The sequence below is a fragment of the Bacillus sp. GBSW19 genome (genome assembly GCF_002998655.1).
Classification (GTDB): Bacteria; Bacillota; Bacilli; order Bacillales; family Bacillaceae; genus Bacillus.
In genome coordinates this window covers 288,125-345,795 of sequence record NZ_PVRF01000001.1, presented here as the reverse complement: position 1 = coordinate 345,795, position 57,671 = coordinate 288,125, and the positions used below count along the sequence as shown (strand labels likewise).

The window sequence follows — 57,671 nt, the reverse complement described above, 5'->3', positions numbered from 1 at the left end:
GCCGCGGATTTAAGGAGGAATACGGATCTTGAAACACCATTTGAATTTGCCGATTAAAATCAAATGATTCTTTTTTAGAAAGGTGATGAAGACTTTTCCCTTCATATAAGGCTTCCCCATCTGTCGGTTCATAAAGACGCATAAGCACTTTTCCAAGTGTGGATTTTCCGCAGCCAGACTCGCCAACAAGGCCAAACGTTTCGCCTTGTTTCAGCTGAAAGGAGACACCGTCTAGCGCTTTAAGCGTTCTTCCTTTCGATAGATGAAAATGTTTTTTGAGATTGTTTACTTGTAAAAGTGGTTCAACTGCCATGACCATTCCTCCTCTCGCTTGGCAAATACCGTCTTGCACCTGCCCATTCTTTTTCATATGAAGTGCCAGAAAGGGAAAGAAGTTCAATTTCTCTGCCGGTTTTAGGCGAATGAAGCATCATACCGTCACCTGCGTAGATCCCAACATGGCGGACAGCTCCCTTTCCGTTGTCATTGGCAAAAAACAATAAGTCGCCTTGTTCTAAATGGCTTGATGCGACCGGTGTTCCTTGCACTGCTTGGTCACTTGCGTCCCTCGGCAAAAGATATCCGCACGCTTTATACATGCTGTAAGCAAAGCCTGAACAGTCATAGCCAAAGCTGCTCATGCCGCCCCATAAATACGAAAGACCAATAAATTGTTTTCCCTTCTCTACAACATCTTTGCCGGTCATAGAAGAAATGGATGAAACTGACTGCACATCTACTTTATTGATTTCTCTCGTCCCTGCTGGTGTGACAACGCGAAAGCAATCACTCGTTTCTTCTACAGCTGCGAGCTCTGTTAAAAAACTAATTTTCATGTCCGCTTGCCCATTTCGATAGAGCATGGCTTTTTTCTGACAAACGATATGAGATATAGCTGGCGCACTTCCTTCTGTCACTTGCTTTAGATGGTTCGTAGGTATATAGCCAGGATAGCCTTGCGGATGTTTCCGGCTGGCCTGCTGCGGAATGACGACTTTCATCCAGCCGTCTGTCTCTTCTAATCCAATGACTCGTTCGCCGAGCAGTACTTGCGATTGGATCAGATTTTCTTCACATAAAGCCAGTTTTTCTTCATATGTTTGCTTGTCAATCCACTCTTTGATTTTGAAGGAGCCCTGAAGTACCTTTTGATCGATTTCTCTCGGTGACTGCGGCGCTGTCCATACGTTCGCAACTGCAACCTTTGATTCAAATATCATCATGAGACTCCTTTCACCCCTTGAATGCCTAACCCATGATGCGGCGGGAAAAAGATATCTTTTCCTTTGTACACGATTCCTCCGTCTACCATGTCCTCTTTTAGCATCAGCGGGGCATCAAAATCATAGCGGGTGATATTCGGCTGGCTGGCGGCGAGATGAGCGGCTGCTGTAATGCCAAGTTTTGACTCAATCATACTGCCAACCATGCACTTTACGCCGTATGCTTCTGCTAGAGCATTGATTTTTAGGGCTTCTTTTATGCCGCCTGATTTCATTAATTTTAAATTGATCAGATCACAGCTTCTCGTTTCAAGCACCTTGATCGCATCATGAAAACTGAAAATGCTTTCGTCTGCCATAATCAATGTATCTGTTGCTTCTGTCACACGGCGCAGGCCTTCGATATCTTCTTTCGGAACCGGCTGCTCTACTAGTTCGATATTCAGCGCCTCCATTTTCCGAATGGCTATGATCGCTTCCTTCCACGTCCATCCTTGGTTCGCATCGAGTCTGATCTGAATATCCGGCCCGACCTTTTCTCGAATTCGCTTGATACGCTGAATATCCGTATCTATGTCATCTTTTCCTACCTTGATCTTTAACGTCTGAAAGCCTTCAGCTGCGTATTGCTTCGCATCTTCCGCCATCTCAAGCGGACGGTTTACACTGACCGTATAATCGGTTTCAAGCTGACTGCGATATCCGCCAAGGTATTGATAAAGCGGAAGTCCTGCCTGCTTCGCTAAGCCATCATAAATGGCCATGTCAACCGCTGCCTTTGCGCTTGTGTTGCAAGCGAGCACTCGGTTCATATGAGAAAAAATTTGTTCATATTCTGACAAGGAAGCTCCAAGCAAAATCGGTCTGATCACTTCGCATATGGCATAGTCGATGCTTTCCAGCGTTTCACCTGTAATCACCGTTGTCGGGACTGCTTCTCCGAAGCTGACGTCACCTTGATCATATGTGATGATAACGATCAGAGATGCTGCGTCATACACCGTTCGTAAAGCGGTTTTGAAAGGCTTTTTTAGCGGTACACTCATTCTGCATGTACGAACATCGACGATTTTCATTTGATCGCCTCTTTCGCTGCAACGCCTGGAGAAATGTGCAGTTTTTTTCCTGTCGCATCTAATGTAGCCTGCGTGCCCATTGGAATAGCAAAGTTCGGCGAAGAATGACCGATCCGGAAGCCCCCAAGTGCAGGTTTCTTTTGCGGGACAATATAGGTGCCCCATACTTGATTCAATGTAAGGGACTGATCTTTCTTTTTTGGCTCACATTGATGAAAATCTCCAATGATGAATCCAGCCGCATCATCCAATTTCCCAGCAGATGTGAGGTGCTGCATCATTCGATCAATTTTATAGGGCTCTTCGTCAATATCTTCAATGAACAAAAGCTTTCCCTTCGTATCGATTTCAAAAGGTGTACCAAGTGTTGTCACGATGAGGGCAAGATTTCCTCCTACAATCTCACCTGAAGCGGTGCCCGGATAGAAAGTATGAAGGGGTGACAAGTGGTGCGCATACGTAAAGGCTTTCGGTGCAAACAGCTGTAAAAAGGTATCTTTCGTATAAGGATGAACCTCCTCAAGTCCCACATCAGAGGAAAGCATTGGACCATGAAAGGTCACAAGACCAGTCTGCTGCTGGATGGCCGTATGTAAAAACGTAATATCACTATAGCCCCAAAAGATTTTTGGATTCCGGCGAATCAGGTCATAGTCAATGACTTCCGCAAGTCTTCCAGTCCCATATCCTCCGCAAGCACAAATAACCGCCTTCACTTCTGGATCTTGAAACATGCGATGAAGATCCTCCACTCTTTCATGATCATAGCCTGCTAAATACCCATACCGGCAGTCGATATACTTTCCTTTTTTCACCTTTAGCCCGAGGCTTTCTAAAAAGGCAATCCCTTTTGCTAATTTCAGCTCATCAGGCGGGCTTGCTGGTGCAATAATCCCCACCGTATCCCCTGTTTGAAGTGCCACTGGCAGCTGGCTCATGCCATATCCCCTCTTTCTCTTTGTTTCTTTCAATCTATGGGCTTCTGCTTCATAACATGAACGAATAAAGGAACAGACGCTTTTATCTAAAAGCGTCTTTTGATCCTAATATCACTCTCCATCTACCTGTGCCCATTTCAAATCGATATACCCAACGGGGTGGCGGACAATTCCCTTCACGCCTTCTTTTTGTAAATGGACTTGGTTATAAAAATGAATCGGAATGATCGGTGCTTCTTCAATGAGAAGTGCCTCTGCATCATGAAGGAAGCTGTTTCTCTTTTGTTCGTCTGCTTCCTGGCTCGCTTTTTTGATCAGCTGATCATAGGTATCATTAGACCATCCTGTCCGGTTCATGGCATTCCCTGTTTGGAAGCTCTCTAGGAAGTTGATCGGATCTGCATAGTCTGCTAAAAATGAACTTTGTGAGAATTGGAATTTCAGCGCCTTTTGATCTTCTGCAAATACATTGGCTTCCATGTTTGCAAGCTTCACATCTACACCTAACGCTTCTTTCAGCTGCTGCTGGATGGCTTCCGCTTTTTTCTTGTTCTCAGGCTTTGTACTATATGTTAATGTGACGGCTGGCAGTTTCGAATAGTTCTCTTCTTTCAGCCCTTTTTCTAATAGCTTCGCAGCTTCACTCTTATCATTCTTCACAAGATCACCGCCAGCTTCTCTGAAATCCTCACCCTTTGAATCTAGGATGCCTGGCGAGACGAAAGCGCGTGCTGGCTTCTCTTCATTTTTCGTCACATAATCCACAATATCTTGCGGGTTGATCGCCATTTGAAAAGCTTTGCGAATGTTCTTATTTTGAAATGGTTCTATGTTCACATTCAGACGATAAAAGAACAATCCAGCCTGGTCTTCAATTTGTACATCTTTATTTTTCAGCAGATTTTCACTTTGCTCTGCTGGAACAAAGGCAGTATCTAAATCTCCTGATTGATACATTTGATAGTCTGTGTTTCGATCACTGATCATCAGCCACTTCACTTGATCCAGCTTGACTGTTTTTTTGTCCCAATACGTCTCACTTTTTTCCATTGTGAAGCTCTCATCATGCTTCCACTCTGTCAGCTTGAACGGTCCATTTCCGACAAAGGTTTTGGCGTCTTTTGCCCAATTTGGGTCCTTCTTAGCTACCTGTTCATTGACTGGGAAAAAGGCAGGGTTTGCGGTCATATTTAAGAACGATTTCTGCGGATAAGCCAGTGTGACCTTAAGCGTTTTGTCATTTACAGCGCTGACTTTCACGTCTTCTTTCTTGCCTTTTCCACTGTTAAATGCCTCTCCGCCTTCAATCATGTACGCTAAGAACGATGCAGAAGAGCCTGTTTTCGGATCAAGCAGCCGCTTCCACGCATATTCAAAATCACTCGCTTTCACTGGATCACCATTTGACCACTTGATGCCATCTCTTAAATGAAACGTGTACGTTTTTCCATCCTCTGATATCTCCCATTTTTCCGCCATTGCAGGAGATGGTTCGTGTTTTTCATTCAGTCTTGTTAATCCCTCCATTAAGTTATTGAGTCCTTGCCACGATACATTATTAAAACCAATCGGCGGATCAAACGACGTCGGTTCATTTTCGTTATTTAAGGTTAACACTTTCTTTTCACCTTTATTGCTTGATGATCCTTTCCCTGCTTGCTCATTGGCTGTACATCCTGCGAGCAGCATGATCGTGAACAAACATACACTGATGATCCACCCTTTTTTTCTCATCAAAAACTCCCCCTTTGTGTTGAAGATAAAACCGTTTGATTCGCTCGCTCATCTTGGAGCCAGCAATGCACTGTATGGGTAGGTGACCGCTGCGTTTCATGCGGCATGATATGATCACACACCTTCATGGCGGCCGGACAGCGATCTGTATACGGACAGCCCTTTGGTGGAGCAAATAAATCAGGCGGGCTTCCTTCAATTGGAATGAGTTCATCTTTCATATCAAGTCTTGGAACGGATTGTAGAAGTCCTTTTGTATAAGGATGCTGCGGACTGTAAAAAATATCTCGCCTCGTTCCGACCTCCACCATTTTCCCCCCGTACATGACCGCCACTCGGTCTGCGACTTGGGCTACGACCCCTAAATCATGTGTGATTAAAATAATGGTGACACCTGTTTTTCTCTGAATCTCTTTAAACAGCTCTAATATTTGTGCCTGTATGGTCACATCCAGCGCGGTCGTCGGTTCATCTGCAATCAGCACTTTGGGCTCGCAAATCAGTGCCATGGCAATCATGAGCCGCTGCCTCATTCCCCCGCTGAACTGGTGAGGGTATTGCTTTAACCTTTCCTTCGGCTGCGGAATGCCGACCAAATCAAGCATCCGAATGGCGGCTTCTTTCACTTCTTTTTTCGTCAGCTTTTGATGCTCCTTTGCCGCCTCCATGAGCTGGTCCCCTATTGTCAAGGTTGGGTTCAGTGCGGTCATTGGATCTTGAAAGATCATCGAGATATCGACACCTCGTATGGCGCGCATTTCTTTTTCAGATAATGACAGCAAATTGCGGTCTTCAAACCAGATTTCTCCCTGATCGACATGAGCGCTGTAAGCTGGCAGCAGCCTCATAATGCTTTGTGAAGTCACACTTTTCCCGCAGCCTGATTCTCCCACAATGGCAAGGGTTTCTTTTTCATATACATCCACATTCACTCCGCGTACCGCTCGAACTGAGCCGCCATATGTCCGAAAGCTGACGTGCAGATCGATGATTTGTAGAACTTTTTTCAAAGCGCCATCACCTCTTCATCTTTGGATCAAGCGCATCTTGCAAGCCATCACCTAAATTGTTAAAGCAAAACATCGTGAGTGAAATAAAAAACGCAGGGAAAAATAAACGCCACCAATGTCCGTTATCTGACAGTACTGTCGGCAGCGCATCATTGGCCATCACGCCCCAGCTTGCAAACGGTGCTTGAATGCCTAAACCAAGAAAGCTTAAGAACGCTTCAGCAAATATCGCGGTCGGCACAGTCAAGGTCATCTGAACGATAATCGGCCCCATCGTATTCGGCAGCAGGTTGCGGCGAATGATACGCAGGCTCTTTGCACCAAAGGTTTTTGAGGCAAGGACATATTCCTGGCTTTTCAGCTGAAGAACTTGACCTCTTACGATTCTTGCCATTCCAATCCATCCGGTGACAGTGAGCGCTACAATAATGGTGACAAGCCCTGGCCCCATCAGGACCATTAATAAAATGACAACGAGTAAATAAGGAAGACCGTAGAGCACCTCGACAATTCGCATCATGACATGGTCATATCTCCCGCCCTTATAACCGGCAATCCCTCCATAAATCACGCCGATGGCAAAATCAATAAGGGCTGCCATGACGCCTACGAATAACGAAATACGCGCCCCGTACCATGTACGCGTAAACACATCTCGTCCAAGCTCATCCGTTCCGAACCAGTGAGCAGCTGATGGAGGCAGATTTTGCATCGAAAGACGTTGCTCTGTCACACTATTAGGCGCAAGCAATGGGCCTAATAGCGCCATGATAAAAAGAAAAATCAGTACCGATAGACTAAACATCGCAAGCTTATTTTGCTTCAGCCGTCTCCACGTGTCTGCCCAATACGAAAGAGAGGGTCTTTTAATGGCATGGGCCTCCGTTTTCTTTTGCTCTCTCGGAGAAAACCATTCGTCTGGCACTTCATGATGCGGATTCGGTTGATCCTGCTGTAGGTGTATACTCATGCCTTTCCTCCTTTCTGATGCAGCTGAATCCTTGGATCAAGCAGGCGATACGCCACATCGACAATGAAAAGAAGTGTGATTAAAATAATGCTGTAAAAAACAGTGGTCCCCATGATGACAGGATAATCACGGTTGTTAATACTCTCAACAAAGTATTTTCCCATTCCAGGAATCGCAAATATTTTTTCAATGACAAAACTTCCTGTTAAAATGCTTGCGACAAGTGTCCCAAGAATGGTCACAACGGGCAAAAGCGCATTTCGAAGCGCATGTTTAAATACAATTTTAAAGGGAGAAAGTCCTTTTGCCTTGGCAGTGCGAATATAGTCCTGCGACAGCACTTCAATCATGCTCGATCTTGTTAACCGGGCAATAATGGCCATTGGACCGACAGCAAGAGCGATGGTTGGCAGCACCATGTGCATCGGACTTGTCCACATCGCTGTAGGAAAGAGTTTCAAATTCACAGCAAGCTGCTGAATTAATAAGGTAGCAAAGATAAAGTTTGGAATGGATATACCGAAAACAGCAATGGTCATGGCGATATAATCAATCAAGCCATTATGCCGGAGGGCAGCCATGACCCCGAGCAGGATGCCGGAGATGACAGCAATCAATATTGAGATAAGACCAAGTTCTAATGAGACTGGGAAGCCTCTTGCCAATAGATCATTGACACTTTCTGAAGGCTTTTTAATGGAAGGACCAAAATCAAAGGTAACGATGGATTTTAAATAGATGACATATTGAACATACAGTGGTTCATCTAAGTGATAGTAGCTTTCGAGGTTTCGCTGGACGGTTTCGTTTGTATTTCGTTCTTCATTGAAGGGCGATCCTGGGATGACCTTCATTAAAATAAACGTTAAAGTCGTAATCGTTAAGATCGTGGCAATCATCGCAATAAAACGCTTGAGCAAAAAGCTGGTCATCTGCCGTCTCCCCCTCGCTTAACAAAATGTTGTACGTGCGGCAAGCTCTGTCATGACAAGCATCGCTTGGTAGGCTTCTAATATATTCTCTGCTTGATACGTCACCGTTGTTGTTCCTTCTATGATGGCAGTACCCGGCATTAAATTCGCCCATTCAGCTTGTCCATAATTGGCAAACTCAATCTTCAGCAGCGGCTGATCAGGAGGCGTCAGCGGCTTGATGTGATGAATCTGTTTCATTGCGGCTTCCACTTGCTGCGAGATTTGTTGATTGACTTTGGCAGGCGTGAAACATTTCACAGCAGACCTTGATATGGTCTCTTTCACTGCTACTGTTTTCACACCAGGCATCAGCTTTTCCGCTTCAAGTGCTGCTTGATCATCTCCGCAAACAAGAATCACCGGCACACCATAGTAGCCTGCAACATACGCATTAAAGCCCATTTCACCAATTGGGTGATCATTTATGTAAAAATGTCTGACACCAAAAATCATACTGTGAGACATCACGCCTTTCATAGATGCCCTCGCATGATAGCCTAAAAAAACAGCAGCGTCATAGGTTTGATCTAATCCTTGCACCATGGAATAAGGCTTGACGTCACCAGATATAAGAGCAGCCTCTTCATGCAACTCTTCGATCAACAGATTATTCATTTTAGAATGACTGTCATTGACCAAAATATCGGTTGCGCCATGCTGAAGAAGTGCCTCTACACAGGCATTCACTTCACCTGTCATGATCTTTCTGCCCCGTTCATAATTGTGCTGACGGGCATCGACAAATGTATGATCAGCTAGACCAGTAATCCCCTCCATATCAACAGATACATAGAGTTTCATCCCCATCCCCCTTTAATTAAACTTAAAATTTGTGTATATTTTTCTAAATTTTCTAAAAAATTATATGATTACTTGATTGATTTTTCAATACAATGTCTGAAAATAAGGAAATTAGACTCAGTTAATACAGGTCAAAAGACTGTATGACAAAGGATTTTTTTAACAAATAAAACACCACTAACTATGTCTTTAGTGGTGTTTGTCAGCTTCGTTAATCTGTGATTTCAGCTGTTCATATTTCTTCATGGTTTGTGTAAATAGATCATCAAACATCTGAGGTGCCTGCTTTTGAATGACCTCAGCGCCTTCACCTGTAATGCCCCCTTTTGTCGCCACTCTATTGACGGTTTCAGCAAAGGTGAGGCCGCGTTCTACAAGGACTTGACCTGTGCCTAAGAGGGCATACGTTAAAAATTCATACGCTTCCTCTAAGGAAAGCTCACTATTTCTCACAGCCGCTCTCGCCATTTCTTCAAAAAGAGCAGCGATAAAACCAGGAGAAGAGCTCGTCAAATTACTCGCCGCATCAAACCGGTCTTCCTCTACTTCACGGACGATGCTAAAAGCTGAAAGGAGACGGTGCAAACGCGCCTTTTCTTCCTGACCTGCGGTTTCACCATGCGCAACGAGGGATACGCCCGTTCCAACAGCTGACGTGAGCGTTGGGATGTATCTGGAAACTGGTTGAGTCGTATGCTTTGATAACTTGTCTAACGTCACAGCCGCGGCTACTGACACAATATGTACCGATTTGGCTGCTGAAGGCAGTTGATCGAGCACATCAAGTACAACAAGCGGCGGCACGCAGACAAAAAGTACATCACATGAGGCAGAAAGTTCGTCTAATGAGCAGATATTTATTTCTTGATGCTTGTCTTTGAGCTGATGCAGGCGGTCCGTTTCACTTCTTGTATGGATCATGATTTGATGGGCATTGAGTACCTCTTTTTCCAGCCATTTTTGCACCATCATATCAGCCATGCTTCCATATCCAATCATTCCAATTGTCTCCACAGTTTAATCTCCTCTATTTTGCTTAGATTCACTACTTATTTTAACAATTTCCCACAATGTTTTCATTTTTATCCCACACTTTTTTCTTACGATATAGTCAGTATCCACCACATAAGGTAAAATCCCTCGAACCATACATGAAAAATTGAAGAAAGAGAGTGATTCGAATGACACATCACAAAAATGAAAAACACCCTTCTCATGAACTTCAAACAATTGAACAGCCACAAAAACAAAAGAAGAAGCCCAGTGGCTGGTTTAAGCCATTCGTCAGCGGCATTGTGGGTGGTACGCTAGCATTAGGTGTCTACGTCCTTACGCCATATGCCCAGCACGCATCAGACAACACAGCAAACGATTCAGCAGCAAAAACAGAAGCTGTATCGACAAATGATACGAGTGCCAATTCGTCAAAAACAACCGCCGTCCAAACATCACATTCATCGAGCAGTATCTCAAGCATGGTCGAAAATATATCACCAGCCATTGTCGGCATTACAAACTACCAAGCGCAAAGTCAAACAGACATGAGCTTTGGCGATTTCAATACGCCTTTTGATGAATCACAGCAAAACAAAAACAGTCAAGAGGAAAAAACAGGTACAGGCTCAGGGGTGATTTTCAAAAAATCCGGAAGTAAAGCCTATGTCTTAACAAACAACCACGTCATTGAAGGGGCAAATAAACTAATGGTTTCCTTGCACGATGGCAAAACTGTTGAAGGAAAACTGGTCGGAGCTGACCCCCTGACTGACCTAGCGGTTGTAGAAATTAGCAGCAGTCATGTGACAAAGGTCGCGGCATTAGGCGATTCCTCCTCGCTGCGTGCTGGGGAAACCGTCATCGCAATTGGAAACCCGCTTGGTGAAGATCTATCAAGAACGGTGACCCAAGGAATTGTCAGCGGTGTCGACCGAACAGTCTCTATGAACACATCAGCAGGCGAAAGCAGCATTAATGTCATTCAAACAGATGCAGCCATTAACCCAGGTAATAGCGGCGGCCCGCTTCTTACGACAGACGGAAAGGTTGTGGGGATCACGAGTATGAAAATCTCTGAAACAGGTGTTGAAGGCATTGGATTCGCACTTCCAATCAATGATGTCAAACCAATCGCCGATCAGCTTCTCGCAAAAGGAAAGATTGAGCGTCCATATATCGGCATCAGCATGCTGGATCTCGAACAAGTCCCGGACGTGTATCAGAAAGAAACACTCGGGCTCAAAAATAGTCAGCGGGATAAAGGTGTGTACGTCAAAGAAATCGCCGCAGGCTCACCTGCCGCCAAAGCTGGCTTTAAGTCAGAGGATGTCATTACCGCCATCGATGGGAAACAAATCAAAACCGGAAGTGAATTACGTCATGAGCTATACACGAATACAAAAGTAGGAGACACCGTGAGCATCACACTCATTCGAAACGGAAAAGAAGAAACAAAGAAGGTTACATTAATACAATCTGAATCTAAGCAGGTAAGTTCCTAAAGCAAAAAGCAGCTCATGAATGAGCTGCTTTTTTATGATGACTGAATTGGCGTTAATCTTTGTTCTATTTCTGCTCGTTTGTGCTCTAGAAATGGCGGAAGGGCTAATTGATCACCAAGCTCATCTACCCCTTCATCGACTGTAAACCCAGGGCCGTCTGTTGAAATTTCAAATAAGATACCATTCGGCTCTCTAAAGTAAAGGGCTTTAAAGTAGAAACGTTCCACAACACCAGAGTTCGTGAAGCCTGCTTTTGATATTTTGTCATACCATTTTTCCAGCTCCTCTGCATCTTCCACGCGAAAAGCTACGTGATGCACACTTCCTCTGCCGGAACGCTCAGAAGGTCCTTCAGCTTTTTCGATCACATGAATTTCTGTTCCAGCACCGCCATTTCCTGACTCAAAAATGGTCACGATCTCACCATCATTTGATTGTTCACGCGCTCTTTCAGTGAAGCCAAGGATGTCTGTTAAAACACGGATCGTTTTGTCCGCTTCTGCAACGGTTAATTCAACTGGACCCAAGCCTCTAATTGCAAACTCTGCCGGAATATCGTCATGCACTGGCGGTGAGCCCGCTTCTTGTGCGTTCGGTTCTACTGTTAAAAATAGCTGCTGCCCTTCTGGATCTTGAAAACGCAAGGCAGGTCTTCCGCCTCTCAAGGAAGCCGTTTCTTGCTGCACACCTGTCTCATCAAACCGCTTTTCCCAAAATGAAAGTGCTTCTTCAGAAGAAACGAGAAGGCCTGTGCTTGTGATGGCGTTTGTTCCTTTCAAACGACGGGCAAGCATTGGAATTTCAAAGAAGGTGAGCTCCGTACCCGGTGAAGCAACCTCATCTCCATAAAACAAATGATACATAGATGGGTCATCCTGATTGACAGTTTTCTTTACAAGTTTTAAGCCAAGAATCTGGCGGTAGAAATCAACATTTTTTTGAGCATTGGCTGTTAATGCAGATACGTGGTGAATCCCATTGATTTTCATTACGTTCACTCCTATTTCAAAATATCTCGAATTCAAGATAATACCCTTATGAATAAAATAGGTCATTTTTCAAGAAAAGTCAACCATTTGGCTAGAAGTTCGGTTTCTGACGATAAAATTAACATTAAATCAAAAATAATCTTTTATCGTTCGTTTTTAAAGCAACGTTCATCCTGATATCTCCAATAAACGAACACTTTTAAATACAAATGCGAAAATCAGAAAATTTTTTTAATTCTTGTTTTCCTAAAATCGTATTACAATGAACAAAATACATGTCACAGTAACGTACGAAAGTGATGCAGGAGGTCGTGTGTAATGAACAAAGAACAACCAGCGTTAAAACAGGACATCGGCTTATTTTTTGCCCTATCTCTTGTCATCGGGACCATTATCGGGTCCGGCGTCTTTATGAAGCCAGGCAACGTCCTTTCCTATTCAGGAAGCTCAGACATCGCCTTATTTGCTTGGCTGCTAGGTGGAATTTTAACCCTTGCAGGCGGACTAACTGTTGCTGAAATTGGTACACAAATCCCTCGGACTGGCGGATTGTACGCTTATCTTGAAGAAGTGTACGGTGAGTTTTGGGGCTACTTATGCGGCTGGGTGCAGATTATCATTTACGGACCTGCCATCATTGGAGCGCTCGGTCTTTATTTTGGTTCATTATTAGCCAATTTATTTTCTCTTTCTTCTTTATGGTCGACAACAATTGGCATTATCACTGTTTTATTTTTATGTTTGATCAATATTATGGGAACGAAATACGGCGGTTTTGTACAAGGGCTGACCACCATCGGAAAGCTTGTCCCGATTGCCGCTATTATTGTGTTTGGCTTATGGAAAGGAAACGAAAATATCTTTATGGCTGTCAACGATAGTATCGCTCAAATGAACTTCGGTGCAGCGATTTTGGCTACGTTGTTTGCCTATGATGGCTGGATATTGCTTGCAGCACTTGGCGGTGAAATGAAAAACCCAGAGAAGCTGCTTCCTCGTGCAATGGCAGGCGGGATTTTAATCGTCACGGCTTGTTATCTCTTTATTAATGTCGCTCTTTTGCACGTGTTACCAGCAGATCAAATCGTCCAGCTAGGTGAAAATGCGACAAGTACTGCTGCGACAATGCTCTTTGGACCAATCGGCGGTAAGGTCATTAGTATCGGAATCATCATTAGTATCTTTGGCTGTTTGAACGGAAAGGTTCTTTCATTCCCACGTGTGATTTTCGCGATGGCTGAACGAAAGCAAATTCCTTTCGCAAACGCGATTTCGCGGATTCACCCTACCTTCAAAACACCTTGGATTGCTGTATTTGTGCAAATTTTGATCGCCATTGTGTTTATGATCGTCAGTAATCCAGAAAAGCTGTCAGAGGTTTCGATCTTCATGATCTACATCTTTTATGTCATGGCCTTTTTCGCAGTCTTTAAGCTGAGAAAACAAAATAGCGGAATGGAGCGTGCTTATAGCGTACCACTTTACCCGCTCACACCGATCGTTGCGATTATCGGTTCTTTATTCGTCTTAATCAGCACCATGATCACCGACTGGAAAAGCTGTCTAATCTCCATGCTGATCGGGATTGCTGGACTGCCTATTTATTATTATATGAAAAAAGCACAAAAAAAAGCAGAGCGCTAAACAGTGCTCTGCTTTTTTTCCTTCTTCTCAGCGTGATAGAAAACCTTTGCAGCCCTAGGAAGGACGAGTACCGGAGCGGAGCGAATTTGACATTCGTGAGCACCGGCGCGCAGAACTGACAAAGAATGCGAGGGTTTATCTACACGCTGAAGCAGAGCGCTAAACAGCGCTCTGCTATTTTTTATATTGCTTGATCACTTTGTATGATTCGTTTAAATATCTCATGAGCCGGTATGGCTTACTAAGCACGCGGATTGGGAGTCTTGATATAAATCCATTCAAATTCGCCTTATATTCCTGCGTCATCCGCTTCGGCTTTGTCGCAATTTTTTCGTATACTTCTTTGTAAAATTCCTTCATGATGTCGACTTGCACACTGATCTTCTGATGACACTCTGTACACTCAACGCTTTTCATCTGATCATTCACATAAACGATGCTGTGGAGGGTCTCTTCTTGGCACCGAGTACAATGTAGGTTTGCTTCCATTTCGGTTTTCTTCAAGATACACAGCTCCTTTCTCGTTTGATGTTGCTCTTTTTATACAATACGATTGCTATCAGCCGTTTATTGGACGGAAGCTTCCTTTAAAATGGCTGCCGCCGTTAGTTCGTCTGTCACCAGCACTTGTATGAAGCCGCCATTTAAAGCCCCTAAAATACTTTCAGCTTTATGGGTTCCTTCTACAACAGCGATGACCGTTTTGACACTCTTTAACTGCTCCAGTGATAAACCAATGACCTTTTGGTTCAGTTCATCTTGGACAGGTTTGCCTTGACCGTCAAAGAAACGAAAGCCAATATCACCAACAGCCCCTGATTGCCTTAAACCAGATAAATCCTCTTCCTTTAAGTAACCAACTGTTTTTAACGTTGAACCTTTATGCGGGTTGCCAATACCGATGAGGGCAATATCTACATTTCTACCTTCTTCAAGCACAGCTTCTATATCCTGCATTGCCATAAGCCGCTCTTTTAATTCTTCTGTTTCTAAAATCGCCGGGGCATATAAATAGGAACACGTGCCATTCATTTTCTTTGCCAGCTCATATGCCAGCTGATTGGCATGAATGTCGACTGCCTGCCTGCCCATTCCGCCCTCTAATGGAATGACCTTCACATCGTTTCTTCGCTCAAACGGGTATTCCTTTACAAGCTCAGCCAGTGTGGTTCCCCATGAAATGCCGATTTTCTCCGCATCTTTCATGTTTTTAGATAGATAATAGGCGCCTGCTTGACCGACTGCCCGTTTCACCATCTCAGACATTGTCCCGACACTTGGGACAACGACAGCATCTGTTAATTGAAATGTTGTTTCTAGCTGCTTTTCCAGCTCCACCGTATGAATACTTTCGTCCTTAATGTACACCTCAACGATTCCCACATCTTTTGCTTTTTGTAAGAGCTTTGAAATGACTGGTCTTGAGACATTGAGCTTTTTTGCGATTTCCTGCTGCGTCCACCCGTCTGTATAATAAAGATGAGCAACTTTGACGAGCTGTCGTCTTTCTTCCCAATTCAGCATGTGACATCATCCTTTTAATATACTATGATTCCCAGTATACCAAACATTCGTTTCTAATTGGAACAATTGTTACGAAAATGACAAAAAGAGCGATTACCTCTTCGCTCTTTTTCCCTCCGTATATTTTGGCTGATACGTTCTCCCGCCGTCTAGCAGGATAATTTGTCCGTGCAAATAGCTTCCCTCGTCACTTGTGAGAAATAAAGTGAGTCCTGCGATATCCTCAGGTCTTCCTAATCTCCCAACAGGTATAAGCGATTGCAGCTGCTTTTTCTCCTCCTCAGTAGGATAGAGCGTATCAAGCATTTGAGATTCAATCACACGGGGTGCAATCACATTGATACGCACCTGGTGTGCCCCTAATTCCTTTACAAGCGAACGCATCAGGCCAAAAGCACCTGCTTTTGAGGCGTAATACTGAATTCCGCCGCCTGAGCCAGTTATAGCAGATCCTGATCCAATCATGACAATGCTTCCTTCTTGCCGCTCACATATATAAGGTGCTGACGCTTTGATGCAATAATAAAGACCATACAAGTTCACAGCCAGTGTCTTTTTCCAAAGTGAAAAATCGACTTCTAAAAAAGGAAGTGATTTTGTCATCCCTGCTGAATACACAAGATGAGCAATGCCGCCTAGCTCCCTTTCAGCTGCTGAGATCATCTGCTGAACACTTTCCCACGATGAAACGTCAGCTTGAAATGTCAGCAGCTCAGAGTGCTGTTTTTTTAAAAGTGAAAGTCCTTGTTCATCTATATCGGACACAGCCACTCTGTATCCTTCTTTTAAAAAACGCTCGGCAATTTCCTTTCCAATCCCTTGGGCACCGCCAACGATGAGAACTGGTTTTTGATCATTATCCAGCACTCTCACCCCCATCAAGCATAATCGCTGCACCATCTGTAAATGCGCCATATGATGTACTTAAAAAGACCGTCATATGGGCCACAGTCTCCTTGATTTGCTCTGTGTCAGAAACCAAATGGAGAGGAGGCGGCAATAGGGCGAGCACACGGATACCTTTGTCTTTAAATTCTCGCGCCAGCCCTTTTGTCATGGCATTCAGCATAGAATTCGATGTAGCATGTGAGATCCCGCCATCACCTGTAATACTGCCTGATGACGATATATTAATAATACAGCCTTGCTTCTGGTCCACCATGTGCCATACGGCGGCTTGACTGGAAAGAAAGACAGTATTCACAGCTGATTCCACTTCGTCCACCCATTTATCAGGGTGAGCGGCATCAAGCTCCGCTTCCGCTCCTTGCGCTGCTTGATTGACCAAAATATCTAGTTTCCCGCATGTATCGATCACTTGCCTCAGCATACGCGTGGCATCACGCGGTGTTTCTAGCGGGTTCATGATGATACTCGCCTGACCGCCCATTTTTTGAATGTCTTCATAAATGGATCTAGCCTTTGATTCATCATAAAATGTGTGTAAAAAAACATGTGCACCTGCCCGGGCTAAAGCCAGGCAGATGGCTTCTCCAAATCCATCTGTGCTACCTGTCACAAGTGCCGCTTTATGATGAAGCTGGACGTGCACATGCATCTCCTCCCTATCCCTTGTTTGGCATTTATTTTCTCAGCTTACTCACGATATCAAGAGCTGCTTCATAAAAACCTTCTGAGATGGTCGGATGCGGATGAATCATTTTCGCCATCTCTTCTGCTGTTCCTTCTAAATACATAAAGGAGGAAGCTTCTGAAATCATCTCTGTGACGTGCGGACCAACCATCGTCGCGCCGATTACTTCACCATATACTGTATCGTACACCAATTTAATAAAGCCTGATTGAACACCTGCCGCTAGCGCTTTACCGCTAGCCGCTAAATCAAATCGTTCTGTTTGTACGTGAAGCCCTTTGGCTTTTGCCTCTTTCTCCGTAAGACCGACACTTGCTACCTCTGGTAATGTATAAATACATCTAGGCATAATATCAGCATTCATTTTTTCATGCTCACCACAAATATTGCTGACTGCAACGGCTGCCTCTGCCATCGCCGCATGAGCCAGCTGATAGCCGCCAGCGACATCCCCAACTGCATATACACCCTCAGCACTTGTCTGCATCTGATCATTCACCTTGATAAACGGACCATCCAGTTGAAGATCAAGCTGGCTAACAGCTGATACATTCGGTCTTCTTCCAACGCAGACAAGCAGTCTTTCCGCCGTAAAGATGTGTGTCTCCCCTTTATCATCTGTTGCATGAACCGCTTTGACTCCTTCGCTTTCCGTTACCTCTGTCACAGTGGTTTTCTTCGCGATATGGATGCCCTTTTTCTTCAATTCTCTTTCTAGCAGCTTAGATGCTTCTTCATCCTCTTGCGGAATAATGGACGGTGCTGCTTCAATAATGGTGACTTTTGATTGAAGACTCTGGAAAATACATGCAAGCTCAAGCCCAATGACACCTCCGCCAATGATGACGACAGAAGCTGGGATATCTGAGATGTCAAAGATCGTATCACTTGTATCAAATTGAATGTCTCTAAGCCCCGGTATTGGCGGAATGGCCGGTGTAGATCCGGTGGCAATGATCAGTTCTTTCGTTTCAATCGATTGTGATCCACCTTGTTTTTCAATCTCAATCCGATGCTTTGTCACAGCTGTGCCTCTGCCATTATACACATCAATCTTTCCTTGCTTTAATAAAAAGGCGATTCCGCCTCTGAGCTTTTCAATGACGTCATCTTTGCGCTTTCTCATTTTATCGAAGGAAAGGATCATGTCACCTGTTTCGATTCCCCAGCTTTTCGCCTTTTCAATGGATTCAATCACTTCTGCATGTTTCAGCAGGGTCTTTGAAGGGATACAGCCTCGATTTAAACAAGTACCGCCTAAAAAATCCTCTTCAATCAAAGCAACCTTCCGTCCGCGCTCAGCTGCTTGAAGGGCGGCAGTATACCCGCCAGGTCCTCCGCCAATGACTGTCAGATCATACGTTTTCGTCATCCGATTCATCTCCTACATTAGCAATTCAAATGGTTGTTCAAGCACTTTTTTAAGGTCTGTTAAAAAGGCAGCCGCTGGTGCGCCATCTACGACTCGGTGATCAAACGATAAACTGACACCCATCATTGGCCGCACCTGAATCTCTCCATCTACCACAACAGGTTTATCTTGAATGCGTCCTACACCTAAAATTGCCACTTCTGGCTGATTAATAATCGGGGTAAAAGTATCAATGGCATACATGCCTAAGTTACTAATCGTAAAAGTGGACCCTTTCAGCTGGTCTGGCAGCAGTTTTTGATCACGTGCGTTTTTGCCAATTTCTTTCGCTTCTTTTGTCAGTTGTTTTAATCCTTTTTGATTCGCATGAGAAATGACTGGTACCATCAAGCCGTCTTTCACCGCAACAGCGAGACCAATGTGTACATCTTCATGGAAATGGAGCTCATTTTGTTCAAATGTCATATTGATATGCGGGTGGCGCGTGAGTACATGGCTGACCGCATGAATGATGATTTCTGTAAACGACAATCGGTAGCCTGTCTCTTTTTCAATCGCTGGTAGTAGCTGCTGACGCACTTCTTTTGCTTTCGTCATATCAATTTCACTTGTTAATGTGACGTGCGGTGCTGTAAAGGCACTTTGTGACATGCGATCAGCAATCACTTTTCTCATCCCAGCTAGTTTTTGTGTTTTCACAGGCGAAGCCTCTGCTGTTTGTGCTGCTGCTTTTACATCACTCTTCATGATTTTGCCATGAGCGCCAGATCCAGAAACTGCTGCTAAATCGATTCCTTCACGAGCAGCGACTTTTTCTGCAAGCGGTGAGACGCGCTGGTCTTTCTCGCTAGAATGAACGACTGCCTCGACGTCCCGCTTTTGGACTCTGCCTTTTGGCCCTGTGCCAGATACCTCTTGAATCGCCACATGATGATCCTTTGCCGTTTTTCTCGCTGCGGGCGTGGCACGTACTTTTTCATCAGATGTTTTTGGGGCTTCAGTAGAACTGGATGAAGCTGTGTCTGGTGAAGACGATTCGCCGCTTTCTGAGGAATCTTCATCTGCCTGTGCTGGCGGCTCGCTTGGTACCTGTTCATTTGCCTCTCCGATATATCCAATGACAGCATTAACTGGAATTTGATCATCAGCTTCGTAGTATTTCTTTAGAAAAATGCCGTCATCATAGGCTTCCACCTCGATGTTGATCTTGTCTGTCATAATTTCAAAAAGAGGCTCACCGATTTCAACCGAATCTCCTTCTTCTTTAAACCATTGAAGCAAGGTTCCGATCTCCATCGTACTGCTTAGCTTCGGCATAAATATCTCTTTTGGCATGATCTTCTCCCCTTTATTTAAGAGCGTACAAGCTCTTTTGCTGCTTCAATAATATCTGGTACTTGTGGAATGACCGCTTTTTCCAGTGTCGGGTTGTATGGTATTGGGACTGCAAGACCGCCAAGTCGTTTAATCGGCGCATCTAAGTAGTCAAACGCTTCACTTTCCGCTATCATACTTGCAATCTCTCCGCCGTAGCCGCCTCGTTTGACCGCCTCATGAACCACGATACATTTACCTGTTTTCTTCACAGATTCGATTATGGTTTCTTCATCTAATGGGACGAGTGTTCTTGGATCAATGATTTCAACATCGATTCCCTCTGCTTCTAGTTCCTTCGCCGCTTCTAACGCTTTGTGTACCATAATCGCTGTTGCTACAATCGTGACGTCCTTCCCGCTTCTTTTCACATCAGCTTTCCCTAAAGGAATCGAATAAGGCTCTTCAGGCACTTCGCCGATTGTTTTATATAAAAGCTTATGCTCGTAGAAAATGACAGGGTTGTCATCATCCATTGCTGCTTTTAAAAGTCCTTTGGCATCATAAGCTGTTGAAGGCTGAACCACCTTTAGTCCCGGAATATGAGCCATCCACGCTTCTAAGCTTTGTGAATGCTGCGCTGCGGCACCCGTCCCTGATCCTGCTGGTGTTCTCACAACGAGCGGCACTTTTCCTTTTCCGCCAAACATGTATCGTGTTTTGGCCGCTTGGTTTACAAGCTGATCCATCGCGATTGTAATAAAGTCAGAGAATTGAAGTTCTAAAATCGGACGCATACCGGTCAAAGCCGCTCCGACTGCGCCTCCTGCGATGGCTGCCTCTGAGATCGGTGTATTACGTACACGCTCTGGACCGAATTCTTCAATCATGCCGCGCGTGACCCCAAAAGCGCCGCCATATACGCCGATATCCTCACCTAAAATGAATACATCTTGGTTCTCTCTCATTTCCTGACTCATAGCCTCTCGAACGGCTTCTAAATATGAAATCTCTCTCACTGTTGTTTTTGTCACGTGATTCCCCTCCTAATTAGGCGTATACATCCTCTAATAGTGTATCGATTGACGGTTCTTTACTGTTTTTGGCGAATTCAACAGACGCTTCAATTTCCTGTTTCGCTTCTTCCTGTAAAACCGCTGCCTGCTCTTCTGTCAAAACATTCAGTTCAATCAAGAGAGACTTAAAGCGTTTGATTCCGTCTTTTTGTCTCCACTCTGTTTCTTCTTCACGTGTACGGTATTTTTTCGCATCACTCTTAGAGTGACCCTTCCAGCGATACGTTTTTATTTCAATAAGTGATGGACCTTCTCCAGCTCTTGCGCGTCTGACTGCTTCATCTACTGTGTTCATAATCTCGACCATGTCATTTCCATCAATCGATTTTCCTGGTATTCCGTAGCTTTCTGCTCTTGTTGAAATGTCTTCAATGTTGATCATTTCTTTTACAGGGCCAGACATGCCGTACTGGTTGTTTTCACAAATGAACACAACAGGCAGATCCCAAATGGATGCAAGATTTAGCGCTTCGTGAAAGCTGCCTTCATTTGTGGCACCATCTCCGAAGAAACAAAGAACAACAAAGCCTTCCTGTTTCATTTTAGATGTAAGTGCCGCGCCTGTTGCCAGCGGGATACCGCCGCCAACGATTCCATTTGCGCCAAGGTTCCCTTTTTCTAAATCAGCAATATGCATCGAGCCGCCTTTTCCTTTGCAATAGCCAGTCTCACGTCCGAATAGTTCTGCCATCATTTTATTGACCTCTGCACCTTTTGCAATACAGTGACCATGTCCACGGTGTGTGCTGACGATCTTATCTTCATTCTTTAATACGGCAATCGATCCAACAGCTGACGCTTCCTGTCCGACACATAAGTGAGTGGTTCCATGGATAAGTCCTTTGGCAAAGAATTGATCGACCTTTTCATCAAAATATCTCACTAACCACATTTGTTTATATAAATCTGCTAATCTCTCATGACTAATCTGTTCAGGCAAAGTGATTTGTTTTTGCATTTCTTCTCTCCCCTTTACATTTGTTCTTATATGTTACATTTGTAATTATCATACGTTTAAGTATCATTGAAGTCAAGCAATTCTCTTTCATTTTTAAGCGTTTTCATTTTTTGTCAGAAAAAAGAGAAAGGCAAGCCCTTTTCTAAAGAACTTCTCTTTCTCTTCCAATCTCCCATGTTCTCATTCATCTGGATACATCATGATTTTGACACTTTCTCCTTCAGGGTGCCTTGCACATTCTATCGCCTGAAGCAGCCGACTTAACGGATAACGGTGCGTCACCATATTTTCTGTGTTGACTACTTTTGCCCTTAGAAGCTCAAGGGCTTCACGATAGTGATAAGGATGCGAGGAATAGGCTCCTACGACTTTCACTTCATCATGGAAAAACCGATCAGCCGGAATGGAGACGTTTCCCTTTGGAAAATGAGCAAACACTAAAATCGTTCCACCTCTCGCTACCGCTTGAAACGCTTCTTTTAAAAGCGCACTGCTCCCAACAGATATCATGACGAGGTCTGCTCCCTTTCCATTTGTTTCTCTCATGACCCGGTCTTCCACCGGCTCAGAGGCTGGATGAAAAGCAACATCTGCACCTAAATTTCTCGCTTGCAGCAGCCGGTTCTCATTCACATCCGTTATCATCACTTTTCCAGCCAAGTAATGTTTGGCGAGCTGTAGTTGGATACAGCCAATTTGCCCTGCTCCAAGGATCAGCACAGAATCTCCTGGATGAACAGGTGCTCGTTCAAACCCGTGGAGACAGCAGGCGACTGGCTCCACCATCGCCCCTTGCTCATATGAGACGTCATTCGGGAGCTTGCCCATTGTGTGCTTGACATGTAATGCAGGTACGCGGATATACTCTGAAAATCCGCCTGGATCTACATTAGTGGCTGAAAACTGCGGACACATTGTATAAAATCCCTTTTGACAAAAGTCACAGGTAAAGCAAGGTACATGGTGCGCAACATAAACCCTGTCTCCCGTTTTTATATTTGTCACATGCTTTCCGGTTTCAACAATATCACCAGCGATTTCGTGCCCTAGTACCGTTCCAGGAGGTACCGTCTCATGTGTTGCTTTGTAAATATCTGTGCCGCATAAACCGCAGGCACGCATTCTTAATAGCACTTCATCATCACCAATCGCAGGCCGGTTCCGCTCCTCATACCGAATGTTCTCTGAAGAATAAAAGACAGCTGATTTCATGTAGCTGCATCCTCCTTTTCATCACCCTTCGCAAAATCCTGCAACGTTTGCACAAGCTGCTTGTACTCACTCATCTCACTGGATATCCAGTAACGTCCTCCGAATATGCGCGATGGGCCCACCCTGACATAGACTTTCCCGATATGAGGATACGGCTTGATAAAAAGCTTTCCTTTAATATCAGAGACCGCATATGTGTGCCATCTGCCAAAAGCTCCGATTTTCAGCTTATCTTCACTAATGATGACGTTTGTCGGCTGGTTCAGTCCAGTAATACTAGAAAGCATGAGGATAGGCAGCGTATAAACGCCTAACACAGCTAACGGCTCAGGTCCTGCTGACATTAACGTATAAAGAGACCAGAGGAAAAACAGACAGATGAGCACGGCTGGAAGAAAAATAGACAACACTGCAGACGTTCGGCTATAAGCATGATGCTGCATGAGACGTCCTCCTTTCAGGTAAATGGAAGGAGCCGCGAAAGCTCCTCAATGGAATGAGTGTTTACTTAATATGATCTATGATTTTTTCAATATCATCTTCAATGCCAAATCCGGTTAAAAAGGATAATGTTTGAATCACAGGCGTTCCTTTTGTGTCACTCACTGGCGTGGTCGTCACGATTAAATCGGCGCCCTCCGCTTTTTGCGGGACTTCAGATGCCTTACACTGTTCCACCACGACATCATATCCTTTTTCCTTTAACGTCTCTTCGACCTTCTTTGCAACAACCGTCGATGTGGCAACTGCCGTTCCGCATGAAACCAATATTTTCTTTGCCATGAGAATCCCTCCAGCTCGTTTATTGTTCTTTCTGATCTAAGCCCATTTCTTTCGCATACTGCTTTTTAATATCATTTCGCACCCAGTACCATAGAAGCGCATAAGCCAGAGCACAGATGATGGCTGCAATAAAGTACGGGTTGCTCGGATCAAGAAGTCTCACCATGATCCAAGGAATGACGTGGGAACCAAGGTCAATACCTGAAATCATGTTGGCCCCTTCTGGGAAATCAAAGCCGACTGCTTTCCCCATTGTTGTCGCAAGCGGTGCGAGATTCGTTGCGATAAAGAAGACAATCATCAATGTAAAAATGCTGTTAATAAGACCGCGAATAATATTTCCACGAGCGGCTGCTACTGCCCAAACAACTGTAAATGGAAGAACCGATAAGTCTGCAAACGGGAGCATGCCATTGTAAGGCAGAACGACAGCAAGTAAAATCGTAATCGGCACCATGAGAAGGGCTACCGCCATATTCGCCGGATGACCAATCACAATCGCTGTATCTAAACCAATATAGACATTTTTCCCAGGGAAACGCTTTTGAATATAAGAACGAGCGCCCTCAGAGATTGGAATAAGACCTTCCATTAATAACGCAACCATTCTTGGCATTAGTACAAGAACTGCTGCCATTTGAATACCAAGCGTCATGACGCCTTTCGCATCATAGCCGCCTAGAAGACCAATAATGATACCAAGTATGAGACCCATCACAAGCGGTTCGCCAAAAATGCCAAAACGTTTCTTCAATGTTTCTGGATCAGCATGAATTTTGTTTAAGCCAGGGATCTTGTCAATGATACGGTTGGACGCATACATAAGCGGCGCGAAGTTGACCGTTTCAGCATGAGCCATCGATACGCCTTTTAATCCAAAATGGTGTTCGATTGTCGGTGCCGTCCAATCGGCTAATTTAAGCGTGATAGCAGAGACGATTAAACCAACAGCGAGGGCCAAGAACATATTATGATAAGCGTAGTAAGTCACGGAGGCTGCGAAAATCAAATGCCAGAAGTTCCAAATATCCACATTCAGCGTTTTCGTAAAGTTAACGGACAATAAGATGACATTTAACAAAAGCACAAGAGGAATCATCAAAGGGGCAACGGGTGTACCAAAGGATATAGCAGCTCCAATCGGCCATCCAACATCCAAAATATCGAGCTTTAGCCCAAGGGAATTAACCATGGCTTTTGCTGCTGGCCCAAGGCCGCTCACAAGCAAATTAATGACAAGGTTGACGCCGACAAATCCAATTCCGATCGTAATACCGGCTCGGAAGGATTTCTTAAAGCCTTGCCTTAAAATCATACCGAAAATCGTCATAATAATCGGAAGCATAATAGTTGGCCCAAGGTCTAATATAAAATCGACAACTTGCTTGATCATACATCCACCTCCTGGATTTCTCAGATAAAGCGCTTATATTATTTTTGTGAAAGGCTATTGGTTTAATTCTTGCTCAAGCACGGCAACCGCTTCTTCATACGATGTCATGTGAGACAGCCTCGTCATCACCTCTTCTTTTCTAAAAAGTGTCATGAGCTTCTCTAACATCACGAGCTGCTTACTAGGTTCAGAGATTGCTAGGACGAACACAATTTTGGCTAGCACAGTTTCATCAGGGCTCCCCATCTTGTGAAAGATAACAGGTTCCTTTAAAGTGGCTACACTAATCGCAGGTTTGTTCACATGCTCAGGATCTGTATGTGGAATTGCTACCCCAAAGGTCGCAAGTGGAAGGCCCGTAGGATATGTTTTTTCTCTTTCAAGTACCGCTGGTAAAAAGCTCGACTTAATATATCCTCCCGCTTCTAATCGCTCCGCTAAATATGTGGTCACCTCCTCTCTCGAAGATGCATCGTACTGCAGCTTGATCAGCTGTTCATCTAACTCAAACAAGTTGTTCAAACAACCACCCCTTTCATTTGGCATAAATATGAACACATGTAACAAAAAGAAAGAACATTTTGGAATAGAACCTTTTATAAAGCGCTTACAAATATAATTACCGAAAAATGTTCAATGTTGTTACCTTTGTAAAGATATTATAATATTCTAAATTATAAGTCAATGTTCCTAGGAAAAATTTTATGAAAAAAGATGCAGTCTTTTTTCCATCTTTCTTCAACTATGCTCTACTTCTTATTAAATGTGACTTCCTCTCTCTAAAAGCTCATGTACTTGCTCTTTGATGTCAGCAACAACCTTGTCATTCATACGCAAAAAAGGCCCTTAGCCATTGAAATACATCACAGTCCTGTACTTCAAATGGCCAAGAGCCTTCGGTTGTCTGATCAGCTATGTATGATTCAAACTATCTCAGTTTTCCTTATATTTAGACAAAAAAGAAACGCCATAAGAGGCGCTTCTTTTCCCGGGAAATGTTCTTATTGGGCAGAGAGCTTTAAATTGACGCCAACAGCAGTCCCGTTTCTCGAGGAGTCAGCCACTCCAGTAAAGGTTCCTGCTTTTCGATCAATGAGTAGAGCTTGAACATTTCCTATATCAATAGGCGAGTTGCCAAAACGATGCCCCATATTATTAAGCTTTGTTCTCACATCGAGAGGGACACCTACTTCATAACGATAAGAAGTTGGGCTGTTTGTATAAATCCTTGGTTCTTCAACTGCATCCTGAAGCTCCATGTCATATTCAAGCAAATTCAATATGGTTTGTGAAACAGAAGCAATGATGGTCGTTCCTCCCGGTGAACCTACTGTCATGACAGGCTCGTTATCTTTAAATATGATGGTCGGTGTCATACTGGATAATGGACGTTTATTCGGCTGAACTTCATTTGCTCCGCCAGGTCTTGCATCAAAATCTGTTAGTTCATTGTTTAAGAAAAATCCATATTCCGGGACGAGAATCCCTGTACCAAATAACTGTTCAATGGTTGTTGTGAATGACACAACATTTCCCCACTGATCGGCAACAGTAAAATGTGTGGTCTCACCAATGGTTTTATCTTCTGGCTGCGGGACAATAGGGGATGGGGTTTTTTCATCCTCATACGCCCATGGATCTCCTTCTTTCGGGTTACGATTCATTTGATCTAATTCAATAAGAGAGGCTCTTTCTGAAATGTAATCATCGTCTAATAGTCCTTTTAGTGGAACATCTACGAATTCGGGGTCGCCGGCATATGCAGCACGGTCAGCATAGGAGAGATGCATCGTTTCAGCAAGCAGCTGATATTTTTCGAATGATTTGGGGTCATATTGAGATAGGTTAAAGTGATCAAGTATTTTGAGCATTTGCAGCATAAACACCCCGCCTGAGCTTGGTGGAGGCATACTTGCAAGCTGATATCCTTTATAGTCTCCCCAGATAGGCTTGTCAGTCTTGACCTCATAACGATCAATGTCATCAGTTGTCATCGTTCCGCCAAAATCTTGGACTGTATTTGCAAGTGCCTTTGCTACTTTTCCTTCATAAAATGCTTTGCTTCCTTTTTTCGCAATGAGCTTAAATGTTTTTGCAAGACCTGGCTGAACTAGGAGGTCCCCTTCTTTGAGCGGCTGATCATCTGGAAGAAAGATTGGCGCTGCGGCCGTTTTTTTCAATTTTCCTTGATGATCATCAATGGCTTTTGCCAGGACAGAATCGATTTCAAATCCATCCTCTGCAAGCTGAATGGAAGGCTTAATCAATTCCTTCATCGAGCGGGTCCCCCACCTATCTAATGCCGCCTCAAGACCTTTTACAGTCCCTGGAACACCAACAGCATTACCGTGTGTAGATCGCTCAGCGAACGGGATGACTTCCCCCTCATCTGTTAAAAACATGTCTGGTGTTGCGCCTTGTGGTGCTCTTTCTCGACTATTGATGATGGATGTTTCTTTAGTCTTCCCATCATAAACCATCATAAATCCTCCGCCGCCAATTCCAGACATCATTGGCTCTGTCACATTCAGTGCGTACTGGATGGCAACAGCAGCGTCAACAGCGTTTCCACCTTTCTTTAAAACATCTGCCCCCACTTCTGATGCGAGCGGATGGGCAGTAGCCACCATGCCATCTTTCCCAACAGCTACTTTATTCCCATGAGTTTCGGTTGCAGTGACCTGACTGACAGGCAGAAAAAACGAGAAAACCAGCAGACATATGGACAAAATAGTTAAAGAAATGCGTTTCATACACAACACCCCTTCCATATTCTTACTTTGACCATACCGACTTCTTGACCAGAATACAATAGATTATTCTAAAATTTCTAAAATTTTCATTCTATCATCCTATATTCATCAAATATAAAGCGGATTTTCAAAACATATGACATACTTACTCAGTAGGGATAAAGACACTATACTTCCATGTATTTGATTTCACGGTATAATAAACACATCACAAAGGGGGAAGAATGATGAATCAGAAAAGCACCTTATTTTGGGAAACATATTGGGAAGAAAAATCAGAAAGTGCACCAATTGACGCGTCTGTTTCCGCTTGGGCATTTGGAGCAGACCCAGATCATTTGCTTGACCTTGTTCTGCGAGGGAAAAAAACAGCGACTTGTTCTGGACACCTTTTTTACGAAAAGGAACAGGAGCCGCTTCCAAAGGCAGGACAATATGCGGTCATTTTGGACAGCCATGACGAACCAAAAGCCATCATAGAGATCACGCATGTAGATGTCATGCCAATGAATGAGGTTCCAGAATCATTTGCACAAGCAGAAGGTGAAGGCGATCTTTCATATAACTATTGGTACAGAGCCCATCAAGAATTTTTTACAGAAGCACTCAAACCGTACGGATTAGAATTTAAAGAAGACATGCTCCTTGTTTGCGAGCGATTTAAACTTGTTTATTCAGCTTCTTAAGCTTTAAGCGGCGCCAAAAATGGACCGCTTTTTTCATTTCTTTTCTCCTTTCTGAAAAAGGTGTGTTGAGAACACATCTTTAGGTCAGAATAAGATCAAATAGAAAAAGTGAAGAAATTTTCGACTACACCTGTTTTTTTTCGACAAAAGAATATATAATTATTTGATGTGTGCATTGTCTCATTTATACAATGGAGGGTTTTTACATGTTAAAAAGGAAAAAAGACAAGTTTTCCGTCTTGTTAACGGAAATTGCTAAAAATTTAGATGAAACTGCTGAGTATTTTGTTAGCTATAAAGTAACAAATCAAACCACTCTGAAAGAATTTTCTGACACATTGAAGGAATATGAGACAAAAGGTGATAATCATGTTCATACTATGATTAAAGAGCTGAACAAAGCCTTTATTACACCGATTGAACGTGAAGACATTCTTCAATTGACGAATAGCCTCGACGATGTTTTAGATGGAATTGAGCATTTTTCAGCGACAATGGAAATTTATTCAATGACAAGCTCTGACGAACATATCGACAAATTCAGCCACTACATCAGAGAATGTGCAAAGGAAATTTTAATTACAATTGATTTACTGGCTGAAAATCGCTTAAAAGATATTCAACCACACGCAATCAAAATCAAAGAGATCGAGCATAATTGTGACAATCTTTATCGTAAATCACTAAAGAACTTGTTTGGAAAAGAGACTGATCCAATCAAGGTCATTCAATACAAAGAAATTTACGAAACACTTGAAGAAATCGCTGATTCCTGTCAAAGTGTTGCCAACAATCTAGAAACAATCATTATGAAGAATGCGTAACGGGGTTAGTTAAACATGGACACATTACTCATCCTTACCATATTTATTGTCATTTGTGCACTTGCTTTTGATTTCATCAACGGATTTCACGATACAGCAAATGCCATTGCCACTTCGGTTTCAACAAAGGCGTTAAAGCCTAGACATGCTATTATTATGGCAGCGTTCATGAACTTCTTAGGAGCAATGACATTTACAGGTGTGGCAAAGTCCATCACAAAAGACATCGCAGATCCTTTTACACTTCAAAACGGTTCTGTTGTCATTTTGGCTGCTTTAATTGCGGCCATTACTTGGAACTTGCTTACTTGGTATTACGGGATTCCGAGTAGTTCTTCACATGCACTGATCGGATCAATTGCAGGAGCTGTTATTGCCTCTGCTGGTTTTGGCGCTTTAAACTATTCGGGATTCATTAAAATCATTCAAGCACTATTGCTTTCACCTATCCTAGCTTTCGTATTGGGATATATCGTGTATACCATTATCAAATTTGTATTCAGAAACAACAATCTCGCAAAAACAAATAAACAATTCCGACGTGTTCAAATTTTAACTGCTGCACTGCAATCGTATACCCACGGAACAAACGATGCGCAAAAAGCGATGGGAATTATTACGATGGCTTTAATTGCAGGTAATTTGCATACAACAGACGACATTCCTTTCTGGGTACAATTCTCTTGTGCGCTTGCAATGGGACTAGGTACTTCTATTGGCGGCTGGAAGATTATTAAAACAGTCGGCGGTAAAATTATGAAAATTCGTCCAGTAAACGGAGTATCTGCCGATTTAACGGGTGCAGCGATTATCTTCGGTGCGACATTTATTCACTTACCTGTTAGTACCACTCACGTGATCTCATCTTCTATTCTAGGTGTAGGTTCTGCACACAGAGTAAAAGGAGTAAACTGGGGTACGGCAAAACGCATGCTTGTCACTTGGGTGATCACATTACCGATTTCAGGAACTCTAGGGGCTCTTATATACTTTGTGTTAAATGCGATTATCTAATATCAAAGACCTGTCTGACAGGTCTTTTTTTATTTGCCCGCACACTTCAACACCTTGTTCCTACAAGCCATTTTTTCATGAAGCAGGGTTTCCAATCATATCCATAGAAATAAATAAGTATCCATCTGTCTATGGGAGAGAAGAACATGCTATTATTTTTTCAATTGACCGTGTGGTTATTGCTAGGTGCCCTTGCTGTATATGTATTTGCCGTATGGCGTTTTGAACAAAAAGTAAAAGAAAAGATGTTTGCCATTCGTAAAACGTGGTATTGGATTTATGTAGCTGGTGCTGTTGTGTACTGGACAAATGACCCTTCTTCAATCTTCACCGATTGGATGCACTACTTGATTATTGCTGTTTTTTTTGCATTAACCGATGCATTCATCTTTCTCAGCTCCTATATTAAAAAACTCGGAAATCACGAACTGGAAACCGACACCCACCAACTCCTAGAACAAAATAACGATCTACTTCATTCTTACCTCAACAAACTAAAAACGTACCAATACCTATTGAAAAACGAACCGATCCATGTATATTATGGAAGTGTAGAGGCATATATAGAGGGAATTGAACGGCTCATTTATTCTTTTGCCGACAAGATGAATATTCAAGCGGTTCTTTGTCCATACGATACGCAGGAACAAAAAGATGACCTGCTGCGGACACTTGACCAGCGAGCTCTTATTCAGGCGAAGCTTGACAGGCAGGAAGTCTATTACGATGATTTCGGCAAATTGGTGCTCATCCCGTTTTCTGTAGCAGATGATCACTTCGTCATTAAGCTTACCTCTGATGACATTGTCACTGAGTTCGACTATTTATTAATGACGTCACTTACAACAATTTATGACCTAATCTTGCCTGATGAAGAGGAAGGTGATGAAGATGGACCACGCACTTCAAGGGGATAACAACAATCGCAAGAAAAACCCTTTTAAGATTTTAAAGAAAAAGCAACATATCAGTATGGCGGATTACAAGGTAAGTCCCCATACAGAGCGTATTTTTAAAAAGAATGAACAGCTATTGGATGAGTATAAAAATAAAAGGGCTTGATTACACTAAAGGACGCGGAACAAAATCCGCGTCCTGCTTCCATTTTTACATAGACTTGCATACAATAATCTATACGTTGCAACGATTGAGGTGCCAATAAATGAAAAAGAAAATCAAACAATTGAGATATGTTCAGTTTGCTGAATATAAGTCGTCGCCTTATATGCGTCGATTAAATGAGCAAAGTGAAGCAGTCATCCAATCATACAAACAGAAACACTCACTTACTTAACAGCTTCAGAAGTTTTTCCTTCGTTTTAGGTCCGTATACTCCATCACTTGTCAGACCATTTACCAGCTGAAAACGCGCTACGGCGTTCGCCGTTTTTTCTCCGTAAACTCCGTCTATTCCTTTATTTGCAGCTGCTTTATCAGGATAAAAATAAACAGCAGCAAGCGCCTGTTGGACGAGGCGTACGTGCTCTCCCTTTGTCAATGGAGACGTCACCTTTAAAACCCCATCTGGCAGCTCATACGTGCTCTTTGCATCGTTACGATAAATTTTGAGAACCTGTCCAATTTGAATCTTATTCGGATCACTAATGTCATTCCACTTCTGTAAATCTTGAACTGTGACCCCGTGAGCTTTCGCAATACTCGTTAACGTATCTCCGCTTTTAACGACATACGTGATGACCGGCTCCGGATCTTCTGCCGTTTCAATCCCTTTTTTAAATTCATCCCATGTAGAAAGAAGCTGGCGTGGACATGCTTTTCCAGACCAGTACTGATGTGTGACCACGTTTGCTAGCGGAATGTGATGTTCTTTTAATAGCTTTTGAATAAGCCATTGTGCATGTTTGACCGCTTGCTGAAAATTTCCATCTTCATTCTCACAAATTTCAATTCCGATCGACTTCCGGTTACCATTCCCATGTCCATCCCCTGCATGCCAGCCATTTTCATTTAACGGCAGATGCTGAAAGATTTCATGATCATCCACTGTAAAATGCCAGCTCACCTCTGTCGCTGGGCGTTTTACATAGGCCGCATGACTTTTCGCATCCGCTCCCTTTGACGTGTTTGCTGTGTTATGCACCGTCACATACTCCGGTGTCATCGCATATCCTGGGCGGTTTCCGTTTCCAACTGGAATAAAATCTTGATAAATTTGTACCATGTTCTGCACTCCCTTTTGCTAGATTGAATTGATCTTTCTCATCAATCGGTGGCGTTCGTAAGACAATACTTGTTTGTTTTCATGAGAAGACTATGGTAAAATTTGAATTCAATCACTCTTTTTAGTAGTGGAAAGTGCAAAAATACAGAAAAAAACAGGAATTACTTCCATTTTTCCTTGAATTTATGTTAAAATTGTTAAAAATAAGCCGATATAAAAAGTAAGTAATAGCTCAATTAGCTATTTAGTCCTATATGGACTTTTCTTTTACGCCAAAAATAGAACATACGTTTGTATGGAGGTTTTTTAAATGACTGGTTTTTTAACCCATTTAGAAGAAGATATTAAGCGGTTATATGCTCAATTACAAATAAGCGGTCCTGCTTATAGAGAGATGCAAAGGATCGCTTCTGAATTTCATGTATGGGTCCACTACGAGGAGACTGGCAGCATGATGATCCAACATCAAGGTCTTTACAGTATTATATTAAACAGATCCCTATCACCTGAAGAACAATGGCAGGATTTTGCCCACGAGCTTTGTCATGTGCTAAAGCATACAGGCAATCATTTCAAAATGAACAAACTTTTTCGAGAACTGCAGGAGTTTCAGGCAAAACAATTCATGTATCACTTTTGTGTTCCAACCTTTATGCTGCTGCAAATGAAGCTTCCAACCCTTCGGCAGCAAGCCATTTTGCATATTGCTCAAACGTTTCACGTCACCAGAGCTTTTGCTGAAAAGCGGCTTGCCTTATTCGAACAGCGAAAAGCAGGCATTCGCTTTCAACAGGAGTTTACGTCTTATTTAATGAAAGCAGAAAAGGTCGCAGAAAAAGAAGCTGTTTATCAAACGTAAATCATCACATAAAACGATAATAGTTTATTCATAAAGGGCTAATACTTGTTTGAGTACATTTGTGTACCGATAAAATTGTTCAGTTTGTGTATCACGCCGGTAGCGACGCCTAAAGTCTTGAAAAAATGCTCTTCTTTGCGCCTGACTAATTTCAAGTTGTACACTTTTTCCCGTCAGACATTGGTTATTAATATTATCAGGATGTGTTCCAGAAAAACGATCAGATTCAGATAGAAGCAATGCGTGAAAGCCATTTAGCGTTAAACGTTTCACAGTTTCTGCCGCTCTTTCTCTGTCCGTACCTCCCACTAACGTTTGAAGCACCTCTGTTTCTCCGTAACCATGGAGTGCAAACGTATAATGATGGGTATGCACCTGTGAAAGGCAAACCGGCTCATCAAAACGTGTACTTGTAATATGAAGAACATGATTGCCTTTTACTTTAAGGCCTTCAAATAAATACATAGAATAATCACTAGATATTTCATGAATGAGCTCACTCACGCCGGATTCAATTCCTCCGGCATGAGGCGACAAAACCAGAAGCTGGTCACCTTTCCGCTCGTGAAGAATTCGATAATCAATTCCTATTCTTTCATGAGCGGAAAGCTCTTCATAACTTTGATACGTATCGATGATTTGTCTCATGTCATCTGCCCCATTTCTCTATATGAGCATAAGTCTACTGATCCCTTATTCTTTTGTAAAGAGGTTTCGAATCAAATACACCACTTGAATTCTTCCTTAAATTTTCCTTACATTTACGGCTTTCTGTTGAATTTTGAGAAAAAATGACCGATAATTGAAACGAATAGAACTTTTGGACTATATGAATCTTTTTGTATTCTCTCTCATAAATTAGAAATATTGTGATCTACATCTGGAGGAATTTTTCATGTTAAAAAAGAAAACCACCCTCATCCTTATCATCTTACTCCTTAGCTTCGCTGGCATTATTTATTGGAAATGCTTCTCTCTTCAAGGCGTGTCTCACGGAACATTCATCCGCTCGATGTCATCACCTGACGGAATGTACATCATCAACACCTATCAGCATAGCGGAGGAAAGCTAAAGGAAAACGCAGTTAGAGCAGAAATTGAAAACAAACTGACCCACCGTAAGAAGACGATTTACTGGAAATACCCTGACAAAGACCCTCTCATCAAATGGAAAAACGGACAGCTTGTTCAAATTGGACATGAGTTTTTAAATGTCGTGAAGGGCGACACGTATGATTATCGCTTTGATCAGAACAAGAGAAAATAGCGCATCAAAAAAACGAATCCCTCTTGGATTCGTTTTTTACGTTGACATCACATGCTGCATGAATTCTTTCATTTCTTTACTTACGATCGTCAATCGTTCCACAATTTCGCTAAACTCCGTCACAAGTAAAGCCTGTTCAGATGAAGAACCTTTCATATGGCCCATACTCTCAAGTAATGTATGTATATTGGAGGAAATCCCTTGCAATGAGCTTTCGATGTTTTCTGTTGCACGTGAAGTTTCACTTGAAAGCTTTTGAACCTCACTTGCTACAACACTAAAACCAGCTCCCTCTTTTCCTGCCCTGGCCGCTTCAATTGACGCATTCAATCCTAGCAAACTCGTTTGTTTCGAGATGCCTTTAATCATTTTTGTAATATCGGCTGTTTGTTTCGAGCTTTCTAGTGTTTGCTGCGTTTGTAAGGTCATCTCCTCACTTGTAGCAGAAAGCTCCTCTGAATGTGCCGCCACCACGTGCACCTTTTCTTGAATACTTTGAATGATGTCATTTAATGACTCCATATATGCTTCAAGCTCTATTTGATTTTTGAGCGGAAATCCTAAAGCGAGGGCACCAATCACTTGCCCATTTTCATCATAAATTGGCAATCCCATTGCATTTAATGGTACTCCATACACTGATTCAGGTACAAACATACTTGATGTCTCACCTCTCAGCGCTTTTTTCATATTCAGATCATCTGCTTTAATATGTTCACCAGCTCGAATTTGAAAATCAACATCTTTCGATGGCAAATACAGCAAAAATTTCTCTCGGTCAATGATACCCATCGTCACTTCATTTTTTAAAATCTGCATCATATAAGGTGCTGCTGTCACAATACTCTGTAGTATATCCAATTTCTCTACCCCCTTATGTTATTTATCGGTAGTCCTTCTTAAAATAATAGTTATTTTTTAAAAATAATGATGATGTTTAAAGTTATTTCTCATATGTACGAGTAAAAAGAAGGAGATTCCCTCTCTATATTCAACAAAACGCAAATTTGCTATAATTTAAGCATCAACATATGATGAAATGGTCATGTAATCATTTTGTATATTCATTGGAGGCGCATGTTGTGAGACAACCTATGACATATGAGCAGGCGATCGCCATTGGCGGCGGTATGACGGGAATGCTCGCTGCAAAAGTTTTATCAATGTTATCAACTTAGAACAGCTGCATGACATGATTCAATCCGACGCCTCTGGAGAAACTGCTGAATGGTGGAGTCAGTGGGATAAAGAGGATGATGAAGACAATCGAGCTTTTTTCCATGAAGCGGTTCCTGACTTTCGTTTGCAGCACTTACTTTCATTAGATTGAAACAAAAAAAGCCCCTTCATGGGGCTTTTTCATTAACGTAATAATTGAAGTACGTTTTGCGGCTGTTGGTTTGCTTGAGCTAGCATCGCTTGAGACGCTTGAGAAAGAATGTTGTTCTTTGTGAACTCACTCATTTCTTTCGCCATGTCCACGTCACGAATACGAGACTCAGCAGCTGTTAAGTTTTCAGCAGAAGCACCAAGGTTGTTGATTGTATGCTCTAGACGGTTTTGTACTGCACCAAGTGCTGAACGTTGTTTAGATACTGCGCCGATTGCTTCATCAATTTTTGCTACTTCGACGTCAAAGTCAAAACCATCTTCATTCACTTTAATATCTTTGACAGTCAAGGTTTCAGCGTCCATTTTGCCGATCTGTACGTTGATATTTTGCTCAATGTTTGCGCCAATTTGAAATTGGAATCCATCTTCTACGCTACCATCCAACAGATTCTTTCCGTTAAATGCTGTACGCTGTGAAATCCCATCAATTTCATCCACCAAAGCAGTGAGTTCTTCTTGAATCGCTGTTAAATCTTCTGTTTGTTGAGTACCAACGTTACCCGCTTGAACAGTTAGTTCACGCATACGTTGAAGAATCGCATGTGTTTCTGTTAATGCACCTTCAGCTGTTTGAATAAGAGAGATACCATCTTGTGCGTTTTTAGATGCCATTTCTAATCCGCGGATTTGTCCACGCATTTTTTCAGAGATTGCTAGACCTGCTGCGTCATCTCCTGCACGGTTGATGCGAAGACCAGAAGACAGCTTCTCCATGTTCTTTTGCCCTGCTCCATTGTTTGCAGACAAACGATTCAGCGTGTTAAGTGCTGCGATATTGTGGTTAATTCTCATTTCCTATTACCTCCATGTGTTTGAACCAATTGAACATCCTTGTCCAAAAGTTCTAAATTAGAATTTTTTTGTAAGCCTTACAATCCATTTATCGAACACTGATGGAATTTGTTTAACAAAAAAGGGATAAATAAGGAATAAGTCTCATTCATTATGATCGTTTCGCTAGAGTATGCCAAATTTAAAGGTCATTTTTCATGATTTATCAGAGGGATTTAAGAATCATAAGACTGGAGAAAATGAGAAGAAAAAAACAGCATAAAAAAAAGCCCCATAAAAGGGGCTCTTCATTAACGTAGTAATTGAAGTACGTTTTGTGGCTGTTGGTTCGCTTGTGCAAGCATTGCTTGTGAAGCTTGAGAAAGAATGTTGTTCTTTGTGAACTCACTCATTTCTTTCGCCATATCAACGTCACGGATACGAGACTCAGCAGCTGTTAAGTTTTCACCAGAAGCACCCAGGTTGTTGATTGTGTGCTCTAGACGGTTTTGTACTGCACCAAGTTTAGCACGTTGAGATGAAACTTTATTGATTGCATCGTCAACAATTTTCAATTGTGCATCGTAACCATCAGCTGCTACATCAGGTGCATTAGTAGCAAATTTAGTTACATCTAAAGAAGAAACATTTAAAGTATCACTTGTTCCTAGAGCATCAGCAGACATTGCTTCAATGTTAACTTTAATTTGTTGCGTAGCATTCGCACCAATTTGGAAGATTAAATCCTTTTGGTCTGCAGGAGTAGTTGTATTAACTGCATATTCTCCAGTTAGTAATTTTTTACCGTTAAATTCTGTACGGTTAGAAATGCCATCAATCTCTTCGATTAATGCATCCATTTCATCTTTAATAGCTGTTAAATCTTCAGTTTGCTGAGTTCCAGTGTTACCTGCTTGAACAGTTAGTTCACGCATACGTTGAAGGATTGCATGAGTTTCAGTCAATGCACCTTCAGCTGTTTGAATAAGAGAGATACCGTCTTGTGCGTTTTTAGAAGCCATTTCTAATCCGCGGATTTGTCCACGCATTTTTTCAGAGATTGCTAAACCTGCTGCGTCATCTCCTGCACGGTTGATTTTAAGACCAGAAGAAAGTTTCTCCATGTTCTTTTGGCTAGCACCGTTGTTTGCAGACAAACGGTTCAATGTGTTAAGTGCTGCGATATTGTGGTTAATTCTCATTTCCTATTACCTCCATGTATGTGGGACCTGACAGACGTCCTTGTCTGAAAAAAGTCCTTTATTCTAGGGCTTATCAACCCTGACAATTCTATTATCGGATGTTGTTATAGGATGTTTAGCAGATTTTTAAAAAAATATCGCATTTTTCTCATGACGTTAATCCTAATTTTAACAATCCTATAAAAACAAAAGCTGCTGATCTTTAATCAGCAGCTCTATCGTTTTATGATATCAGTATTGCTTGATATCAAACATTAAGATATTTGGATACACCACATAATCCTTCTTACTTGCGAAAGGACCTTTATTGTGTTCATCATTGATTTCATAGAAGTTCATCCCAATTCCAAAGCTTCTTTCTTTGTACCAATTTAGAAAATCATTAATCTCTTTCATTGAAAGCAAATAATCCTTTTGCAGCCCGTTTATCATGGTAATTGAAAGTATACCTTTTGTTGCTTCTTCACCAGGTTTTGTTCCATCCTGATCTTTTGGTTCTTCGGTTGACCCATCACCAGGCTTCGTTCCATCCTGATCTTTTGGTTCTTCGGTTGACCCATCACCAGGCTTCGTTCCATCCTGATCTTTCGGTTCTTCGGTTGACCCATCACCAGGCTTCGTTCCATCCTGATCTTTCGGTTCTTCTGTTGACCCATCACCAGGCTTTGTTCCATCCTGATCTTTTGGTTCTTCGGTTGACCCATCATCTGGTTTTGTTTCATCCTGATCCTTAGTGACTTTTTGCAGATCTTTTAATGGAATTGAGATAACAGATTTAAAAGTGTTTTTGACAGAATGACTACCAATTGACTCAGCATAATCTCTTCCACCAATGACATATAATTGATCATCAGTAATAACTGCTACAGATCCAACTCTACCTTCAGGAATTTCATATAAAGAATCTTGGACTTGTCTAGTTTGTGGATCAAATATCTGAACTTGTTTTAATAACTTACTTGATCTATCTCCAATTTGCTGACCGCCAATCAAAAATAATTTATGATTGTATGTCGCATAAGCAGCTTCATATGCAAAAGAATTTAACTGAACATCCTTTAACCGTTGCCACTTCCCTAGCGTCATATCATATTCTAATATATCTTTATCATTCGCTCGGCTAACGTTAGCCTCACCACCAGCAATATATAACTTTCCATTTATCTCTGAAATACTTCTACCCTGACGAGAAGCTAATTGAGAATTATCTAAACTTTCCCACTCTCCACTTACCGTATCATAGGAATAAAAATTTACTTGAGAGCTTGATAAAGATGCTACTATATAAATTTTTTCTCCAACTGTAACTGCTCTTAAGGAACCAGTTATATATGATGTATATATAAATTTCTCAGGCATCTTAATTGGTTCTTCTGTCCATTGATCTAGTTCTGTATCATAAACATCGATGGTTTTGTGAACTGTTTTAGTTGTATCAGTAAGGCCGCCAATGACATAGATTTTTTTACCTACTGTTGCGTAGGTAGCTCCTGTTCTTAATCTAGGCATACTTGTTTTTTCTGACCACAAATCAATTTTAGGATCATACATATATGTTGAATTGTTGAATTTAGACTGTTGACTTGCTCCACCGAATACATATATTTTCCCGTCAACTACTCCTACACTTGCTCCGATTCGCTCTTCAGGTAAGTCCGCTCGCTTCGTCCACCCATTTGTCTCAGCTGCATGAGCTTTTAACGGATGAATTGTGACCATCATAAAAATAGTCAAAAGCACTAAAAATAAACCTTTTTTCATCGTTTCTTTCCTCCATATCTTAAATATCCCTCCTTTTATCGACATATTTGTAATAAAATTTAATTTTTATCATTGTACACCAGAACAAATATCCTCAAATTGCACCTGTTATTTACTCTCACACATACATCACCGGCGTCGATATTTTAATAATCTTCCCGCCTCGACGATAAAACCTAGGAACGCGGCGGCTTAAGGTGGCGATGACTTCGTAGTTGATCGTATTGAGCATTTCGGCGATTTCATCGACAGAAATTTCTCCGTCCTTTTGACGGCCGTAAATGACCACTTCCTCGCCTTGCTTTGCTTTCATTTCTCCTAAACTGATCATCGTCATATCCATTGTGACTCGGCCAGCAATCGGCATTCGTTTTCCGCGGAAAAGCATAAATCCCCGATTTGATAAAGCACGTGAGTACCCATCTGCGTAACCGATCGGTATGGTGGCAATGATTTCATCAGGTTTTGCTACATACGTTGCACCATAGCTGACGGTCCTTGGCTCTGTCACCATTTCCTTCACGAACGCAATCCTTGCTTTTAAACTGAGAGCGGGCTCTAGCTGAACAGCGTCTAAGCTTTCAATGTATTGCGAAGGATACAGCCCATATAGCCCGATGCCTAGTCGAATCATATCGGCGCTAAATTCAGGAAACGCGATGGCAGCCGCTGTATTGTTCATATGTACGGTCGGCAGCTTAATTCCTTGTTTTTTCAAAAAACGAAGAAAATCAATAAAAATGCTGTGCTGCAGCTGCGTAAAATCAGGGTCAGGCTCATCTGCAGTGGAAAAATGCGTAAAAATCCCATCCCATCTAAGGTTTTCACTCTTTTCAAGGGCTTCCACCACTCTTAACAGCTCTTCCTTCGTTCGTACACCTAATCGCCCCATACCTGTGTCGACATTGACATGAATCCCAAGCCGACGCTGACTTTCTTCTTCCGCTAAGATCTCATTTGCTTGAACAATCCAGTCTTCACGAAGGCCTGAAAGGTCAATTCTCCAGGCTGCAGCCCTTTTCACACAGTCAAGCGGCGTAAATCCAAGGACCAGAATCGGTGCTTCAATTTTTGCTCTCCTCAATACAATGCCTTCTTCCAAGCTAGCAACTGCGAGCTCCGTCGCACCGCTCTCCAGTGCCTGCCGCGCTACCTCCACTGAACCGTGTCCATAAGCATTCGCCTTCACGACAGCCATGATCTTACTTTTCCTCGGAATATGCGCTTGAATGGCCCCGATATTTCTTTTAATCGCGTCAAGGTTGACTTCGATCCAAACTTCCCTGCATAGCTTTTTCATTTATTTTTCCTCCTCATCACATGAGAGTTCTTTCTATCTCCATGTTCGCTTTCGCGTCTAGTCTATCTTTATTCATTTTTGAGAAAAACATTCAACTACAATGACCGGACCAGCTTTTCTTGGGTACACATAAAAAAAAGAAACCACATCAAACTGTGATTTCTTCTCTATGAGCGGTGATTAGCAGATTTCATCATTGCTTCAATATCATCATAAACCTCCTGCAAATTTTCCCGTTCAGCTAAGTAATGAGCGTTGCTTTTACGAACAGGTCCATCACATTGCAAGAAGTTGATCGTGATCGTTGATGATTCTTGATCATTCATAGTTAATCTTAATTCAAGCGTCGAGACCTCTTCTTTATCATCACTCTCAGCTGAATATTCAATTGGCACACCATCTTCTAACATCTCAACTTGTTTCAAATCTTTCAAGGAAAGCTCAGTGACTGCAAATCTATATTTTCTAGATGAGCCGCCAGGTTGATGTTCAATATAGCGCAATTTCTCTAGCTCATCATCAATCGCAAATCCCTTATCAACCTGCTCTGAAAAGATATATGTAGATGCCTGAAATCCATCTTCGTGAAAAAACATCATCATCTTATCTAATAATATGTTGGGATCATTCTGTTCTTTTCGTCTTTGTAATCTACCGGCTATGAATAAAATGACCAGTCCTCCGATGATGCTGAGAGCCGTTCCCAGTCCATTTCCTACTTCTACGAAAACAGTAAAACCTAAAATAGCAATCATAAAAGCAATGACAATGCCTATGATGAATATCACACAATGCTCCTCCTATCATGCCCCTTCATGAATGGTTTAGCCATAGTATAGCATTTGAAGCAAGATGATTTAAGAATGTAAATCTGATATGCAGAAAAACAGACCATAAAGGTCTGCTTTCCCATTGAATTTCGATAAAGTGTTTAAAAGATAGGCAGTAAGAATTCACACACCTTATCTTCGCCTTCCTCTTCTCTATATCGCTCTATAGTAGGTGCCTGACGCATGTTCAATTGATTGTTCTGAATATAGTCAGGTAATTGACTCCAAAACAAATTCACTTTTTCAGTTGTATGCCTCATTGTAAAAACAGCATACTTTCCCCCTTCAAAATGACCAGTCTGAACCATTTGATCATTAGAGAAATCTCTATTTGTCATGATCATGAGGTCATATCTGCATTTTTCAGGTAAAGTCCTTGCAGGATCATCTTGAGGAACCCCGTATATGCCATGTTTCTTTAATTCATCATTTAATTGATGTTTATTGATCCATTTTTTAAAATGCTTCATCATTTCTATATTCATTTTGCTTCCATACGGTCCTATATTCCTCATATACACCATCTTCATATTGCTTAATATTTCAATTTTGCAATTCATGATTTCCCTCCAACTCTTATTGGAAGATTGGCCAATCATTCCTTACATCCAACGGTAACACCCTTTAAAATATAATGCAGTAAGTTATTAAAAATAATTGAATGTATGATGGAAAAACATTTACAGGAATTGCGATTTAGATCATAAATTAAGTCATCTCATTTTCTCTTAAAATAGCATGTCCAATTTTTAAAAATAAAAAAGAACGGTCTTTAGCCGCTCACTTGTTTATTGATTTTCCTTTGAAGATTTAGCAAAGAGAAGGGTGACAATCAAATAGATAATTGTTCCGAAAAATAGACCATTTAACAAACTGATAAACAACATCTTACAAATCAGGCCAACATAATAAGACGCTGGCGTCCCTGGAAACACAGCCATATTGAACAGACTAATCATAAAGGTTAAAGCAAAAAATATAATGAAAATCCTTCGAAATAATGTTGATTTTAACATTGTCATTTTACTTCCTCCTCAGTATGTTTTCTATGGAAAAAATATTCTTTATTCATAGCATATATTCCGTTTTATAGTAAAAAGCCCTTAAAGGGCTTTTTACTTAAGCAGTATAACCAATACTTGCAGTATGACCTCTCCTAGCTTCATCATGACTTGCTGTCACTTCTGACGTAAAATAACTAACAACACTTATGACACTAATCATCACGAATACTACTGATAACGTTTTAAATTTCATACTGACAGTCCCCCCGCTTCACTTGAGTTTGGAAATAAAGAATCTTTTCATAGAAATGCATCGCATTGTCTTTATCTCCCATCTCATTATAATATTTTGCAGCATCTTTTGCTAAATCTTCTAGGTCAGGATACATTGACTTTATTTCTAACAATTCCATTATTTTTTCCAACTGCTCAAAATTGTTGTCAATGTATAGGGATCTTAAAAACTTGAATATCAATAATAGAACATGATCTTTCAGCTTTTCAGATAGTTCTATTCCGTTATTTAAAGCGTATGTACCTAAATCCTGTTCTTTCATTTTGAAGTAGGCTTTTGACAACATAATGAGCGGATCTAAGATTCTATTTAAATGCTCGTATCCCTGCTCTCTAAATGCACTAATCGAGTCATTAAAGTGAATAATCGCTTGTGCTAATTCTTTGTTATGAAAATAACTCAACCCTAAATTATAAAGTGCTGATCCTTTTAATCGTTTTGTTGAGTTGTCGGCGGCTTTTTCTAGTGCGTGTTGAAAATGGGGTATTGCTTTTTCGGGGCAGCCCATATCTATATAGTTTAATCCAATGACAAAAGAACATTGGATTTCTCTTACTGTGTATGTATCTTTTTCTCGATAACATTCTATTGCCTGTGCGATATGGTGCATCGACATATGGGTTTGTTTCATGTGGTAATAGATTTCTGCCATCTTGTAATTGAACTCGGCACGTTCAATATCGTCGCTGACAAGAGACAGCTTTTTTTCTGCCCGCTTATAGAAGGTAATCGCATTGAGGTATTCGTAGTTTTCAAATTCGTACATGCCGTAGAAAAAATTGAAGTAATACTCGAGCAATCCTGTTAATTTCTCTTGATCCCTTTTGATCTTCATTGCGAGTTCCCTAAAGTTCGCCCGCTCTTTTCCATTTTCTAAAGGATTCAAGTAATCAAGCATTAATTTATGTCTGAACTCCATAAGTGAGAAATACAATAATAAATCCTGATTCTCTTCCATATGATCAAGCATTGATTTGATTTCTTCTTTATATGCCTCGGCGTCCGGTACGTTAAATCTTTGAATATGATAATACCATTCATTGATTTTCAAGCCGACGTGAGAAGAAAGCACTTTCTCCATCCGTCCTTACCCCTCCCTCTATTTTCCCTATAATGACATATATTATCATTTTGTGAATCGTCCGACACCGAAAAGAAACCGCAAAAATAAGAAAAAAAGCTCCTGTAAAGAAGCCATGTGAGTGATCGTAATTTTGATAAGAAGGAATAACTGGGCTCGAATCAGCGCCCCCTGTTCTCTCTAAAATAAGATGATACAATCAAGTTTAGTTCTAACGAAATATGTACATCGTATATCCTTCACGTCATACTTGTTTTAATCGTTTCCATTTACGAATTTGAGTACGGAAATTTTTAAAAGGAGCAACGGTATTCACATGAATAAATTTATAAACTGGCCAAACAGCCTTTGCTGTCGCATCATCCGCCCATTTTCGTTGATGAGGTTCAAACACTTCTTCTTCACTCATACGATCCAACATATCACAAATAGTTAAAACATTCTGTTTGAGCTGAGCTCTTAATGCGACTAGTGATTGGCAGGCATACTTCTCATTAAAAAGAGAATATAATGTGCCAAGCTGATTCCATTTATAACCTTCTGCTGGCGTATGGACAACCTTTCCTTCAGTTTCGTGTTGCTCCCATTGAAGCAGCAGGGTTGTCCAACCAACTTGATAGGCCAAATTTTCTGCAGGAGTTCGGCTTACATCCTCTATTCGATCATCTTTCATTTCTTCTGGAATCATATTGAATTCTTCATCGTATTGATTGTACGTCTTCATGATTGCTTGCTTTAAAATGTCTTTCGACTCATAGCTTGTCATATTATTCACCTCTAGTTCTTTTTATGCAAATTTTTCTCGGAACATATCTTGCAAAAATAACTGGAGCTCATGATACTGAATTATTCTATCGCCTTCTGTTTTACAGTCTCTATTATAATCAAACTCTTAATCGAGCAAAAAAGCAATAGCATTTCTGGTTAAATGAAAGGATCACTGGTGTTTACTCCTAAAACAACAAAAGAGAGACAATACTTGCCTCCTTTAGATGACTCTATTATTTTGTGAAATATTCCATTATTGCGCAAACTCAATAAAGAAAAGCTATAAAAGCGGCTGCGAAAAATGAAGACATTCCTTACGTTCCATCATAAACAAGCACCCAGTATCTCTACCCAGGCTCCCCTTCTTAAGCAATAAAACCTCCCCGTTTTGATTGAAATGTGAAGCAGCATGATTTAACTCGACACTTCTTCCTCTTTTCTACCTAATTTCATTGATAACTGAACACCAATCATCAATGAGACAATGACGAGCATTGCGACAATGGAAGCTTGAAAATGTCCGCTTAGATCGAAAACCAAGCCAATGAAAAACGGACCAAACCCGCCCATGATGTATCCGCCCATCTGCGACATAGCGGACCATGTACCAGCCTCCTCCGGTGTACGCGTCTCAATAATGGGCAGCATAAGTGCTAAGGGAAATAATCCACCTGCCCCAATCCCTAGAAAAATGACGGCTGGCAAAATAGGCATTGGAAGTAGAAGGAAAATAAGGCCGATCAGCTCTGACACGCTGCATAAAATCAGAAATAATTTCGGTTTTCCTAAGCGAGTGACGACTCCTGGAACGAGTAGTGCCACCGGAATCTGAATCAGTGTAAATATCGTTAGCAGCATGGCGGCATACTGTGGACTATTTCCAAAACTAAGGGCGATGGGTGAAATCCATGCTGTTATCGAATAGAACATACTGGACATAAAGCCAAAGAACAAGGTGAATTGAATGGCTTTTTTGTTTCGCAGCGGTAGCCTTAGCGGTAAAACTGCATGATCAGCCTGTTGTTTTTTCCGAGCCAGCCCTAGCCACAAGATCAATGCGATGATCCCTAAAACCGCCCAGCAAGATAAGGCGAACGGAAGGCTATGCTCACTGCGAAGGTAAATCGGAATGGTGAAGCCGGAAGCAAGTGCTGCCCCTATTGTCATCGAAATAGAATAGACACTCACAATCCCCGGATTTTTTGGGAAATACTTTTTGATAAAACTAGACAACAAAGGTCCTGCAAAGCTAATCCCAACTCCTCCTGCAAATGCAGTGATGAGAAGGATGGCAACCGTTTGACTCGTCCCACGTAGTCCAGTAGCGATTGTGATGAGAAGAATCGAGAAAAAAAGCGTTCTCTCTAAACCAAAACGGCGGCTTAGTTTAGTTGCTACAGGTGCAAACACCCCCATGCACAAGACCGGTAAAGTGGTTAGAAGACTTGCTGTCAGTGCACTGACACCAAGGTCTGTTTGGATCATGCTCATCATAGAAGCCACGGACGTAATGATTGGGCGCAAGTTTAGAGCAGCTAAAAATAAAGCGGCTAAATAAAATATTTTTTTCATCAATGCTCTTCTTCCTCTCTCATCTTGTTGAAGTTACTTTGAGTATAAATCTGCCGCATTCATTGATCAATACAATAATTCGTATTATGATGATAGTAAAAAACTATTAATTATGAAAGGATGACAAATGGATACTCGGCATATTACATATTTCATGGCTGTATTCGATCATTTACATTTCACAAAAGCTGCTGAGCAATTAGGGATATCACAGCCTACATTAAGCCAACAGATTCGGCTGCTTGAAGCAGAAGTTGGGATGCCGCTCTTTGATCGAATCGGTAAAAAAGTCGTTGCAACTGAAGCGGGTTCTCTGCTTTATCAATATGGTATGAAAATGCTTCAAGCTGAAAGAGATGCAAAAAATGCGATGAAAGAACTGTTATCTGAAAAACGAGGAAACGTTCGACTTGCAGTACTCCCCTCCGATCTTGACTTTCAGCTTGTTCCGCTATTTGTAGAATTTAAAACACTTTATCCCGAAACCAATCTGAAAGCATATTCAACGATCTTCGTTCGTGAAGAAGTACTGTCGCATAAAGTGGATCTCGGCATCGGGCTGCGTGGGCCTGCGGATAAGCGTCTCGTTCAAATTCCACTTGGAAGTGAGCCCTACGAATTATTTGTTCATTCAGAAAGTGATCTAGCCCAAAAGAGTGAAGTGACATTGGAAGAGCTGACGCAGCATGCCTTGGTTATGTATCCGAAGGGATATCTAGGAAGGGATTTAGTAGATGACGTATGTAAAGAACAGGGTGTTGAACTGGACACCGTCATGGAAGTTGGGTCCGCATCTTCATTATTGCAGCTGGTTGAAGCCAGCATCGGTGCAACCATTCAGCCGCGAGGGTTGCTGCAATACCATTCGACGTGGCCAAATATTGTTTCGATTCCTATTGCTGATCCGGCGCCTGTTCGTCACTTGGAATTAACTTATTATGCAGATCGATTTGTCAGTAAAGCACAGCAGCAGCTATCTGAATGGCTGATAGACTTTTTCAAATCAAAAACAAACTAAAAAGTGAGGTTAAAACATGAGTGCAAACAGCATATTTACAAGGACACACCGGGTTGTTATTCGCCAATTTCAATCAGAGAGGGCCGCTAAGTGCTATTAAAAGACGCTTTTGATAAACCTTCTATATACATATAGAACTTTTCTATAACGCTCACCATGCTTTCTTTTTTTATAATAGAAAAAAAAGAAATGTGGTGGCGTATATGTCTACAACGATCGGAATTATGGGCGGGATGAGTCCTTTAGCAACGATTGATCTGATGAAAAAAATCATTTCTCATACACCAGCGATAAAAGATCAGGATTATATCCATGTGATTGCTGATAATTATCCTCAAATCCCTGATAGAACCAATGCCATATTTGGGAAAAGCGAAGATCCTACAGATGATATGATTGCATCAGCTAAGAGATTAGAACGTGCAAAGAGCGGACTTTATTCTCATTGCATGCAATACCGCTCACTTCTTTTTAGAAAACGTACAACATTCCACCCATATCCCTATTATGAATATGCCATTAGAAACCGCAAATTACCTGAACAAACATCAATATACATCTGTGGGCTTACTATGTACTGATGGAACATTAAAAACCCAGCTCTATCAAAGGGCTTGTGCTCATCACAAGATTGACGTCATGATTCCTAGTGAAAATCTTCAGAAACGTTATGAATGGGATATATGCGGTGAAAGCAGGAAAATTAAGTAAAGGCGAAAGTGAATTGGCGTTAGCTGCAGAAATTTTAATCAATCAAGGAGCAGAAGCCATCATTGCCGGCTGTACAGAAATCCCCTTAGTACTAAGGTCAACTAAAGATGTGAAAGTGATTGACCCTACTGTCATTTTGGCGAAAGAAGCTGTAAAATTAGTGTATGAGCTTGAAAAGCTAAACATTTAAAGAACGTAATATAAGGGGATAAAATGAATATTGAGAATATAGAAGTGTTTATTTATGTATGCCAGCTAGGCAGTATCAATAAAGCTGCGGAAGCACTGTATTTAACCCAGCCTTCTGTTTCGGCACGTATTCAATCGTTAGAAAAAGAATTAGACCTGAAATTATTTGATAGACAGAGAAATAAACTATCTCTGACGGAAAAAGGTGAACAGTTTTACCCGCATGCCAAAAAGATCCTCCATTCTTATCAAGAAGCAAAGCATAGTCTCAAACAAACGATGATCCCTTATGAATTGACGATTGGATGCGCATCCTCTATTTCCAATAATCTATTGCCTAACATATTACCCGCACTAAAAGAAAAATACGAAAACCTGAAAGTGAAAATCGTAACAGGACATTCAAAGGATGTTGTCAAAAAAGTGATTAACAACCAAGTAGACTTTGGGATTGTCAGAACTGAAACACATCCTCAAATTGAATCAATCCCTATTTTCAGCGATCCAATCGGGCTGTTCGTCCCAACTCATCACCCGCTCGCCAGCCATGACAACATCAATATGAAAGAACTAGAAGAACAGCCTTTTATTTTCTTTGACTATGGATCATTTGATTGGTTGATGCTCCACCGATTATTTCAAAAAAACAACATCACACCGAACATTTCCATTGAGGTTGATCATATGGAAACCGCAAAAAATTTAGTGCTTTAAGGAATGGGACTATCGTTTCTTCCTCATCATTGTGTTAGAAATGAGGTAGAACAAGGAACATTAAAACAAATTTCAATCGATCCATCCATCAATTTCAACATCAATATCGAGTTCATTTATAAAAAAGGAAGATCCAAATCAGTTTTCATCGATCAACTCAAACAGTTTTTTCATGAATTAGATTAAAAAAAGCCCTTTTCAGGGCTTTTTTTGGATTCGTTCTGATTGATTAGCTTTCGTTTGCCAACATGTATGCTGCAGTTTGATGCATATCTTTCAATCCTGATCTCTGTGCGTACTCGGCCACAGTGATCGCACTTGTAGCCAGAAGTTCTATTATATGTTCATCCATTCCTGGCCAAGTTCTCCCGCCTGCTTTTTCATACGCATGGATAAGTTTTGTTAATCCTTCTTTCCCAAAGAGAAGTTGATGCGACAAAAAGTCTGCAGATACATCACCAACCCCCACTTCAGACCAATCAATCACACCCGTAACACATTGATTTTCATCAATCAGGATGTGGCCTGGATGTAAATCTCCATGCTTCACCCCCACAAAAGGCGGCCATAAAGAATCTTTAGCTAGCCATTCTTGCCAGCGCTCCCATAAACCGCTGTTAATGGCGTATTGCGATTTGACACGTTCCATTCGCTGTTTCATTGATCCTCTTAATTCATGAGCACTGAGCATCTCCACACCGATCGTTTTAAAAGCCTGTTGATCTAAGGAATGTACATTCGCTAAAACTCTTCCTAATGATTCATAATAAGCTTGCGGTACATTCGTTTGATCAAAACTCCACACATAAGATTGCTGTTCCACATCAATACTAGCTGCCGGTACCCCCTCTAATTGTTTATAAGCAATCAGACTTTCTGTAAAGATAGACCACTTAGGGAGCTGAAAGTGAACCTGCTTACTAATATGATCTAATGTCTTTTTTTCCTGTAAGGTATGTTTCATTGATTCAGGTCTGCGAGGCATTCGTAATATCCATTGATCACCATGTAAATCTTCGACATGTGCGACACGGAAATCCACACCTGATTCATTTATTTTGATGGTATTCTCTAAAATTTCTAAACCGTGATGATTGGCTAACTGCTTTAATTCTAGTCTATTCATATTCTTTTCCTCCAATTGCTCATTTATTCATGATCAACAGGCGTTAAGAAAATCATCAAAAAAACCACAAATAGGCTGCTATCTGTGGCTAGAGTAAACACGGCTAGACTCATATCTCTCTTTATATCAATAAAAAATTACAAAAAAAGACAGAAACGATATCTGTCTGTCTTCAAGTAAAGTTACATACTTGACCGCTGAAGATGTTTAAAAATGTGCAGACTACCCCGTTTACTCTGTTTGATGAAAACAGAGCCTTTGAACATATGAAATTATTGATTGTTCAAAGTTTGCTGGCGTAATCTTCCTGCATGCATCATCTTTAACCATCCTCCTCTTTGTCATATAAAGTTACTATACTTTATTTAAATATGACTTTCAATAAGATTACAAAAAAAAGGATTTAAAATCATCCGACTTCCCATCGAATTACATATAATGTAATAAATGCATTTACTTATGTTATGATATGGTTATTGATTCTTTTGTCTAATAAATTTATTAAACTCAAAAACCCGATGTACTATGAATTTTGAGTGTATGAGAGGCAATTAGAACAAATCAAATGTAGCTAAGTCATTTAAAGGGAGAATTGGTATGACTCATTTAGAATTCGTATTCGGCTTGCTTCCAGTAAGTATAATCATCGCTTCTTTTATCGTCACATTGTTTGTACAAAAGGTTTATTTTATGCCAGTTGTGAGCTTTATCATTTTGCTCATCCTGACATTTACACTTTTTAATGTCTCTTTCTTAGGGTGGTCAGTTGTTTACACTTTAGGCTCATTCATTGCTTCATATATAGCATTATTCATCATGAAAACTTTAAATAAAAAGAGGTCTTAAACTACATTTTAAAAGCCCTTTTCAGGGGCTTTTATTCTTTCACTATCGTTTTTTCACTGGATGAATGTCTTCTCCCAAAAAAGCGGTATTAGGCTCACCACTATTTTCTAGAAACTCCGCTATTTCTTTCAACTCTTGATTGATACGGTCATTCCTTGGCATATCCGGGTTTAACGGAAGGATGGAGTGAATCGTTGTCGCTGCTTCATACAAAACATGTTGATCTTTTATCTGTTGGATGCATTGTTTCATACGATTGAAAAACCATTCGATCTCTTCTGTTTCTTCCATCGGATAATGTGCCATTTTGAATAGATTCTGCTGACGAAGGTCCTGCCTATCAAATATGTGTTCAAGCTCTTCTTTACTGACATATAAATCCGAAGCTTCCTCCTCAATCTCTACTACTTCGACCATCGCATCTTCAGCTGTATATAACTGCCCAATAAAATCATCGAAAGTATCTGCCAGCTTAAAATCTACTTCCAGCTCTAAATCGAAATAGTGAATAGGAGGATGTTCCTTCGTTTTTCGATAATCCATTGCGATCCATGTATCTTCTTCTCCGCTGATGATCACAAGTTCCTCAGGCAGATCCAATTCATCACTTAACTGGGGACTATTCATGATGCCATCATCTTTGGCGATTCCTCTTAAATGGTCAAATTGAACATGATCCTTAGCCCATGAATTCGGCTGTTCAGTTGGAAAAGCATTACGAACTGTAAAGTCGCCATTCCATTCTAAAATGAGCTTTTTATATGTATCAGGTAAAGTGACTCCAAGTGTTGCCTCTATTTTACGAATTTGTTCCTCATCTATCTTTTCTAATGTGAAAGGGCTCTCTTCTTCTTTTTCCCAGAATGATTTCAAAGTGGATGCCTCTCCATATCTATTGATCTCAATATAATATTGACCAACTATTCATTCGCTCATTTGATGCGATTGATTTTAAAACGAATTGAAGGAGCTGCAAGTGATGAAAAAAGCGTTTTTTCTTATACTCGACGAGTATGCAGATTGGGAAGGTGTTTATTTAGCATCTTCAATAAATCAAAGGGAAGATTGGTCAGTTCATACTATTTCTTTAGAGCAAATGGAAATCCACATGTTTAATTTAGATAGAAGATATCCGTAAAAGAATTCATTCCCAAAATGAAAACAGACCTCTTAAGGTCTGTTTCATTTCACCTATACGTTTTGCGATTTTGCATTTTGGTCGATCATAATCGTGTTTCGATTTGTTTTTTGTTGTTCTTCCATTGTTGTATTTCGAATCGATTTTGTTTCAATGGTTTTCAAGGTTTCTACAGCTGATACACTCAATAATACAATGCTTAATATGAATAGTACCCTTTTAATAATCATATAGACATTCTCCTTTTTGAATATCATTTTGAGCCTTTAGAGCCTTTCTGTAATATTCGGCAGCTTTTTCAAAGTCCCCTTTTTTTTCATAAAATAACCCGATACTTTGAGCAAATGCTTCCACATAGACATGTAGTTTCTTTTCTTCAAAAATATCCAACACTTCTTTAAACGCTTGTTCATCAGTATCCATATAAATCGCTTTTAATGCTTTAAATAACAACACACTTAGCGAATCATTTACCTTTAAGGAATACATAAGACCATCTTCAACTAGCAGATCTGCTTCATCAGTTTGATTAGACTTGTACAGCGACCAACACAAACTAAATAGAGTGATTGGCTTTATGTCATTTTTTTCTGAGGATATTAAATCTAACACTTCTCTATAATGCTTTATTGCCTCTGTATATTTTGATTGCCTATCATATGTATTACCAATATTTAATAATGTTTTTGCTACTAAACGTTGATCGTTTGCGCCCACAGCAATTGAATAAGCAGTTTTTAAGTGTTGCAACGACTTTTCATATCTTTTGAAATCATCATAATTTCCTGCAATGCTCATGTTCTTTATAAATATCTAGCGCCTTTATGATGTGATGCATAGAAACATGCGTTTGTTTCATAATATAGTAGGCTTCAGCCACCTTGAAGTGAAACTCCGCTTGCTCAATATCATCTACAACCAGTGCGAGCTGCCTCTCAGCGATCTTGTAATATTGAATGGCCTGTACATATTCTTTTATACTGAACTCATACATGCCATGAAAAAATGCGTTATAATAATGCAACATGCCGGATAATTTATGATTTGAATTTTCAATTTTATCCACTAGGTCTGCAATGGATAAAGACCGTTGCTCTGAAGGTTTGATATAATCAAGCATAAGCTGGTGGCGAAAGCACATCAATTGATAATAAATCAGTAAATCCTGATCCTCTTCCATCCATTCAATTTCTTTTTCTACCTCAGCTTTCAAAATCTCTGCATCGGGTACACTGAATTGCCGAATCATTTTATACCATTCATTTATTTTCACACCTACATGTGAAGAAAGAACTTTCTCCATCCCTTATTCCCCTTCCACTAGACTCCCTTATATTACATTTATTATCACATACAATAATTTACAAAGCACCGAAAAGAAACCGCAAAAAGAACAAATGTAGCATCGTAAACCTTTGGCACATTTCATGATCATCACAAAACAAAAAGGCAGACTCATTTCAGTCTGCCTTCATCTTCTAGATTTCCATGGGAGTACCTGTTGTCTTCAGGTAATTTGCATTGTATCATTTAACCACTCGTCACAATGTTCTATAAGCCACCTCAAATATTCCACATATTGACCGACGTGATAGCCATCACAAACAGCATGATGTACTTGAATCGCAACGGGCAAAATGACTTTTCCTTCTTCCACTTTAAATTTGCCTATCGTAAATATTGGCAGTAAATAAGTCTCATTTGTAGATACATTAAGGTTAAAAGAAGTAAAATCAACCCACGGCAGACTTGAAATATTGAACATGTTTTCTGGCATATTAGGTTTGGGAAATAGTTTGCTGCTTTCGCTAAATGTTTCAATGTCCGCTACACAGCTTTTATAAAACTGAGCAAAGTTTTCGTCATAAGGCGTCCAAATACTTGAAAATGTCTTTGTTTCTTTATTTAGAATCGTATAACTAGGATGGAGAAGTTCCCAGTAACCAAGTTCATCGTTCAATTGATCCATTCGAAACTCCGGTATTTTTTGCACAGCTCTTGCTAATAAATAAATTTGCACAGGATATACTTTTAACTTTTTTTCTTTCAATATTGAAAACAATGTCGTGATGTCTAGATCGATCACCAGGCTATATGAGCATCGGGTTAGAGTCATATAATGATGAAAGTGCTCTTTTCGCGGGTAATTTTCGTCTATTTGTTTAAACATTTTTTATCTCCTCCTGAATGTGATTTCATGTATTCAGGAGGAGACTTTATCTGTTTTCACCACCACAATCATCCTTTCAAGAGATATGTTATGTTTCTGTCTATCACAACTATGAGTTATAACGGTTTCATTCAAAGGCTACCATAAGCTTAACCTACGATAAAGCCTCCAGCAACTCTTCGTAAGTAATCTTGCCCAACGTGAACTTTTCTAGTGCTATGTATTTTTTCTCCGCTGAGGTATTCATTCTATTATGACATTCATTGACTAACTCATTTTCATTTGGTATTGGCTCATGTATATGTTCTTTTTTTCGAAATGCTTCATAGTACCTTATACCAAATATTCTCTGGGACATCGCATTGATGTGAATTCCGTCTGGGTTAGATATAAGACCTTTCGCAGTAACATAATAACAATTTTCATTATGATGTGCATATTTTTGTAGTTCCTCATTAATACGTTGATATTCCACACCCCCTGCGCCAAATGCCACCTTTCCCAAGTAATCGCCCAAACCTCCTATTAAAAGCGGAATGTTAGGTACAGATAATTCAGTTCTTAGTTCATGAAATAATCTTAGTATTTTTTCATAGTATGCTTTGTATTTCCCATCTTGGCTGTCACTTTCTCCTTGATGCCATAATATCCCGACCAATTCGCTATTTTCCTTTGCAAATTTAGCTTCATTTATTGCATGACGAAATAATGCTCCGTCTAGCGACCACTCATCAATGGAACTGCCACCTTCGGCACATGGAATAAGACCAATCTTCTCTCCTTCATGATCCTTGCACCAAGCCTCCGCAAAGGAAGCCGCCAGTCCTACGCCAGCTACCGGCCTATCAAAATGAATGGGTTCAGTCATCATTTGCCATCTACCATTTCGCAGCATCATGATTCTTTCATTATAAATCGGAGGCACTTCATGTTTAAAGCCGCGCCCCGCCATATTTGATTGTCCAATTAGTAAAAGTGACTTCATATCTTTCTCCCCTCCACTAAATATTTTATCAAATGTGTATTCTCCTGAACGTTATCATTTTACCCTTCCTTTATTTTTTCACATTTGTCTACTTTTGTCGAAAGGATAGTAAACAGAAATTACTTAGTGTAAGATCCTTATGCATCTATCAATCAGGAGGATCGACTATGAAGAAATATTTTGTATTATTTTTTACATGTTTATTATTGTTAACAGCTTGTAGCAATGCAGCATCTACTAAAAAACAGCTCACAACAGACAACGTGATTGAAGCGTTCAAAAGTGCTGGACTTGAAGCAGAAAAACCAACTGATCTTGAACAAAAAGAGTTTGGAAATATAAGAGAAGAAGGAAAAAGGATTCTCATTCCTTCTTTAGGTGAAAATGCTGGTGGAAGGATTTTTAAATTTGGAAATGAAACTGACCTTAACCAGGCCAAATCTTATTATGATGAGTTGGGCAATGCTGGATCTATGTTCTTCTCTCACACATATTCAAAAGGGAACTTCCTGCTTCAAATGAACGGAGAAATGAAGGATTCTGAATTTGAAAAATATAAGAAAGTGATGGATGAGGAAATAAAATAGTTTCATATTTTTTACTTATTGCTTCTTTAATCTTTAACAAGAAGGGTTCTTTACGATGGTCTCTAATTAAGCTGGATCGAACTGTCACCTCTACCCAGTCAAGGTAGAGGTATAGAATTCTGTCATTACCAGTGACACCCTCTAATTCACTTCTACCGTTACTACAGAAGCTTTTTATCCTCCGGTATTCCTTCGTTTTTTAAGAACTAAAAATGTTACCTCTTTATTCTTAATCTTTGTTGATTCTTTGTTAATCATGTTTTTCATCAATATGCATACATATTGTACCGTTCAAACCTTATAACAAATAACCTATTTACTTCTTTTATTTACAAATGATAACATTCATTAGAGTAGGAGGAATATTTCTAACAGCTAAAACAAAATATTGCATTACTAAATAAGCCTTACATTCCTTGAAAGCCTAATGTCTAAAATATATTCAAAAGTAGGAGTTTATTATGGAAAAACTAAGTTCTTCTAAAGGTTTAATCTTATCAACAGTTGCAGGAATTTCTGTTTTTATATTCACACCTTTTGCAGAAGCAAATGTTACTAAAGCTCTCGAAAAAGAACAGTCCTTTTCTTATTCATCTGTAAAATTTTCTTTTGAACAATCAAAAGAGCCTACAATAGATGAGATTGCACAGTATTGGAATCTAAATGAAGAAGAAACAGTAAAGTTCAAAAAAGTAATAAAAGAAGCTCAGTCAAAAACATACGGAGAAGCTACTTTACACGGTAAATTCACTTCGGCTATAAAAGCAATAAAAGGAGCTTATGACCAATTACCAACTAAACTGAAAGTAATGATAGGCGGTGTAACAGGGTTAGAAACCATTCTAATCACTCTCGAACACTATACAGGCGCTCTTGAACATGGTATTTACTTAGGCGCTCTTAAAGTGACTGGAAGTGAAAATGCAGCATGGTGGGTTGCTAAAACCATCATGTTGTTCGTTTTTTAAAATGAACTAAAACACACCTAAATGGAAAACAACAAGGAGGTGCTTGGTTAGTGACACAGGAAAATAAGGCATCCAAAGGTTTGTTAATTACTTTACCCGCCGCTATTATCGCTATTGTGTTGATTTTAGGAAAAATTGATACACTTGTAACAAATATTTTATTTTATGTAGTAGCTTTTGGTGTAATGGGTTTAACTGTTTCAAGCTTAATAAAAGACTACAAAAAAAAGAAAGATTGATTACTTGTCAGTGAGCTGCTTTATGTAGCTCCCTGTTTGTGAAAACAGGATAATGACCAACACTGAGAAATACAAAAGACTCTCTCGAATATTTGGTTAGTTGGATAGTATTATTATTTGTCGTATTCATTGGCGTTGAAGCGTCTTTTAGAACGATCTATAAAATAAGACATCGAACCGAATAAAGACAAACAAAAAAAGCCCCTATATATAGGGGCTTTTGATTTATTAACGTAATAATTGAAGTACGTTTTGTGGCTGTTGATTCGCTTGTGCAAGCATCGCTTGAGACGCTTGAGAAAGAATATTGTTCTTAGTGAATTCACTCATTTCTTT

The 57,671-nt window shown here is 40.8% G+C and carries 58 protein-coding genes and 4 pseudogenes (2 of these 62 running past the window's edge); 18 read left to right on the top strand and 44 right to left on the bottom strand.

Annotated features, from left to right (window positions below):
- The 10 genes from C6344_RS01860 to proG all read right to left on the bottom strand — a co-directional run.
- Positions 1 to 313: the 5' end (the start) of an ABC transporter ATP-binding protein gene (locus C6344_RS01860; protein ID WP_060596082.1), read on the bottom strand. It extends 656 nt beyond the left edge of the window; the window shows 313 of its 969 coding nt (coding positions 1-313); the start codon lies at positions 311 to 313; its stop codon lies beyond the left edge, outside the window.
- The gene (locus C6344_RS01855; RefSeq protein ID WP_060596081.1) at positions 303 to 1,220 is read right to left on the bottom strand and encodes a C40 family peptidase; all 918 of its coding nucleotides are present in this window, start codon (positions 1,218 to 1,220) and stop codon (positions 303 to 305) included. Before C6344_RS01855 ends, C6344_RS01860 begins: the two co-directional genes overlap by 11 nt.
- Positions 1,220 to 2,299: a mandelate racemase/muconate lactonizing enzyme family protein gene (locus C6344_RS01850; RefSeq protein WP_106072674.1), complete on the bottom strand. Its 1,080-nt coding sequence runs from the start codon at positions 2,297 to 2,299 to the stop codon at positions 1,220 to 1,222. The genes C6344_RS01855 and C6344_RS01850 overlap by 1 nt, the downstream gene beginning before the upstream one ends.
- A complete protein-coding gene (locus tag C6344_RS01845) occupies positions 2,296 to 3,237 on the bottom strand; it encodes a S66 peptidase family protein (RefSeq protein ID WP_060596080.1) in 942 nt (313 codons plus the stop codon). The genes C6344_RS01850 and C6344_RS01845 overlap by 4 nt, the downstream gene beginning before the upstream one ends.
- 111 nt (positions 3,238 to 3,348) lie before the next feature.
- Positions 3,349 to 4,971: a peptide ABC transporter substrate-binding protein gene (locus tag C6344_RS01840; RefSeq protein ID WP_066030996.1), complete on the bottom strand. Its 1,623-nt coding sequence runs from the start codon at positions 4,969 to 4,971 to the stop codon at positions 3,349 to 3,351.
- Positions 4,971 to 5,981 carry an ABC transporter ATP-binding protein gene (locus C6344_RS01835; protein WP_034663040.1) on the bottom strand — a complete coding sequence of 337 codons (1,011 nt, stop codon included), beginning with the start codon at positions 5,979 to 5,981 and terminating at the stop codon, positions 4,971 to 4,973. The genes C6344_RS01840 and C6344_RS01835 overlap by 1 nt, the downstream gene beginning before the upstream one ends.
- A gap of 7 nt (positions 5,982 to 5,988) precedes the next feature.
- Positions 5,989 to 6,951, bottom strand: a complete 963-nt coding sequence (locus C6344_RS01830; protein WP_044138912.1) for an ABC transporter permease — start codon at positions 6,949 to 6,951, stop codon at positions 5,989 to 5,991.
- Entirely contained in the window at positions 6,948 to 7,883 is a 936-nt protein-coding gene (locus tag C6344_RS01825) for an ABC transporter permease (RefSeq protein WP_034663045.1), read from the bottom strand. Before C6344_RS01825 ends, C6344_RS01830 begins: the two co-directional genes overlap by 4 nt.
- 18 nt (positions 7,884 to 7,901) lie before the next feature.
- Complete coding sequence (locus tag C6344_RS01820; protein WP_066030997.1) at positions 7,902 to 8,726, bottom strand: M55 family metallopeptidase; 825 nt, start codon at positions 8,724 to 8,726, stop codon at positions 7,902 to 7,904.
- A 189-nt stretch (positions 8,727 to 8,915) separates the two neighbouring features.
- Complete coding sequence (gene proG, locus C6344_RS01815) at positions 8,916 to 9,740, bottom strand: pyrroline-5-carboxylate reductase ProG (protein WP_060596078.1); 825 nt, start codon at positions 9,738 to 9,740, stop codon at positions 8,916 to 8,918.
- Between the two features lie 167 nt (positions 9,741 to 9,907).
- On the opposite strand from proG, the gene C6344_RS01810 reads away from it, so the two are divergent.
- Complete coding sequence (locus tag C6344_RS01810) at positions 9,908 to 11,224, top strand: S1C family serine protease (RefSeq protein ID WP_060596077.1); 1,317 nt, start codon at positions 9,908 to 9,910, stop codon at positions 11,222 to 11,224.
- 32 nt (positions 11,225 to 11,256) lie between these two features.
- On the opposite strand, the gene C6344_RS01805 is transcribed toward C6344_RS01810, so the two are convergent.
- Positions 11,257 to 12,213: a ring-cleaving dioxygenase gene (locus tag C6344_RS01805; RefSeq protein WP_066031000.1), complete on the bottom strand. Its 957-nt coding sequence runs from the start codon at positions 12,211 to 12,213 to the stop codon at positions 11,257 to 11,259.
- A 318-nt stretch (positions 12,214 to 12,531) separates the two neighbouring features.
- Here C6344_RS01805 and C6344_RS01800 point away from each other — a divergent pair, with 318 nt between their 5' ends.
- Positions 12,532 to 13,857, top strand: coding sequence for an APC family permease (locus tag C6344_RS01800; protein ID WP_060596076.1), 1,326 nt, complete (start codon positions 12,532 to 12,534; stop codon positions 13,855 to 13,857).
- A gap of 174 nt (positions 13,858 to 14,031) precedes the next feature.
- Here C6344_RS01800 and C6344_RS01795 read toward each other — a convergent pair whose 3' ends face one another.
- The 14 genes from C6344_RS01795 to ggt all read right to left on the bottom strand — a co-directional run bounded on the left by C6344_RS01795 (position 14,032) and on the right by ggt (position 27,836).
- Positions 14,032 to 14,361: a hypothetical protein gene (locus tag C6344_RS01795; protein ID WP_008358910.1), complete on the bottom strand. Its 330-nt coding sequence runs from the start codon at positions 14,359 to 14,361 to the stop codon at positions 14,032 to 14,034.
- Between the two features lie 63 nt (positions 14,362 to 14,424).
- The gene (locus C6344_RS01790) at positions 14,425 to 15,381 is read right to left on the bottom strand and encodes a sugar-binding transcriptional regulator (protein ID WP_034663059.1); all 957 of its coding nucleotides are present in this window, start codon (positions 15,379 to 15,381) and stop codon (positions 14,425 to 14,427) included.
- A 93-nt stretch (positions 15,382 to 15,474) separates the two neighbouring features.
- Entirely contained in the window at positions 15,475 to 16,260 is a 786-nt protein-coding gene (locus C6344_RS01785) for an SDR family NAD(P)-dependent oxidoreductase (RefSeq protein WP_066031001.1), read from the bottom strand.
- Positions 16,238 to 16,939 (bottom strand): SDR family NAD(P)-dependent oxidoreductase, encoded by a 702-nt coding sequence (locus C6344_RS01780; protein ID WP_223250447.1) that lies wholly within the window; start codon positions 16,937 to 16,939, stop codon positions 16,238 to 16,240. The genes C6344_RS01785 and C6344_RS01780 overlap by 23 nt, the downstream gene beginning before the upstream one ends.
- 25 nt (positions 16,940 to 16,964) lie before the next feature.
- Positions 16,965 to 18,347, bottom strand: coding sequence for a dihydrolipoyl dehydrogenase (gene lpdA / locus C6344_RS01775; RefSeq protein ID WP_106072673.1), 1,383 nt, complete (start codon positions 18,345 to 18,347; stop codon positions 16,965 to 16,967).
- Between the two features lie 12 nt (positions 18,348 to 18,359).
- Positions 18,360 to 19,682: a dihydrolipoamide acetyltransferase family protein gene (locus C6344_RS01770; RefSeq protein WP_106047693.1), complete on the bottom strand. Its 1,323-nt coding sequence runs from the start codon at positions 19,680 to 19,682 to the stop codon at positions 18,360 to 18,362.
- A gap of 17 nt (positions 19,683 to 19,699) precedes the next feature.
- Entirely contained in the window at positions 19,700 to 20,680 is a 981-nt protein-coding gene (locus tag C6344_RS01765) for an alpha-ketoacid dehydrogenase subunit beta (RefSeq protein ID WP_034620051.1), read from the bottom strand.
- A 31-nt stretch (positions 20,681 to 20,711) separates the two neighbouring features.
- Positions 20,712 to 21,695: a thiamine pyrophosphate-dependent dehydrogenase E1 component subunit alpha gene (locus C6344_RS01760; protein WP_106047692.1), complete on the bottom strand. Its 984-nt coding sequence runs from the start codon at positions 21,693 to 21,695 to the stop codon at positions 20,712 to 20,714.
- Between the two features lie 180 nt (positions 21,696 to 21,875).
- A complete protein-coding gene (locus C6344_RS01755) occupies positions 21,876 to 22,907 on the bottom strand; it encodes an alcohol dehydrogenase catalytic domain-containing protein (protein WP_106047691.1) in 1,032 nt (343 codons plus the stop codon).
- The gene (locus C6344_RS01750) at positions 22,904 to 23,350 is read right to left on the bottom strand and encodes a hypothetical protein (RefSeq protein WP_003211419.1); all 447 of its coding nucleotides are present in this window, start codon (positions 23,348 to 23,350) and stop codon (positions 22,904 to 22,906) included. The genes C6344_RS01755 and C6344_RS01750 overlap by 4 nt, the downstream gene beginning before the upstream one ends.
- Positions 23,351 to 23,411: 61 nt before the next feature.
- Positions 23,412 to 23,690 (bottom strand): PTS sugar transporter subunit IIB, encoded by a 279-nt coding sequence (locus C6344_RS01745; RefSeq protein ID WP_003212259.1) that lies wholly within the window; start codon positions 23,688 to 23,690, stop codon positions 23,412 to 23,414.
- A 19-nt stretch (positions 23,691 to 23,709) separates the two neighbouring features.
- Positions 23,710 to 25,083, bottom strand: a complete 1,374-nt coding sequence (locus tag C6344_RS01740) for a PTS galactitol transporter subunit IIC (protein ID WP_060596069.1) — start codon at positions 25,081 to 25,083, stop codon at positions 23,710 to 23,712.
- A 54-nt stretch (positions 25,084 to 25,137) separates the two neighbouring features.
- On the bottom strand, positions 25,138 to 25,605 hold the full coding sequence (locus C6344_RS01735; RefSeq protein ID WP_060596068.1) for a PTS sugar transporter subunit IIA: 468 nt from the start codon (positions 25,603 to 25,605) through the stop codon (positions 25,138 to 25,140).
- A 479-nt stretch (positions 25,606 to 26,084) separates the two neighbouring features.
- Positions 26,085 to 27,836: a gamma-glutamyltransferase gene (gene ggt / locus C6344_RS01730; RefSeq protein WP_106072672.1), complete on the bottom strand. Its 1,752-nt coding sequence runs from the start codon at positions 27,834 to 27,836 to the stop codon at positions 26,085 to 26,087.
- 227 nt (positions 27,837 to 28,063) lie between these two features.
- On the opposite strand from ggt, the gene C6344_RS01725 reads away from it, so the two are divergent.
- The 5 genes from C6344_RS01725 (at position 28,064) to C6344_RS01705 (ending at position 31,422) form a co-directional block, all read left to right on the top strand.
- Positions 28,064 to 28,522 carry an ASCH domain-containing protein gene (locus tag C6344_RS01725; protein ID WP_060596067.1) on the top strand — a complete coding sequence of 153 codons (459 nt, stop codon included), beginning with the start codon at positions 28,064 to 28,066 and terminating at the stop codon, positions 28,520 to 28,522.
- 206 nt (positions 28,523 to 28,728) lie between these two features.
- The gene (locus tag C6344_RS01720) at positions 28,729 to 29,346 is read left to right on the top strand and encodes a DUF47 domain-containing protein (RefSeq protein ID WP_003212390.1); all 618 of its coding nucleotides are present in this window, start codon (positions 28,729 to 28,731) and stop codon (positions 29,344 to 29,346) included.
- Positions 29,347 to 29,361: 15 nt separating this feature from the next.
- The gene (locus tag C6344_RS01715) at positions 29,362 to 30,360 is read left to right on the top strand and encodes an inorganic phosphate transporter (RefSeq protein ID WP_034663089.1); all 999 of its coding nucleotides are present in this window, start codon (positions 29,362 to 29,364) and stop codon (positions 30,358 to 30,360) included.
- Positions 30,361 to 30,506: 146 nt separating this feature from the next.
- Entirely contained in the window at positions 30,507 to 31,277 is a 771-nt protein-coding gene (locus C6344_RS01710) for a type II toxin-antitoxin system SpoIISA family toxin (protein WP_003211137.1), read from the top strand.
- Positions 31,231 to 31,422 carry a type II toxin-antitoxin system SpoIISB family antitoxin gene (locus tag C6344_RS01705; protein WP_411265992.1) on the top strand — a complete coding sequence of 64 codons (192 nt, stop codon included), beginning with the start codon at positions 31,231 to 31,233 and terminating at the stop codon, positions 31,420 to 31,422. The genes C6344_RS01710 and C6344_RS01705 overlap by 47 nt, the downstream gene beginning before the upstream one ends.
- A gap of 220 nt (positions 31,423 to 31,642) precedes the next feature.
- Here the strand turns inward: C6344_RS01705 and C6344_RS01700 are convergent, their stop codons facing one another.
- Entirely contained in the window at positions 31,643 to 32,542 is a 900-nt protein-coding gene (locus C6344_RS01700) for an N-acetylmuramoyl-L-alanine amidase (protein ID WP_060596066.1), read from the bottom strand.
- Between the two features lie 310 nt (positions 32,543 to 32,852).
- Between C6344_RS01700 and C6344_RS01695 the strand changes: the two genes are divergently transcribed.
- Positions 32,853 to 33,401: an ImmA/IrrE family metallo-endopeptidase gene (locus C6344_RS01695; protein WP_060596065.1), complete on the top strand. Its 549-nt coding sequence runs from the start codon at positions 32,853 to 32,855 to the stop codon at positions 33,399 to 33,401.
- A 24-nt stretch (positions 33,402 to 33,425) separates the two neighbouring features.
- Here the strand turns inward: C6344_RS01695 and C6344_RS01690 are convergent, their stop codons facing one another.
- Positions 33,426 to 34,049, bottom strand: a complete 624-nt coding sequence (locus C6344_RS01690; RefSeq protein ID WP_034663100.1) for a poly-gamma-glutamate hydrolase family protein — start codon at positions 34,047 to 34,049, stop codon at positions 33,426 to 33,428.
- Positions 34,050 to 34,296: 247 nt separating this feature from the next.
- On the opposite strand from C6344_RS01690, the gene C6344_RS01685 reads away from it, so the two are divergent.
- Complete coding sequence (locus C6344_RS01685) at positions 34,297 to 34,668, top strand: DUF5412 domain-containing protein (RefSeq protein WP_034663103.1); 372 nt, start codon at positions 34,297 to 34,299, stop codon at positions 34,666 to 34,668.
- Positions 34,669 to 34,704: 36 nt separating this feature from the next.
- Here C6344_RS01685 and C6344_RS01680 read toward each other — a convergent pair whose 3' ends face one another.
- A complete protein-coding gene (locus C6344_RS01680) occupies positions 34,705 to 35,529 on the bottom strand; it encodes a methyl-accepting chemotaxis protein (RefSeq protein ID WP_106036716.1) in 825 nt (274 codons plus the stop codon).
- A gap of 331 nt (positions 35,530 to 35,860) precedes the next feature.
- Here C6344_RS01680 and C6344_RS01675 point away from each other — a divergent pair, with 331 nt between their 5' ends.
- Positions 35,861 to 35,998, top strand: a complete 138-nt coding sequence (locus tag C6344_RS01675) for a hypothetical protein (RefSeq protein ID WP_189288326.1) — start codon at positions 35,861 to 35,863, stop codon at positions 35,996 to 35,998.
- Between the two features lie 32 nt (positions 35,999 to 36,030).
- Here C6344_RS01675 and hag (C6344_RS01670) read toward each other — a convergent pair whose 3' ends face one another.
- The 9 genes from hag (C6344_RS01670) to C6344_RS01620 form a co-directional block, all read right to left on the bottom strand.
- Complete coding sequence (gene hag, locus C6344_RS01670; protein ID WP_044141245.1) at positions 36,031 to 36,852, bottom strand: flagellin Hag; 822 nt, start codon at positions 36,850 to 36,852, stop codon at positions 36,031 to 36,033.
- Positions 36,853 to 37,142: 290 nt separating this feature from the next.
- A complete protein-coding gene (gene hag / locus C6344_RS01665; RefSeq protein ID WP_106031532.1) occupies positions 37,143 to 38,033 on the bottom strand; it encodes a flagellin Hag in 891 nt (296 codons plus the stop codon).
- A gap of 231 nt (positions 38,034 to 38,264) precedes the next feature.
- Positions 38,265 to 39,794 carry a Kelch repeat-containing protein gene (locus C6344_RS01660; RefSeq protein WP_106072671.1) on the bottom strand — a complete coding sequence of 510 codons (1,530 nt, stop codon included), beginning with the start codon at positions 39,792 to 39,794 and terminating at the stop codon, positions 38,265 to 38,267.
- A 118-nt stretch (positions 39,795 to 39,912) separates the two neighbouring features.
- A complete protein-coding gene (alr, locus tag C6344_RS01655) occupies positions 39,913 to 41,094 on the bottom strand; it encodes an alanine racemase (RefSeq protein WP_106071554.1) in 1,182 nt (393 codons plus the stop codon).
- A 167-nt stretch (positions 41,095 to 41,261) separates the two neighbouring features.
- Positions 41,262 to 41,882: a hypothetical protein gene (locus C6344_RS01650; RefSeq protein WP_106072670.1), complete on the bottom strand. Its 621-nt coding sequence runs from the start codon at positions 41,880 to 41,882 to the stop codon at positions 41,262 to 41,264.
- Positions 41,883 to 42,025: 143 nt separating this feature from the next.
- Positions 42,026 to 42,484 carry an AraC family transcriptional regulator gene (locus C6344_RS01645; RefSeq protein ID WP_060596057.1) on the bottom strand — a complete coding sequence of 153 codons (459 nt, stop codon included), beginning with the start codon at positions 42,482 to 42,484 and terminating at the stop codon, positions 42,026 to 42,028.
- A gap of 686 nt (positions 42,485 to 43,170) precedes the next feature.
- The gene (locus C6344_RS01630; RefSeq protein ID WP_066031014.1) at positions 43,171 to 44,304 is read right to left on the bottom strand and encodes a Rap family tetratricopeptide repeat protein; all 1,134 of its coding nucleotides are present in this window, start codon (positions 44,302 to 44,304) and stop codon (positions 43,171 to 43,173) included.
- A 244-nt stretch (positions 44,305 to 44,548) separates the two neighbouring features.
- A complete protein-coding gene (locus C6344_RS01625) occupies positions 44,549 to 45,070 on the bottom strand; it encodes a ClbS/DfsB family four-helix bundle protein (protein WP_060596056.1) in 522 nt (173 codons plus the stop codon).
- A gap of 416 nt (positions 45,071 to 45,486) precedes the next feature.
- Positions 45,487 to 46,644, bottom strand: a complete 1,158-nt coding sequence (locus tag C6344_RS01620; protein WP_060596055.1) for an MFS transporter — start codon at positions 46,642 to 46,644, stop codon at positions 45,487 to 45,489.
- Positions 46,645 to 46,771: 127 nt separating this feature from the next.
- Here C6344_RS01620 and C6344_RS01615 point away from each other — a divergent pair, with 127 nt between their 5' ends.
- From C6344_RS01615 to C6344_RS01605, 3 genes and pseudogenes are all read left to right on the top strand, one after another.
- Positions 46,772 to 47,662, top strand: coding sequence for a LysR family transcriptional regulator (locus C6344_RS01615; protein WP_060596054.1), 891 nt, complete (start codon positions 46,772 to 46,774; stop codon positions 47,660 to 47,662).
- 203 nt (positions 47,663 to 47,865) lie between these two features.
- Positions 47,866 to 48,563, top strand: a pseudogene (cuyB, locus tag C6344_RS01610) (cysteate racemase).
- A 23-nt stretch (positions 48,564 to 48,586) separates the two neighbouring features.
- Positions 48,587 to 49,462: pseudogene (locus C6344_RS01605) on the top strand (LysR family transcriptional regulator).
- 43 nt (positions 49,463 to 49,505) lie between these two features.
- On the opposite strand, the gene C6344_RS01600 reads toward C6344_RS01605, so the two are convergent.
- Entirely contained in the window at positions 49,506 to 50,402 is an 897-nt protein-coding gene (locus tag C6344_RS01600; RefSeq protein ID WP_066031016.1) for a macrolide 2'-phosphotransferase, read from the bottom strand.
- Positions 50,403 to 50,999: 597 nt separating this feature from the next.
- On the opposite strand from C6344_RS01600, the gene C6344_RS01595 reads away from it, so the two are divergent.
- Entirely contained in the window at positions 51,000 to 51,248 is a 249-nt protein-coding gene (locus C6344_RS01595; RefSeq protein WP_024424983.1) for a DUF2651 family protein, read from the top strand.
- Positions 51,249 to 51,290: 42 nt separating this feature from the next.
- Here the strand turns inward: C6344_RS01595 and C6344_RS01590 are convergent, their stop codons facing one another.
- Positions 51,291 to 52,121, bottom strand: coding sequence for an SMI1/KNR4 family protein (locus C6344_RS01590; RefSeq protein WP_106072669.1), 831 nt, complete (start codon positions 52,119 to 52,121; stop codon positions 51,291 to 51,293).
- A gap of 106 nt (positions 52,122 to 52,227) precedes the next feature.
- Here C6344_RS01590 and C6344_RS01585 point away from each other — a divergent pair.
- Positions 52,228 to 52,341: pseudogene (locus C6344_RS01585) on the top strand (glutamine amidotransferase); the annotation flags it as partial.
- A 98-nt stretch (positions 52,342 to 52,439) separates the two neighbouring features.
- Here the strand turns inward: C6344_RS01585 and C6344_RS01580 are convergent.
- The 4 genes and pseudogenes from C6344_RS01580 to C6344_RS01565 all read right to left on the bottom strand — a co-directional run bounded on the left by C6344_RS01580 (position 52,440) and on the right by C6344_RS01565 (position 55,541).
- Complete coding sequence (locus tag C6344_RS01580) at positions 52,440 to 52,616, bottom strand: RapH phosphatase inhibitor (protein WP_066031018.1); 177 nt, start codon at positions 52,614 to 52,616, stop codon at positions 52,440 to 52,442.
- Positions 52,606 to 53,689, bottom strand: a pseudogene (locus C6344_RS01575) (Rap family tetratricopeptide repeat protein). The gene C6344_RS01580 and the pseudogene C6344_RS01575 overlap by 11 nt, the downstream one beginning before the upstream one ends.
- A gap of 204 nt (positions 53,690 to 53,893) precedes the next feature.
- Positions 53,894 to 54,556: a type A chloramphenicol O-acetyltransferase gene (gene catA / locus C6344_RS01570; RefSeq protein ID WP_066031020.1), complete on the bottom strand. Its 663-nt coding sequence runs from the start codon at positions 54,554 to 54,556 to the stop codon at positions 53,894 to 53,896.
- Between the two features lie 154 nt (positions 54,557 to 54,710).
- Positions 54,711 to 55,541, bottom strand: coding sequence for a sialate O-acetylesterase (locus C6344_RS01565; RefSeq protein WP_066031021.1), 831 nt, complete (start codon positions 55,539 to 55,541; stop codon positions 54,711 to 54,713).
- A 167-nt stretch (positions 55,542 to 55,708) separates the two neighbouring features.
- Between C6344_RS01565 and C6344_RS01560 the strand changes: the two genes are divergently transcribed.
- The 3 genes from C6344_RS01560 (at position 55,709) to C6344_RS01550 (ending at position 57,335) form a co-directional block, all read left to right on the top strand.
- Positions 55,709 to 56,128, top strand: a complete 420-nt coding sequence (locus C6344_RS01560) for a hypothetical protein (protein WP_060596046.1) — start codon at positions 55,709 to 55,711, stop codon at positions 56,126 to 56,128.
- A gap of 461 nt (positions 56,129 to 56,589) precedes the next feature.
- Positions 56,590 to 57,096 carry a hypothetical protein gene (locus C6344_RS01555; protein WP_060596045.1) on the top strand — a complete coding sequence of 169 codons (507 nt, stop codon included), beginning with the start codon at positions 56,590 to 56,592 and terminating at the stop codon, positions 57,094 to 57,096.
- 50 nt (positions 57,097 to 57,146) lie between these two features.
- Positions 57,147 to 57,335, top strand: a complete 189-nt coding sequence (locus tag C6344_RS01550) for a hypothetical protein (protein ID WP_106072668.1) — start codon at positions 57,147 to 57,149, stop codon at positions 57,333 to 57,335.
- A 228-nt stretch (positions 57,336 to 57,563) separates the two neighbouring features.
- On the opposite strand, the gene hag (C6344_RS01545) is transcribed toward C6344_RS01550, so the two are convergent.
- A protein-coding gene (hag, locus tag C6344_RS01545; RefSeq protein ID WP_106048790.1) for a flagellin Hag crosses the window boundary here: on the bottom strand, positions 57,564 to 57,671 show its 3' end. It continues 846 nt past the right edge of the window; the window shows 108 of its 954 coding nt (coding positions 847-954); its start codon lies off the right edge, out of view; it ends in the stop codon at positions 57,564 to 57,566.

Bases quoted from the DNA above. Each gene is read 5' to 3' on its own strand.
- C6344_RS01720 (WP_003212390.1), top strand. From the start codon at position 28,729: ATGTTAAAAAGGAAAAAAGACAAGTTTTCCGTCTTGTTAACGGAAATT.
- C6344_RS01625 (WP_060596056.1), bottom strand. From the start codon at position 45,070: ATGACAAGCTATGAGTCGAAAGACATTTTAAAGCAAGCAATCATGAAG.
- catA (WP_066031020.1), bottom strand. From the start codon at position 54,556: ATGTTTAAACAAATAGACGAAAATTACCCGCGAAAAGAGCACTTTCAT.
- C6344_RS01840 (WP_066030996.1), bottom strand. From the start codon at position 4,971: ATGAGAAAAAAAGGGTGGATCATCAGTGTATGTTTGTTCACGATCATG.
- C6344_RS01805 (WP_066031000.1), bottom strand. From the start codon at position 12,213: ATGAAAATCAATGGGATTCACCACGTATCTGCATTAACAGCCAATGCT.
- C6344_RS01790 (WP_034663059.1), bottom strand. From the start codon at position 15,381: ATGCTGAATTGGGAAGAAAGACGACAGCTCGTCAAAGTTGCTCATCTT.
- C6344_RS01695 (WP_060596065.1), top strand. From the start codon at position 32,853: ATGACTGGTTTTTTAACCCATTTAGAAGAAGATATTAAGCGGTTATAT.
- alr (WP_106071554.1), bottom strand. From the start codon at position 41,094: ATGAAAAAGCTATGCAGGGAAGTTTGGATCGAAGTCAACCTTGACGCG.
- C6344_RS01660 (WP_106072671.1), bottom strand. From the start codon at position 39,794: ATGAAAAAAGGTTTATTTTTAGTGCTTTTGACTATTTTTATGATGGTC.
- C6344_RS01780 (WP_223250447.1), bottom strand. From the start codon at position 16,939: ATGCATGTGCACGTCCAGCTTCATCATAAAGCGGCACTTGTGACAGGT.
- C6344_RS01700 (WP_060596066.1), bottom strand. From the start codon at position 32,542: ATGGTACAAATTTATCAAGATTTTATTCCAGTTGGAAACGGAAACCGC.
- C6344_RS01855 (WP_060596081.1), bottom strand. From the start codon at position 1,220: ATGATATTTGAATCAAAGGTTGCAGTTGCGAACGTATGGACAGCGCCG.
- C6344_RS01755 (WP_106047691.1), bottom strand. From the start codon at position 22,907: ATGAAATCAGCTGTCTTTTATTCTTCAGAGAACATTCGGTATGAGGAG.
- C6344_RS01750 (WP_003211419.1), bottom strand. From the start codon at position 23,350: ATGCAGCATCATGCTTATAGCCGAACGTCTGCAGTGTTGTCTATTTTT.
- C6344_RS01740 (WP_060596069.1), bottom strand. From the start codon at position 25,083: ATGATCAAGCAAGTTGTCGATTTTATATTAGACCTTGGGCCAACTATT.
- C6344_RS01645 (WP_060596057.1), bottom strand. From the start codon at position 42,484: ATGAATTGCAAAATTGAAATATTAAGCAATATGAAGATGGTGTATATG.
- C6344_RS01555 (WP_060596045.1), top strand. From the start codon at position 56,590: ATGGAAAAACTAAGTTCTTCTAAAGGTTTAATCTTATCAACAGTTGCA.
- C6344_RS01705 (WP_411265992.1), top strand. From the start codon at position 31,231: ATGAAGAGGAAGGTGATGAAGATGGACCACGCACTTCAAGGGGATAAC.
- C6344_RS01825 (WP_034663045.1), bottom strand. From the start codon at position 7,883: ATGACCAGCTTTTTGCTCAAGCGTTTTATTGCGATGATTGCCACGATC.
- C6344_RS01560 (WP_060596046.1), top strand. From the start codon at position 55,709: ATGAAGAAATATTTTGTATTATTTTTTACATGTTTATTATTGTTAACA.
- C6344_RS01845 (WP_060596080.1), bottom strand. From the start codon at position 3,237: ATGAGCCAGCTGCCAGTGGCACTTCAAACAGGGGATACGGTGGGGATT.
- C6344_RS01595 (WP_024424983.1), top strand. From the start codon at position 51,000: ATGACTCATTTAGAATTCGTATTCGGCTTGCTTCCAGTAAGTATAATC.
- C6344_RS01685 (WP_034663103.1), top strand. From the start codon at position 34,297: ATGTTAAAAAAGAAAACCACCCTCATCCTTATCATCTTACTCCTTAGC.
- C6344_RS01690 (WP_034663100.1), bottom strand. From the start codon at position 34,049: ATGAGACAAATCATCGATACGTATCAAAGTTATGAAGAGCTTTCCGCT.
- C6344_RS01715 (WP_034663089.1), top strand. From the start codon at position 29,362: ATGGACACATTACTCATCCTTACCATATTTATTGTCATTTGTGCACTT.
- C6344_RS01630 (WP_066031014.1), bottom strand. From the start codon at position 44,304: ATGGAGAAAGTGCTTTCTTCTCACGTCGGCTTGAAAATCAATGAATGG.
- C6344_RS01725 (WP_060596067.1), top strand. From the start codon at position 28,064: ATGAATCAGAAAAGCACCTTATTTTGGGAAACATATTGGGAAGAAAAA.
- C6344_RS01800 (WP_060596076.1), top strand. From the start codon at position 12,532: ATGAACAAAGAACAACCAGCGTTAAAACAGGACATCGGCTTATTTTTT.
- C6344_RS01770 (WP_106047693.1), bottom strand. From the start codon at position 19,682: ATGCCAAAAGAGATATTTATGCCGAAGCTAAGCAGTACGATGGAGATC.
- C6344_RS01580 (WP_066031018.1), bottom strand. From the start codon at position 52,616: ATGATTATTAAAAGGGTACTATTCATATTAAGCATTGTATTATTGAGT.
- ggt (WP_106072672.1), bottom strand. From the start codon at position 27,836: ATGAAACGCATTTCTTTAACTATTTTGTCCATATGTCTGCTGGTTTTC.
- lpdA (WP_106072673.1), bottom strand. From the start codon at position 18,347: ATGACGAAAACGTATGATCTGACAGTCATTGGCGGAGGACCTGGCGGG.
- hag (WP_044141245.1), bottom strand. From the start codon at position 36,852: ATGAGAATTAACCACAATATCGCAGCACTTAACACGCTGAATCGTTTG.
- C6344_RS01600 (WP_066031016.1), bottom strand. From the start codon at position 50,402: ATGAATAGACTAGAATTAAAGCAGTTAGCCAATCATCACGGTTTAGAA.
- C6344_RS01820 (WP_066030997.1), bottom strand. From the start codon at position 8,726: ATGAAACTCTATGTATCTGTTGATATGGAGGGGATTACTGGTCTAGCT.
- hag (WP_106031532.1), bottom strand. From the start codon at position 38,033: ATGAGAATTAACCACAATATCGCAGCACTTAACACATTGAACCGTTTG.
- C6344_RS01710 (WP_003211137.1), top strand. From the start codon at position 30,507: ATGCTATTATTTTTTCAATTGACCGTGTGGTTATTGCTAGGTGCCCTT.
- C6344_RS01810 (WP_060596077.1), top strand. From the start codon at position 9,908: ATGACACATCACAAAAATGAAAAACACCCTTCTCATGAACTTCAAACA.
- C6344_RS01565 (WP_066031021.1), bottom strand. From the start codon at position 55,541: ATGAAGTCACTTTTACTAATTGGACAATCAAATATGGCGGGGCGCGGC.
- C6344_RS01620 (WP_060596055.1), bottom strand. From the start codon at position 46,644: ATGAAAAAAATATTTTATTTAGCCGCTTTATTTTTAGCTGCTCTAAAC.
- C6344_RS01745 (WP_003212259.1), bottom strand. From the start codon at position 23,690: ATGGCAAAGAAAATATTGGTTTCATGCGGAACGGCAGTTGCCACATCG.
- C6344_RS01615 (WP_060596054.1), top strand. From the start codon at position 46,772: ATGGATACTCGGCATATTACATATTTCATGGCTGTATTCGATCATTTA.
- C6344_RS01760 (WP_106047692.1), bottom strand. From the start codon at position 21,695: ATGCAAAAACAAATCACTTTGCCTGAACAGATTAGTCATGAGAGATTA.
- C6344_RS01675 (WP_189288326.1), top strand. From the start codon at position 35,861: ATGATTCAATCCGACGCCTCTGGAGAAACTGCTGAATGGTGGAGTCAG.
- C6344_RS01830 (WP_044138912.1), bottom strand. From the start codon at position 6,951: ATGAGTATACACCTACAGCAGGATCAACCGAATCCGCATCATGAAGTG.
- C6344_RS01850 (WP_106072674.1), bottom strand. From the start codon at position 2,299: ATGAAAATCGTCGATGTTCGTACATGCAGAATGAGTGTACCGCTAAAA.
- C6344_RS01785 (WP_066031001.1), bottom strand. From the start codon at position 16,260: ATGGGGGTGAGAGTGCTGGATAATGATCAAAAACCAGTTCTCATCGTT.